The sequence below is a fragment of the Hymenobacter miniatus genome (genome assembly GCF_016427455.1).
Classification (GTDB): domain Bacteria; phylum Bacteroidota; class Bacteroidia; order Cytophagales; family Hymenobacteraceae; genus Hymenobacter; species Hymenobacter armeniacus.
The window spans coordinates 399,244-456,726 of record NZ_JAELXR010000003.1; the positions used below are offsets into that span (position 1 = coordinate 399,244).

Annotated in this window: 47 protein-coding genes (1 of these 47 only partly in view); 26 read left to right on the top strand and 21 right to left on the bottom strand. The window is 64.2% G+C overall.

The window, feature by feature from the left end:
* Positions 1-191 carry the 3' portion of an anti-sigma factor family protein gene (locus tag JAO73_RS07015; RefSeq protein ID WP_198976381.1) on the top strand. 64 nt of this gene lie to the left of the window's left edge, so the window shows 191 of its 255 coding nt (coding positions 65-255); its start codon lies off the left edge, out of view; its stop codon occupies positions 189-191.
* Positions 192-370: 179 nt separating this feature from the next.
* Here the strand turns inward: JAO73_RS07015 and JAO73_RS07020 are convergent, their stop codons facing one another.
* The 3 genes from JAO73_RS07020 to JAO73_RS07030 all read right to left on the bottom strand — a co-directional run bounded on the left by JAO73_RS07020 (position 371) and on the right by JAO73_RS07030 (position 2,396).
* Positions 371-697, bottom strand: a complete 327-nt coding sequence (locus JAO73_RS07020; RefSeq protein WP_198976382.1) for a 2Fe-2S iron-sulfur cluster-binding protein — start codon at positions 695-697, stop codon at positions 371-373.
* A 94-nt stretch (positions 698-791) separates the two neighbouring features.
* Positions 792-1,808, bottom strand: coding sequence for an NAD(P)/FAD-dependent oxidoreductase (locus tag JAO73_RS07025; RefSeq protein WP_198976383.1), 1,017 nt, complete (start codon positions 1,806-1,808; stop codon positions 792-794).
* Between the two features lie 174 nt (positions 1,809-1,982).
* Positions 1,983-2,396: a hypothetical protein gene (locus tag JAO73_RS07030; protein ID WP_198976384.1), complete on the bottom strand. Its 414-nt coding sequence runs from the start codon at positions 2,394-2,396 to the stop codon at positions 1,983-1,985.
* Between the two features lie 326 nt (positions 2,397-2,722).
* On the opposite strand from JAO73_RS07030, the gene JAO73_RS07035 reads away from it, so the two are divergent.
* From JAO73_RS07035 to JAO73_RS07065, 7 genes are all read left to right on the top strand, one after another.
* Positions 2,723-4,018, top strand: coding sequence for a hypothetical protein (locus JAO73_RS07035; protein WP_198976385.1), 1,296 nt, complete (start codon positions 2,723-2,725; stop codon positions 4,016-4,018).
* A 95-nt stretch (positions 4,019-4,113) separates the two neighbouring features.
* Positions 4,114-4,524: a hypothetical protein gene (locus JAO73_RS07040; RefSeq protein WP_198976386.1), complete on the top strand. Its 411-nt coding sequence runs from the start codon at positions 4,114-4,116 to the stop codon at positions 4,522-4,524.
* Between the two features lie 159 nt (positions 4,525-4,683).
* Positions 4,684-6,165 carry a hypothetical protein gene (locus JAO73_RS07045; protein ID WP_198976387.1) on the top strand — a complete coding sequence of 494 codons (1,482 nt, stop codon included), beginning with the start codon at positions 4,684-4,686 and terminating at the stop codon, positions 6,163-6,165.
* Positions 6,166-6,265: 100 nt separating this feature from the next.
* Positions 6,266-9,673, top strand: a complete 3,408-nt coding sequence (locus tag JAO73_RS07050; RefSeq protein ID WP_198976388.1) for an acetate and sugar kinases/Hsc70/actin family protein — start codon at positions 6,266-6,268, stop codon at positions 9,671-9,673.
* The gene (locus JAO73_RS07055; protein ID WP_198976389.1) at positions 9,651-10,706 is read left to right on the top strand and encodes a hypothetical protein; all 1,056 of its coding nucleotides are present in this window, start codon (positions 9,651-9,653) and stop codon (positions 10,704-10,706) included. The genes JAO73_RS07050 and JAO73_RS07055 overlap by 23 nt, the downstream gene beginning before the upstream one ends.
* A 158-nt stretch (positions 10,707-10,864) precedes the next feature.
* Positions 10,865-12,358, top strand: a complete 1,494-nt coding sequence (locus tag JAO73_RS07060) for a hypothetical protein (protein ID WP_198976390.1) — start codon at positions 10,865-10,867, stop codon at positions 12,356-12,358.
* A 130-nt stretch (positions 12,359-12,488) separates the two neighbouring features.
* A complete protein-coding gene (locus JAO73_RS07065) occupies positions 12,489-13,148 on the top strand; it encodes an OmpA family protein (RefSeq protein ID WP_198976391.1) in 660 nt (219 codons plus the stop codon).
* Positions 13,149-13,214: 66 nt separating this feature from the next.
* Here JAO73_RS07065 and JAO73_RS07070 read toward each other — a convergent pair whose 3' ends face one another.
* The 13 genes from JAO73_RS07070 to JAO73_RS07130 all read right to left on the bottom strand — a co-directional run bounded on the left by JAO73_RS07070 (position 13,215) and on the right by JAO73_RS07130 (position 27,418).
* Positions 13,215-13,610: a hypothetical protein gene (locus JAO73_RS07070; RefSeq protein ID WP_198976392.1), complete on the bottom strand. Its 396-nt coding sequence runs from the start codon at positions 13,608-13,610 to the stop codon at positions 13,215-13,217.
* A gap of 150 nt (positions 13,611-13,760) precedes the next feature.
* Positions 13,761-14,753: an L-glyceraldehyde 3-phosphate reductase gene (mgrA, locus tag JAO73_RS07075; protein ID WP_198976393.1), complete on the bottom strand. Its 993-nt coding sequence runs from the start codon at positions 14,751-14,753 to the stop codon at positions 13,761-13,763.
* A 98-nt stretch (positions 14,754-14,851) separates the two neighbouring features.
* A complete protein-coding gene (gene fbaA / locus JAO73_RS07080) occupies positions 14,852-15,937 on the bottom strand; it encodes a class II fructose-bisphosphate aldolase (RefSeq protein ID WP_198976394.1) in 1,086 nt (361 codons plus the stop codon).
* A 242-nt stretch (positions 15,938-16,179) separates the two neighbouring features.
* Complete coding sequence (locus JAO73_RS07085) at positions 16,180-16,587, bottom strand: T9SS type A sorting domain-containing protein (RefSeq protein WP_198976395.1); 408 nt, start codon at positions 16,585-16,587, stop codon at positions 16,180-16,182.
* Positions 16,588-16,801: 214 nt separating this feature from the next.
* Positions 16,802-17,410, bottom strand: a complete 609-nt coding sequence (locus tag JAO73_RS07090) for a tetratricopeptide repeat protein (protein WP_190927997.1) — start codon at positions 17,408-17,410, stop codon at positions 16,802-16,804.
* Positions 17,398-18,645, bottom strand: a complete 1,248-nt coding sequence (locus tag JAO73_RS07095; RefSeq protein WP_198976396.1) for a bacterial transcriptional activator domain-containing protein — start codon at positions 18,643-18,645, stop codon at positions 17,398-17,400. Before JAO73_RS07095 ends, JAO73_RS07090 begins: the two co-directional genes overlap by 13 nt.
* The gene (locus tag JAO73_RS07100) at positions 18,642-20,987 is read right to left on the bottom strand and encodes an urea transporter (RefSeq protein ID WP_198976397.1); all 2,346 of its coding nucleotides are present in this window, start codon (positions 20,985-20,987) and stop codon (positions 18,642-18,644) included. Before JAO73_RS07100 ends, JAO73_RS07095 begins: the two co-directional genes overlap by 4 nt.
* Positions 20,984-22,327, bottom strand: coding sequence for a type III PLP-dependent enzyme domain-containing protein (locus JAO73_RS07105; protein WP_198976398.1), 1,344 nt, complete (start codon positions 22,325-22,327; stop codon positions 20,984-20,986). The genes JAO73_RS07100 and JAO73_RS07105 overlap by 4 nt, the downstream gene beginning before the upstream one ends.
* 143 nt (positions 22,328-22,470) lie before the next feature.
* Positions 22,471-23,529 (bottom strand): ATP-grasp domain-containing protein, encoded by a 1,059-nt coding sequence (locus JAO73_RS07110; RefSeq protein WP_198976399.1) that lies wholly within the window; start codon positions 23,527-23,529, stop codon positions 22,471-22,473.
* An 11-nt stretch (positions 23,530-23,540) separates the two neighbouring features.
* Positions 23,541-23,780 (bottom strand): PqqD family protein, encoded by a 240-nt coding sequence (locus tag JAO73_RS07115; protein ID WP_198976400.1) that lies wholly within the window; start codon positions 23,778-23,780, stop codon positions 23,541-23,543.
* Between the two features lie 145 nt (positions 23,781-23,925).
* Positions 23,926-25,857 (bottom strand): T9SS type B sorting domain-containing protein, encoded by a 1,932-nt coding sequence (locus tag JAO73_RS07120; RefSeq protein WP_198976401.1) that lies wholly within the window; start codon positions 25,855-25,857, stop codon positions 23,926-23,928.
* 115 nt (positions 25,858-25,972) lie between these two features.
* Positions 25,973-26,143, bottom strand: coding sequence for a hypothetical protein (locus JAO73_RS07125; RefSeq protein ID WP_198976402.1), 171 nt, complete (start codon positions 26,141-26,143; stop codon positions 25,973-25,975).
* A 96-nt stretch (positions 26,144-26,239) separates the two neighbouring features.
* Complete coding sequence (locus tag JAO73_RS07130; protein WP_198976403.1) at positions 26,240-27,418, bottom strand: cytochrome-c peroxidase; 1,179 nt, start codon at positions 27,416-27,418, stop codon at positions 26,240-26,242.
* A gap of 288 nt (positions 27,419-27,706) precedes the next feature.
* Between JAO73_RS07130 and JAO73_RS07135 the strand changes: the two genes are divergently transcribed.
* The 13 genes from JAO73_RS07135 (at position 27,707) to rpiA (ending at position 40,382) form a co-directional block, all read left to right on the top strand.
* On the top strand, positions 27,707-28,822 hold the full coding sequence (locus JAO73_RS07135) for a sensor histidine kinase (RefSeq protein ID WP_198976404.1): 1,116 nt from the start codon (positions 27,707-27,709) through the stop codon (positions 28,820-28,822).
* Entirely contained in the window at positions 28,801-29,580 is a 780-nt protein-coding gene (locus JAO73_RS07140; RefSeq protein ID WP_190927977.1) for a LytR/AlgR family response regulator transcription factor, read from the top strand. The genes JAO73_RS07135 and JAO73_RS07140 overlap by 22 nt, the downstream gene beginning before the upstream one ends.
* Before the next feature lie 73 nt (positions 29,581-29,653).
* The gene (locus JAO73_RS07145) at positions 29,654-29,878 is read left to right on the top strand and encodes a hypothetical protein (protein WP_198976405.1); all 225 of its coding nucleotides are present in this window, start codon (positions 29,654-29,656) and stop codon (positions 29,876-29,878) included.
* A gap of 133 nt (positions 29,879-30,011) precedes the next feature.
* Complete coding sequence (gene kaiC, locus JAO73_RS07150; protein ID WP_198976406.1) at positions 30,012-31,754, top strand: circadian clock protein KaiC; 1,743 nt, start codon at positions 30,012-30,014, stop codon at positions 31,752-31,754.
* 47 nt (positions 31,755-31,801) lie between these two features.
* Complete coding sequence (gene kaiB / locus JAO73_RS07155) at positions 31,802-32,113, top strand: circadian clock protein KaiB (RefSeq protein WP_198976407.1); 312 nt, start codon at positions 31,802-31,804, stop codon at positions 32,111-32,113.
* Between the two features lie 9 nt (positions 32,114-32,122).
* On the top strand, positions 32,123-32,470 hold the full coding sequence (locus tag JAO73_RS07160; protein WP_198976408.1) for a circadian clock KaiB family protein: 348 nt from the start codon (positions 32,123-32,125) through the stop codon (positions 32,468-32,470).
* The gene (locus tag JAO73_RS07165) at positions 32,463-34,178 is read left to right on the top strand and encodes a sensor histidine kinase (RefSeq protein ID WP_198976409.1); all 1,716 of its coding nucleotides are present in this window, start codon (positions 32,463-32,465) and stop codon (positions 34,176-34,178) included. The genes JAO73_RS07160 and JAO73_RS07165 overlap by 8 nt, the downstream gene beginning before the upstream one ends.
* A gap of 50 nt (positions 34,179-34,228) precedes the next feature.
* Positions 34,229-34,648 carry a response regulator gene (locus JAO73_RS07170; RefSeq protein ID WP_190927965.1) on the top strand — a complete coding sequence of 140 codons (420 nt, stop codon included), beginning with the start codon at positions 34,229-34,231 and terminating at the stop codon, positions 34,646-34,648.
* Positions 34,649-34,678: 30 nt separating this feature from the next.
* On the top strand, positions 34,679-35,131 hold the full coding sequence (locus JAO73_RS07175) for a GNAT family N-acetyltransferase (protein ID WP_198976410.1): 453 nt from the start codon (positions 34,679-34,681) through the stop codon (positions 35,129-35,131).
* Between the two features lie 44 nt (positions 35,132-35,175).
* The gene (locus tag JAO73_RS07180) at positions 35,176-36,087 is read left to right on the top strand and encodes a LysR substrate-binding domain-containing protein (RefSeq protein WP_198976411.1); all 912 of its coding nucleotides are present in this window, start codon (positions 35,176-35,178) and stop codon (positions 36,085-36,087) included.
* Positions 36,088-36,171: 84 nt separating this feature from the next.
* Entirely contained in the window at positions 36,172-37,191 is a 1,020-nt protein-coding gene (locus tag JAO73_RS07185; protein ID WP_198976412.1) for a YeiH family protein, read from the top strand.
* A 138-nt stretch (positions 37,192-37,329) separates the two neighbouring features.
* Positions 37,330-39,612, top strand: a complete 2,283-nt coding sequence (locus tag JAO73_RS07190) for a heavy metal translocating P-type ATPase (RefSeq protein ID WP_198976413.1) — start codon at positions 37,330-37,332, stop codon at positions 39,610-39,612.
* A gap of 26 nt (positions 39,613-39,638) precedes the next feature.
* Positions 39,639-40,382, top strand: coding sequence for a ribose-5-phosphate isomerase RpiA (gene rpiA, locus JAO73_RS07195; RefSeq protein WP_198976414.1), 744 nt, complete (start codon positions 39,639-39,641; stop codon positions 40,380-40,382).
* 151 nt (positions 40,383-40,533) lie between these two features.
* Here the strand turns inward: rpiA and pgl are convergent, their stop codons facing one another.
* The 5 genes from pgl to JAO73_RS07220 all read right to left on the bottom strand — a co-directional run bounded on the left by pgl (position 40,534) and on the right by JAO73_RS07220 (position 48,939).
* Positions 40,534-41,259: a 6-phosphogluconolactonase gene (gene pgl, locus JAO73_RS07200; RefSeq protein ID WP_198976415.1), complete on the bottom strand. Its 726-nt coding sequence runs from the start codon at positions 41,257-41,259 to the stop codon at positions 40,534-40,536.
* Between the two features lie 2 nt (positions 41,260-41,261).
* The gene (gene zwf / locus JAO73_RS07205) at positions 41,262-42,782 is read right to left on the bottom strand and encodes a glucose-6-phosphate dehydrogenase (protein ID WP_198976416.1); all 1,521 of its coding nucleotides are present in this window, start codon (positions 42,780-42,782) and stop codon (positions 41,262-41,264) included.
* A 144-nt stretch (positions 42,783-42,926) separates the two neighbouring features.
* A complete protein-coding gene (gene gnd / locus JAO73_RS07210; RefSeq protein ID WP_198976417.1) occupies positions 42,927-44,426 on the bottom strand; it encodes an NADP-dependent phosphogluconate dehydrogenase in 1,500 nt (499 codons plus the stop codon).
* Between the two features lie 490 nt (positions 44,427-44,916).
* Positions 44,917-45,933, bottom strand: coding sequence for a LacI family DNA-binding transcriptional regulator (locus tag JAO73_RS07215; protein WP_198976418.1), 1,017 nt, complete (start codon positions 45,931-45,933; stop codon positions 44,917-44,919).
* A 252-nt stretch (positions 45,934-46,185) separates the two neighbouring features.
* Entirely contained in the window at positions 46,186-48,939 is a 2,754-nt protein-coding gene (locus JAO73_RS07220; protein WP_198976419.1) for a substrate-binding domain-containing protein, read from the bottom strand.
* A 358-nt stretch (positions 48,940-49,297) separates the two neighbouring features.
* Here JAO73_RS07220 and JAO73_RS07225 point away from each other — a divergent pair, with 358 nt between their 5' ends.
* The 5 genes from JAO73_RS07225 (at position 49,298) to JAO73_RS07245 (ending at position 57,426) form a co-directional block, all read left to right on the top strand.
* Positions 49,298-52,342 (top strand): SusC/RagA family TonB-linked outer membrane protein, encoded by a 3,045-nt coding sequence (locus JAO73_RS07225; RefSeq protein WP_198976420.1) that lies wholly within the window; start codon positions 49,298-49,300, stop codon positions 52,340-52,342.
* Positions 52,343-52,512: 170 nt separating this feature from the next.
* On the top strand, positions 52,513-53,940 hold the full coding sequence (locus tag JAO73_RS07230; RefSeq protein WP_198976421.1) for a RagB/SusD family nutrient uptake outer membrane protein: 1,428 nt from the start codon (positions 52,513-52,515) through the stop codon (positions 53,938-53,940).
* 110 nt (positions 53,941-54,050) lie between these two features.
* Entirely contained in the window at positions 54,051-55,241 is a 1,191-nt protein-coding gene (locus JAO73_RS07235) for an alginate lyase family protein (protein WP_198976422.1), read from the top strand.
* A gap of 134 nt (positions 55,242-55,375) precedes the next feature.
* The gene (locus tag JAO73_RS07240; protein WP_198976423.1) at positions 55,376-56,605 is read left to right on the top strand and encodes a glycoside hydrolase family 88 protein; all 1,230 of its coding nucleotides are present in this window, start codon (positions 55,376-55,378) and stop codon (positions 56,603-56,605) included.
* Positions 56,566-57,426: an SDR family oxidoreductase gene (locus JAO73_RS07245; RefSeq protein ID WP_198976424.1), complete on the top strand. Its 861-nt coding sequence runs from the start codon at positions 56,566-56,568 to the stop codon at positions 57,424-57,426. Before JAO73_RS07240 ends, JAO73_RS07245 begins: the two co-directional genes overlap by 40 nt.
* The last annotated feature ends 57 nt before the right edge of the window (positions 57,427-57,483 follow it).

Consider the following 57,483-nt stretch of genomic DNA (forward strand, 5'->3'; position numbering starts at 1 on the left):
TGCCCCAAACCCAGCGCGCCAGCCTGTGGCTGCACCTGCGCTACTGCCCCTACTGCAACCGCTACGCCAAGCAAACGGTGCTCATTGCGGAATGGGCCCGCGCTGCCGCTGCCGGCCGCGCCCATTCCGCCGCCACGCTGTCGGAGGCCGCCAAGGAGCGTATGCGTCAGCGTTTGCGCGCGGCCGGGTAGCCGTCCGTCATCTCCACAGCCGCGAGGCAGTTCGCTCAGCCAAGTTCAAACCTATATATCGCAAAAAGCCCCAACACTGCGTAGTGTTGGGGCTTTTCACGTTATTCGATTGGTCGCTGCGCGCAGGACGGATTGCCCCGTGGCGCACGCCATGACGGCGGCTCCCGGGCAACGCCCGTTTAGGCGCCCGTCGGGGCCAGGCGCACCACCAAGCCGTCGGTGCGGGGCGTGAGGCGAATCTGGCAGCTCAGGCGCGAGCCCAGGTGCACCACGGGTAAGGTTTCGAGCATGTCGAGTTCGGCGTCTTCGGGCTCGGGCAAGGCGGGGCCGGCCAGCACTTCCACGTGGCAGGTGGCGCAGAGGGCCATGCCGCCGCAGGTGGCCATGATGTCGTAGCCGCTGGCTTTGAGCAGCTCCATCAGGCTCAGGCCCATGTCGGTGGGCGCCATGATTTCGCGGCGCTGGCCGGGAGCTTCTTCAACGTAGATGCGGATATCTTCTTCCATATTTAGGGTAGGAGGGTAGGAGGGTAGGAGGGTAGGAGGGGGACAGGAGCCACTAACTCCTGTCCTCCTACCCTATTGCCCTTAATTGCCCTTATTACATGCTGGGCGCACCGTTTACGGTGGTGTACTTCAGCGTGTACTTTTTGTCGGGGAAAATGTACTTGAAGGCGCCCTGGCACATGAGCGCGGCCTCGTGGAAGCCGCACAGAATGAGCTTGAGCTTGCCGGGGTAGGTGTTGATGTCGCCGATGGCAAACACGCCAGGCAGCGAGGTGCTGTAGTCCAGGGTGTCCACCTTCACGGCGTCGTTCTCGATTTCCAGGCCCCACTCGCCGATGGGGCCGAGCTTGGGCGTGAGGCCGAACAGCGGAATGAAGCAGTCGAGCGGCACGGTCTCGGCCTGGCCGTCGTTGCCGGTGATGGTCACTTCTTTCAGCATGCCGTTGCCGTGCAGGTGCGTCACGTTGGAGCTGAGCACGAGCTTGATTTTGCCGGCTTCGGCCAGCGTCTTCACTTTCTCGGCCGAGTCGGCGGCGCCGCGGAAGGTGGTGCCGCGGTGCACCAGCGTCACGTCGGAAGCCACGTTGGCGAGGAAGTTGGTCCAGTCGAGGGCCGAGTCGCCGCCGCCGGCGATGACGATTTTCTTGTCGCGGAAGTGCTCGGGGTCGCGCACCATGTAGTGCACGCCGCGGCCGCCTTCAAACTGCTCCAGGTTCTCCACGGCGGGCTTGCGGGGCTCGAACGAGCCCAGGCCGCCGGCAATGGCCACGGCCTTGCAGTGAATTTCGGTGCCGTCGGTGGTGTAGAGCTGGAACGAGCCGTCGTCGAGCTTCTTGAATTGTTCAACCCGTTCGCCCAGCGTGAAAGTGGGGTGGAAGGGCTCAATCTGCTTCATCAGATTGTCTACGAGGTCGCCGGCCAAGATTTCGGGGAAGCCCGGAATGTCGTAAATCGGCTTTTTGGGGTAAATTTCGGAGAGCTGGCCGCCGGGCTGGGGCAGGGCGTCTACCACGTGGCAGCGGAGCTTGAGCAGGCCGGCTTCGAACACGGCAAACAGGCCCACCGGGCCGGCCCCGATGATGCAGATGTCAGTGGAAATGGGAGTGGGCATAGGGGAAATAAAGTGCCTTTAACCGGGCGTCGGGTTTGAAGCGGCTACAACGTAGGAAGCCGTTGGGCAAAGGTACGGCCACCGGCCGGGGCCGCCAACGCGGGCCCGGGTTATAACAGCGCACCCGCCTAATTCGTTGGTCCAAAGCCCCGAAAACCCCAAAATGTGTTGGCCTCAGGCGGCCGTGCCGATGCGCAGCTGCAGCTCGTCGAGGAACTGCGTAGCGTCCCAGATGTCGAGGAAATACTCGACGGGCATCGCCTGGCTGGTGGTCACGGCGTCGGTGTAGTGGCGAGTGGGCAGGCCGGGCACGTGCACCTCGGCCACCAATGTCACGCCGCGCTGCACAATGAGCTGCTCCACGGCCTGAAACTCGGCAAGGAGGCACATGCCGTGCTCATTCACCACCTGCATGTCGCTGAGAATGACAAAGCCCGGGCTGACTTCGGCCAGCGCCGCTTCCCAATCGTCGCGGTAATGAGGAAGGGAGGTGACGGCACGCATCTGACCAAAGTTCTGGTAGAAAATTCGGTTCTGGGCGGGGTCGACGGTGAGTTGATACTCGGGACGGAAAGCAATTATGCGCATTAGACAACACAAACCAAACAACCATTTCCGGCCATTTTTTGCACAATGTTACTAAAATTTGAAGGAAAGGTGCAATAAACAAGCGCGGCCTTGGGACAAGGACCCCAAATCAAGACCCAAAATAGGTACGGACGAGGTAACCCAAGCCGAACCCTCTGGCGAGCGGCCGGTGAAAGGGGAGGGGCAATACCCCCTAAGCTTCCGCGTTTAGCGCGGCACTGGTTTTCGGCCGCGGAGCATTTCGCTGCGTAATGCCTATACTTCGCCCCAAATCCTTGCCTAGCGCTTACCCTATGCCGACATCTGTTTCCGCGAAGCCCCTGGCTTTGCGTTTTTTTCGTGGCTTCCGGCTGGCCGGGGTGCTGCTGGGAACTGCCCTGCTGGCCAACTGCGGCGGCTCCGAGCCCGCCGAAACCCCTGCCGCCAAGCCCACCAAAGGGGCCAAGCCCGCAACCACGCCCGCCGAGGCGGAAGCGGCGCCGCTGAACGTGAGCGTCTTTTTGGAATACTCGGGCGGCATGAAGGGCTTTGTGCCCCGCGGCGGCGCCGACAAGCCGGCCACGGAGTTTCAGCAGCGCATCGGCGCCCTCATCACCGAAACGCAGGTGAACGGCGCCGTGGCCAACCGCAAGTACTACCTCTGCGAAAACGCGGCGCCCAAAGCCGTGCCTTTCTCGGAACTGCGCAACCTGGTGCAGGGCAACGTGGCCCAGGCCGCCCTGGGCACCGAGCTGCCGCAAATGCTGGAAGGCATCTTGGCCCGGCCGCAGGCGGCGCAGGAAGTGAGCGTCGTGATTTCCGACTTCATCTACGGGCCCGAGGACCGGTCGGCGTTTTCGCAGCTGCCCAACCTCATTCGCACGTCCATCGCGCCCGTGAGCCAGAAGCAGCTGGCCGTGGCCGTGTTTGGCGAAACCTCGCGCTTCTACGGCAGCTACTTCCCGGCCGTGAAAACGCCGGTGCCGAAGCGCACGCTCAACGGCGAAAAGGTGCCGTACTACGTGTGGGTAATCGGCCCGCCCGCGCTGGTGGCGCGCTACTCGGCCGAAGTGTTCCGCAACGCGCCGGCCCAGCAGGCGTTCTTCGGGCTGAAGACGAGCACGCCGGCTTTCGCGCCCGTGCTGGTGAAACTGACCGACCCAAAACTGAAGCCCAGCGGCAGCGTGTACGCCGAGGATAACGGCCTGACCATGAAAGTGTCGGACGACCCGGCCGAATTTACGGTGGGCCTGAACCTGAAAGAATTGCCCGCCGCGTGGCAGCAACCGGCGTTTTTGGCCCAACATCTGCAGGTGCGCCTACCTAACGGCCAAGCCGCCGTGGTGCCCAATTCGGTGCGGACGCTCACCGAAGAGCAGCAAAGCGGGCAGCCGGTGCTGGCGCCTTACACCCATGCGCTGCGCCTGCGCGTGACCAAGCTGGCGGCTCCCACCGCCACGCTCAGCCTGGCCCTGCCCGCTCCGGAAACGCCGGATTGGGTGAGTGCCTGGAGCACCGCCAACGACAATACGCCCGCCCCGCGCACGTTTGGCCTCGACCAAATCCTGACGGGCGTCCGGCAGTCGTACCCCACGCCTTTGCCGCCCGTATTCACGGTGCAGCTGCCGCTTAAGAAAGACTAGTTGTCGGTTGCTCGTTGTCAGTTGCTCGTTTCTTTTTGAACCCGCAGCTGAACAACCCAACAACTGACAACCAACAACTGACAACTAAACCCCCTATGCAAACCTTCTTCACCGGCCTGTACTCGGCCCTGATTTCCATCTTCCAAAGCCAGCGCCCGGCCGACTACGGCCTCTACAAAACCGATATTTTCTCGCTCGTGGGCTGGAGTACGTTGGGCGTGGCCCTGCTGTTGGTGCTGGCGTATTACTACGTGTTCAACTCGGCCCTGCGCACGGGCATGTTTCGCACCACGCACTGGGTGCTGACGCTGGCCCTGGCCGCGGGCTTGGGCGTGCTGCTGGCCAATTCCCTCAGCAAAAGCCACGGCGCCGAGCCCAGCAGCTACCTCGGCTATTTTATGGTGGTGAACATGCTGGTGGCCGCGCTGTGGTTCTTCCTTTTCTCGGTGCTGCTGAAGCGGTGGAGCACCTACGCCCGCACCACGCCGTTTGTGGGGCCGTTTTAGTTTTTTCTGTTAACGCCTGTCATCCTGAGCACCGCGAAGGACCTTTTCACGTCTGGATGTTTTGAAATTACCGCGAACTGTTCTGGCCTGAAAAGGTCCTTCGCGGTGCTCAGGATGACAGGCGTTAAAATGACAGCTCTTTCAATCCGCTAGAAAACAATGTCCAAACTATTCATCTTCGCCGTGGGCGGCACCGGGGCCCGCGTGCTGCGCTCCCTCACCATGCTGCTGGCCTCGGGCGTGCGCATTCCCAACTGCGACCAGGTGGTGCCCGTCCTCATCGACCCCGACACCCAGAACGGCGACGTGACCCGCACCGTGGCCCTGCTCAAGCGCTACGCCCGCATTCACGAAGCGCTGTACGGCGACGGCCAGAAGGAAAAAACCGGCTTCTTCAGCCAGCCCATGAACACGCTGGCCCACCTGAACACCAGCGGCGGCGGCGAGGAGCTGCGCGACTCGTTTGTGTACGACTTTGGCGGCATCAGCCAGCCCTTCCGCGACTATTTGAAATACAACGACCTCTCGGTGGAAACGCAGGGCCTGGTCGATTTGCTTTTCACGCAGGACAGCCTCGCGGCCAACCTCGACGTGGGCTTCCGCGGCTCGCCCAACGTGGGCTCGGTGGTGCTCAATGCGGTGGTGCAGTCCAAGGAAATGCGCTACCTCGCCCAGAGCCTGCAAGACGGCGACCGGGCGTTTTTCATCAGCTCGATTTTTGGGGGCACCGGCGCGGCCGGCTTCCCGCTGCTGGTGAAAAACCTGCGCGACGCCAATTCCCCGCTGGCTCACCCCGAAGTGCGCCGCCGTCTGAAAGCCGGCGCGCTGGTGATGCTGCCCTACTTCAAGCTGCAGGAGCCGTCGGCCGACGAAAAGGCGGCCGGGCAGGACTTCATTGACTCCAATACCTTCATTACGAAGACCAAAACGGCCTTGTCGTACTACGCCGACAACCTGAAAGGGCTGGAAGCCATGTACTACCTCGGCGACCAGCCCGGCCAGCCGCTGGCCAACCACCCCGGCCGCGCCGAGCAGCGCAACCAGGCCCACCTGCTGGAGATGCTGGGCGCCCTGTCCATCCAACACTTCATGGAAGTGCCAGATAATCAGCTCGACGGCAACCAACCTTTGTTCCACGAATACGGCCTGAAGTCAGACTCCACCGACGTGGACTTTGCCCAGCTGCCCAGCGACCTGCGCCAGGAAGTGGCCCGCCCGCTCATCCAGCTGCATTACTTCGCCCGTTACTTCCTCAAGCACACGCCCGAAGACGAAAAAGCGCCTTACTACGAAGCCGGCGACCTCGCAGCGCAGCTGCGCAACAACCGCGCCCTGCGCGAACTGTACGACTTCTTTGGTGAGTACAACGAGTGGATTCGGGAGCTGGGCGTGAACCAGCGCCGCTACACCGCCATCCGCGCCGAGGAAATGGATTTCAATAAAATGGTGGCCGACAAGACGGTGGAAACCGGCATCTTCAGCAAAGGCATCACACCGGGCTATTTCCGCGACGAGCTGACCAAAGCCGTGGGCAAGGCCACGCTGAAGAACCCCACCGAAAACGAGGCCCTGCGCTGGATAGTGAAGGCTTTTGAAGAGGCCACGGGCGAGATTCTGGACAAGAAGCTGCAATACTCCTAATCTGGTTGGCGGTGGCTAGTTGTTCGCTGTCAGTTATTAACGACAGCCCGCATACTAGCCACCGACAACGGACAACTAGCAACTGACAACAAACTGATTGATGGCTAAAATCCTGCGTTTGCACGATACCGGTTCCAGCACCCACGAGGGCTGGGGCCCTACTGGAAAAATTGGCCCCCACGAAGTGGAGCGCCTGCGCGACCCGCAGGGCGGCCGCGCCGCCAAGGTGGCTGTGTCCATTCCCTCGCCCTTTGCCCGCATGCACTTGGTGGAAACCGCGCTGCGGTTTGTGACCCAGGGCGGAGCCGCCCAGGACTCGGTGTATCACCAGCTGGTGAGTCACTTCTGGGACGTGTGGGAAATGGTGTTCAACTTCCACCAGCGCAAGCTGGCCAGCCAGCGCCTGCAAATCCGGGCCTGGCGCAAAGACGAGGAATTGGCCAAGCTGCGGGCAAACCCCGGCACCCGGCCCCTGGCCGACGTGCTAAGCCTCTATCTCGACGGCCGTTTTGCAAAGCTCACCGAGCTGCACCTGATTTACTTCCCCGGCCCCAACGGCGTGCCGCAGCTTATCGGCGGCACTTCGCCGCTCACGCTGTTTTTCCCGGCGCCCAACGTGCGCCCACTTCCAGTTCAGCGGCCCCAGGGCGGCGGCTACTATTTCGATAGCACCTACGTGCCGCTGGACGCCCGCGAAGCCGCTTTCCGCGACTACGTGTACCAACTCTTCACCGGCGACCCGGCCCTGACGGGGCTGGCCCCGCTGGTGCGCGACACCCTCGACCGCAGCCTTCTGCAAAAGTGGGCCATGGACGGCAGCGCCAACCTGAGCAACTTCCCGGTGCTCACCGACGCCTCGAACAACCAGATTGACGTGGCTGGCGTGCTGCTGCGCGTGCGCCCCGACGAGGGCACGGTGCGCCATTCCGACCTGTTCATCCGGCCCAGCCGGCCGGGCGTGGCGGGCCCGCTGCCCATCGTGCTGCGGCCCGGCCTGAAGGCCGTGGGCAAGCGCTATTTCAACGAAACCATGTTTGCCGACAGCGGCGCCATTGTGCCCGCCGCCGACGCCCGCCCGCTGAAAGAGCGCACCCTGCCCGGTCCGGAATTGTCGTACCCCTACCTCACGGTTAACGACCTGCTGGAGGAAACGCTGCTGACCGTGCCCTACGAGGTGGATGAAACCCGTTTCTACAGCGGCAACCTGAAAGTTGCACCGGGCTTTAAGCCCAGCAACTGGCCGCTGCTGCCGCTTAAGCCGGCGTATTTCGACTACTTCACGGCCCAGGATTTGGCCGAGCACCTGAGCGTGGAAATGGATTCGGCCAGCGTGCGGGTGCGCCTGCGCGTGCCGGTGAGCGGCGGCGACTACGTGGACTACGAGCGCGCCTACTACCCCAACCCGCAGGGCGATAACATCGGCCGCCTGCTGGTGACCAACGTGGCGCTGTCCATTTTCCCCTTCGTGAAAGTGGCCGACGCGCCGCAGTACAACGACTTCTACAAAGTCATGCTGGTGGATGCCAACAACATCGACCCCAGCATGGTGACCAAGAAGGTCGACCTGAAATTCTGGGCCAATGGGCACCAGCTCAGCGAAACCGGCACCGACCAGAGCGCCACCCGCTACGAGCGCACCCCCAAAACCAGCCAGGACGAAGGCAGCACTTACTACGAGGTGCGCGGCACCCACTTCGACTACCTCGAAGTGCTGAACCCGGCCCCGGCCGAGGGCCGCGCACTCATCATTCCGCGTTGGCCCGAAGTGCGCCAGGGCACTAAGGAGTACCGTTTTGCCATCGACTTCGGCACTACGAACACGCACGTGGCCATGCAGGACAGCCCGGGCCAGGAGCCCAAGCCGTTCAGCTTCGGCCTGGCCGATACGCCGGTGGCGCTGCTGAAAAAGAGCACCGCCGAGCCCGACCGCACCGCCTACGAGCGCCTCTACCGGGGCATCGACGACGACCCGGCCAACTTCGTGCAAATCAAGCGCTGGCAGCAGTACCAGGAGCGCGAGTTTGTGCCACCCATCATCGGCGCCGACAATTCGCCCTACGCCTTCCCGGCCCGCACCGCCACCTACGAGGCCGCCAACTACGCCACCCAGGAGCTGAGCGTGCTCGGCAACATCAACGTGGCGTTCGGCATCATCACCGAAGAGCAGCGCCGGCCAAACTACCACACCAATCTTAAGTGGGACAATTCGCTGAACATCGCCAATACCAACCGCGTGCGGGCGTTTTTCAAGGAAATTCTGCTGCTGTGCCGCGCCAAAGTGGCCCTGAACGGCGGCAACCTCGCGGCCACGCAAATCACCTGGTTTGCCCCGCTGAGCTTCTCGACTTACCAGCGTAACCTGTACCAGCGCGAGTGGGACATGCTGTTCCATCAGGTGTTCCACACCACGGCCTCCATGCCCTGCATGGTCGAGTCGACGGCGCCGTATTACTACCTCACGCGCCGCAACATTGTGACGCTGGGACCGGGCGAAAACGCCGCCTTCATCGACATCGGCGGTGGCACCACCGACGTGCTGCTCTACGCCGACCGCAAGCCGGTGCTCAGTACCTCGTTCCGCTTCGCCGGCAATGACTTATGGGGCGACGGCGGCGCCGAAGTGCGTGGCTCGAAGGACAACGGCCTCGTGCGTTTCGGCGTGGCCGGGGTGCAGAGCGCGGTGCTTTCGCCCGCCGCCCGCCGGGCCCGCGAATACGTGCTGGTAGCCGAAGGAACCGACAATTTCGGCTCCGAGGACGTGGCCAGCTTCCTGTTCAACTACGACCAGCTGCTGGGTTTCAGCGAGCGGCTGCTGCGGGCCGAGCACCTGCGCGTGCTGTTCTACCTGCACTTCGGCGCCCTCATTTACCACGTGGCGCAGGTGACGGTGGCCAACGGCCAGCAGCTGCCGCGCTACCTGTGCTTCACGGGCCGCGGCAGCCTCTACGTGCGCCTGCTGGCCGCCGGGGCCAACCTGCAGCCGGTGGAGAAGCTGGCCCGCCTCATCATGGAAAAAGCCACCGGACAACCCGTGCCGGCCGATTTCCGCATCAAGCTGGCCGACGACCCCAAGCAAACCACCGCCAACGGCGGTGTGCTCGCCACCGGCCAGATTCCGCAGGACCCGCCGCTGGTGCGCCCCGTGGGCATTGCCCCCGACCCCGAGAATCCGCTGGCTGACAAAGGCGAACACCACCTAGAAGCCGCCGGCGTGACCGACGAAATCAAGCAGGCCGTGCTGAGCAACGCCCGCGCCTGCCTCAAGCTGCTGCTCGAAGACCCCGAGCTGAAGCGTGTGCAGGCCGACCTGGGCGTGAAAAACGACCAGGGCCTGGTGATGAGCACGCTGGAGCGCAGCCTCGGCGACTCCTTCAACCTCTACCGCCAGCAGTACGCCGACGTGCTGCGCGACGGCGACACCATTCCCGAAACCCTGTTCTTCCTGCCGTTCAAAAACGCCCTGTATGAGCTATCCAAGGTGCTTCATGACGCGCAGCCGCTCAACTAGCCCGTTGCGGCGGTGGGCGCTGCTGCTCCTGCTGGCTCTGGGCAGCGGAGTGGCAGCGCACGCCCAGCCGAGCGCCTCAGACTCGGTGGCCGGCGCCCCGGCGGCCACCGCTTCCAACTGGCCCTGGATGCTGGGCCTGCTGGTGGGCGGCATCGCCATTGGTGTGCTGGGCGCGCGCTGGCTGGCCCGCCAGCCGCGCAAAGTGGCCGACATGATGGACCCACGCCCGGCCCCCGAGGCGCCGTCGCCGCCCAGGAAGCGCGCCGAAAACGTGCCCAAGGCCCCAGCAGAACCGAAGGCGCCGCCAGCGGCTGAAAACACCTCTAAGGCAGCGAACGTCCAGTCGCTGAGCAAAATGCAGGGGCGCGAGCCCCGGCCTTCCACTTCTTCAAAACCCTCGTCTAAGTCCGCCGGTGGCGCTGGAAAATCTGCTCAGCAAGCGCGTAGGCACTCTTCCCGTGGCGACTCTCAGGACTGGACGGTACCCCACCGCGCCGCAGATATGAACCCAACCCCTCCTTCTTCTTCGCCCACCGACCAGCCGTTGGAGCCGGGCCAGACCGTCGAATGGTCGGCGCCAACTTCCACGCCGGCGGCCATCCAGGAATTGATTGACGCCACGGCCGGCGACGTGTCCATCAATCCGGATGCCCGCGGCGAAGCCCTGACGGCCCTGGAAGCGGCGGCTACTGCCCCGGCGGAAACCGCCAGCGGCCCCGTGCACTACTATGCCCCGGCGCCCGACACTCCGAGCATCGAGCACCGCAAGCTCAGCCCCAACCCGCTCCCGCAGATGCCGTTGCTCATCACGCTGCCCCATGCGAATGCTGATGCGGCGCAGTTCTCGTTCAGCCCGCAGGCCGACCAGTCGCGCATCATCGGCAACGGCGTGCGCGAGCTGAAGGAATTTTTTGCCTTTGAGCTACCGCCCACCGAACAGTTTACCACGATTAAAAACGTGGCCCCCGGCAAGCTCGAAAAGCGCGACGACGCGTGGCACGTGGTGCAAAAAGCCAGCATTGCGCTGAGTTAATGTTTCGCTTTTGGGGTAGGGACGCAATGTGTTGCGCCTCGTCGTTGAACAATCGGTGCCGTACTGGGGAGCATCGTGCCTGTATCGTCGAGATGCGACCGTTCGACGACGACGAGACGCAACACATTGCGTCTCTACCTTCGCTGTAAATCCCCGCTATGCTCTTAGTTGAAATTCTATTAATCCTGGCCCTAGTGGCCTGGCAGGGCGTGGTGTTTGTTCGCAACCGCCAGCTTACCCGGCGCGTGGAAGCCATGTACCCCATGCCGGGCTCGGTGGCGGTGCAGCCCATTCCGTTCACGGCCGCCAACCCGGACCGGAATTTCGACGTGCAGTACGACGCGCTGATGACGCGCGACGCTTCGCCGGAGTTCGGCCAAATCATCGCCGACACCAATGAGTACCTCCAGAACAACCGCGGCGCGGCGGCCGACTTTGGCATTCTGAAAGACATTTCCGAACGCCACGCCGAAGCGCTGGACGAGGAGATTCAGGCCCAGATTTCGACGCCGCTGTACCTGGGCTTGCTGGGCACGTTCACGGGGGCCATCCTGGGCTTGGTGTCGCTGGTGGGCAACCCTTTCGCGGAAGCCGTGGCCGACCCAGCCAAGGATACTTCCTTCAGCAACGGCGACGTGCAGCACTTCCTGGGCGGCGTGCTCATCGCCATGATTGGCAGCTTGTTTGGCCTGGCCTTCACGCTGGCCGGCAACCAACTGCTGAAGCAGGCCCGCGCCGTGCGCGACCGCAACAAAAACGCCTACTACACCTTCCTGCAAAAGGCCCTGCTGCCCAAGCTGAACTCCGACATGCAGGCCGGCATGGCCAACCTGAAGTCGGTGCTTGACACGTTCAACGCAGAGTTTTTCAGCCAGATTCAGAACGATTTTTTCAGCAAGATTCACGAGTTCACGCCGCTCATTGCCAGCATCACGGAGAACGTGAGCGTGCAAAAGCGCTTTCTGGAACAGCTGGAGAAAATCGGCTATTCGGAACTGGCTAACGCCACCATTCGGGTGTTCGACCGGGTGGACGAAAGCGCCCAGACGTTCGAGAAATTCCTGGGCTACCAGCAGGCCCTGAACAACACCGTGACCCACGGCGCCGAGGTGGCCCAGGTCATCACGGCGCTGCTCAACCGCCTCACGGCGCTGGAGCAGGGCCTGGCCAGCGTGCCCCAGTACCTGCAGCAGCACGACGATGCCCTGCGCCAGCAAGTGGCTTTCTTCAGCCAGCACGGCAAACTGCTGGCCGACCTCGGCGCCCAAATCCGCCAGGGCGTGAGCGAGGGCGTGCACCGCATGGACCAGGAACTCGACGGCCGCCTGCTGGAGCTGCAAAAAGAAGCCACCGAGGCTCACGAGCAATGGCAGCGCCACTTCCGTGAGCTAAACCAGAACAACGTCTACCAAAAAATCACGGAGTACCTCAACCCCTTCACCCAACTGCCGGCCCAGCAGAAGGACCTCAACGTGCTGCAGGAGCGCCAAGCCAACCTGGCTGCGCAAGTCATGCAGCGCATGGAAGCCCGCCTGCTGGCCGACTCGCAGCTGCAGCAGCAGCTATTGCAGCAAGTAGACCGCACCAACAAGGTGCTGGAGGAAATCACTAAACCCAACTGGTTCCAACGGAATTTTCTGGGCAAGAAGTAACTACTCCGTCATGCAGAGCGCAGCGAAGCATCTCGCTCGGAGCGAGCATGATTACTACCCCACGCGAGATGCTTCGCTGCGCTCTGCATGACTTTCTACCACCTCCAGTAATACCAGCAATAAACCCACTATGAAAGAAAGCAAGGACTTCTTCTGGCCCAGCTACGTGGACCTCATGACGGCCTTGTTCCTCACCATGCTGGTGCTGTTTGTGCTCAGCTACAAGCTGTTCAAAGACAAGCAACGTGATAACGACAAGCTCATCTACGACCTCAAAGTGCAGGTGCAGGAGAAGCGCAAGCTCGACGAGATAAAGGCGGCCCTTAAGCGGCTGGAAAGCAATTATTTCATCTACAACGAGCGCTACAAGCGCTACGAGCTGAATTTTCCGGTCACCTTCTCGCCGCAGAGCGCCGTGCTGCCCGCCGAGGCGCAGGCGCCGCTGGTGAAGGCCGGCCGTTTCCTGCTCAGCCAGATGCAGGCCATCAAAAACGACGACAACGTGCAGTACCTCATTGTGGTGGAAGGCCGGGCCGCCAAAGACCTGCGCTACCCCGCCAACGACCCGCATAACCTTGATGGCCCGGCCGTGCGCCAGCTCAGCTACAGCCGCGCCCTGGCCGTGATTCGCCTCTGGGAGCAAGCCGGCCTGCGCTTCCCCAATAACCTGGAAGTGGTGGCGGCCGGCAGCGGCTTCCGCGGCGCCGGCCGCTACACGGGCAGCCAGGAGGCGCTCAACAAGCGCTTCATCATCCAGGTGCAGCCCAAGATTGGCTCGATTGGGAAGTAGGGGGCCGCTCTAAAGGAATGGCCGCCCATTCACAAATCCTTGAAATAATAAGGGTTGGGTGCTTGCTCAGGGGCTGACCACTTGGCGGATGCAGTCTTGGTACTGAGCCGGCTCGACCCGCCCCGACCTGGTGAGCACGGTGCCATTGGCCAACGTAATCTGGGAAGTCCATTCCACGCTGCTTCCGCTTGCAAAAGTGTAGGCCACGGTGCCAGGGGCCTGGCAGCCGGAAGGTGGGGTGGCATACACCGCACCCGTGGTGCCGAGCAGCGCGCTGTTAACACGCACTTCTATCCGGGAAATGGCAACGCCGTTGTAAGCCGCCGCATTGCTGAAAAACGTCACCGAAGAGTAGGTGCAGGAACCGTCGTCTTCGTCGGCCTGGCTGTTGTAGCGCATGGAAGCGGGGTCCTTGCACCCCTTCACTTTGGTCCGGCAGCTCACGCATGTCGTTGCCAGCATGCAGCCGATAATTACAAGGTGGAGCCAGTTGCTCATAGTTGCTGACGCATTGAGTGAGGCGTAGCAGCAACACAACTGCTAGCAGGCTTCAATATACATATAATTTATTATATATAATATAGACGATGAAATCGAAATGCTCAAGTTGGTTTAGCTTCCAAGTATCTGCTCAATTTCGGACAGTTCCTCCGCGCTAAAGACCGGGTTTTCCAAGCAGCGCAGCGAATCATCGAGCTGCTCGGGCTTGCTGGCCCCGATGAGTACGGAAGTCACCCGCTCATCCTTCAGCAGCCAGGCCAGGGCCATTTGGGCGAGGCTTTGGTGGCGGGTGCGGGCCAGGTCGTTGAGGCGGCGCACCTGGTCGAGGCGGTCGGGCGTGAGGTTTTTCTCCGTCAGGAAACCCACGCCTTTGGCCACGCGCGAGTCGTCGGGGATGCCGCGCAGGTACTTATCGGTGAGCAGGCCCTGGGCCAGGGGCGAGAAGGGAATGCAGCCCACGCCCTCCTCGCCCAGCAGGTCGAGCAGGCCGTTTTCGACCCAGCGCTCCACCATCGAGTACTTGGGCTGGTGGATGAGGCAGGGCGTGCCCAATTCCCGCAGCAGCCGGAACGCCTCGGCGGCCTGCGCGGGCTGGTAGTTGCTGATGCCCACGTAGAGCGCCTTGCCCTGGCGCACCACCAGGTCGAGCGCGGCCATGGTTTCGGCCAGGGGCGTGTCGGGGTCGGGGCGGTGATGGTAGAAGATGTCGACGTACGCCAGCCCCAGGCGCTTGAGGCTCTGGTCGAGGCTGGACACGAGCTGTTTTTTCGAGCCCCATTCGCCGTAAGGGCCCTCCCACATGTGGTAGCCGGCCTTGGTGGAAACGATGAGCTCGTCGCGGTGGGCGCGGAAATCTTCGCGCAGCACCCGGCCAAAGTTCTCTTCGGCCGAGCCGGGCGGCGGGCCGTAGTTGTTGGCCAGGTCGAAGTGCGTGATGCCGCGGTCGAAGGCCCGGTGCAGGATGGCGCGGGAGTTGGCCAGCACGTCCACGTCGCCGAAGTTGTGCCACAGGCCCAACGAGAGGGCCGGCAGTTTCAGGCCGCTACGGCCGCAGCGGCGGTAGGTCATGTGTTGGTAGCGGGTGGGGGCGGGTTGGTACGGCATGGGGCTAAGGTGGCGGGGCGGTGGCCGGTAGGTGCAGCAATAATAAACCCCGGCGCCTTTTGGGCGCCGGGGTTTATCTGCTTTTCAGCAACTGGCCGTTAGTAGCGGCGGTTGATGCAGTTCAGGTCCTCGAAGGCTTCTTTGAGGCGCGCCACGAAGGTTTCTTCGCCTTTGCGCAGCCACACGCGCGGGTCGTAGTACTTCTTGTTGGGCGAGTCGGCGCCGGTGGGGTTGCCGATTTGGCCCTGCAGGAAGCCTTCGTTCTTCACGTAGTTGTCCTTGATGCCCTGCCAGAAGGCCCACTGCAGGTCGGTGTCGAGGTTCATCTTGATGGCGCCGTAGCTGATGGCCTCGCGGATTTCCTCGCGGCTCGAGCCCGAGCCGCCGTGGAACACGAAGCTGATGGGCATGGCCTCCGCAATGTTGTGCTTCTGGCGCAGGAACTCCTGCGAGTTGTGCAGAATCTTGGGCTGCAGCTTCACGTTGCCGGGCTTGTACACGCCGTGCACGTTGCCGAACGCGGCCGCGATGGTGAAGCGCGGGCTGATTTCGCTCAGCTGCTCGTAGGCGTAGGCCACTTCCTCGGGCTGGGTGTAGAGCTTGCTGGAGTCCACGTCGGAGTTGTCGACGCCGTCTTCCTCGCCGCCGGTCACGCCGAGCTCAATCTCCAGCGTCATGCCGATTTTGGCCATGCGCTCGAGATAACGCTTGCAGATTTCGATGTTTTCCTCAATCGGCTCCTCCGACAGGTCGAGCATGTGCGAGCTGTAGAGGGGCTGGCCGTGCTGCTGGTAGTACTTCTCGCCGGCGTCGAGCAGGCCGTCAATCCAGGGCAGGAGCTTTTTGGCGGCGTGGTCGGTGTGCAGCACCACGGGCACGTCGTAGAGGCCGGCCATCAGGTGCACGTGGTGGGCGCCCGAAATGGCGCCGGCGATGCTGGCCTGCTGCTTGTCGTTGGGCAAGGACTTGCCGGCGTAGAACTGCGCGCCGCCGTTCGAGAACTGAATCATCACGGGCGAGTTCACCGCCTTGGCGGTTTCCAGCACGCCGTTCACGGTGTTGGTGCCGGTCACGTTCACGGCGGGCAGGGCGTAGGCGTGGGCCTTGGCGTGGTCGAAAAGCGCCTGCACTTCGTCGCCGTGCAGCACGCCGGCCCGCAGGCCGGTAAGGGTTTGGTCAGCCATAAAAAGGAGTTGATGCGGCGGGGCCGCGGTGGGAAGAGCAAGTGGAAAGACCGGGGCCGCCCCGGCGGCGTCCCGGGCAGCAAAGTACGCTCGGGGCGGCGGAACCTAAAAGCGGCGCGCCATGCCCCGGGCGGCCGTGGCGCGCTCCGGCTGCCGTGGGAGGGCCAGCGGGGCAAAAAAGAGGCCGGCCGTTGCAGCGGCCGGCCTCAGGGGCATCACTCACACTCCCCCACACAACGGGTTCATTCGGCGGTCATCAGCTTGCGCAGGCGGTACACGCCGTGGCGGTTTGTGACTTCCAACTGGTACTCGTAGTCGCCAGGGGCCAGGCCCAGGCCTTCCAGGTTCAATTTAATGCTTTGGGTGCCCGCGCTGCGGCCCTTGCGCACCACGCCAGCTACCTTACGCCCCTGTAGGTCGAAGAGGTCGAGGCGCACGTCGGCGGCGGTGGCCAGGGTGAAGGGCACGGTGGTTTCGCCCACGAAGGGGTTGGGGTAATTCTGTTCGAGGATGAATTGGCCGCCGGTTTCGCGCTCGGAGCTGCGCAGGGCCAGCCGCTCGATTTCGCTGATGGCAGGGTCGGGCGAAACCGCGCAGCCGCTGCTCATCGTGGCCGTGTCAAAGTACGTGTCGTGGGGGAAATCGGTCATGGGCCGAACAACGGAGAAGAAGGTAAGCGGGAGCCAGCAGCAGTTTCGCAGCGTAATTTAACCACGTCTTGGCCGACAAACAAATATTCAGCAATTGCAATAGCCAATCAGACCCCAACTCGATGATTGGGTTTAAAACGTCGCCGAGCTGGCCAATAATCGCCGCCAGTGCCAAAGGCCCTGCCATGCCCGCCGCCACGCCCTCAAAACGGCCCTACAGCCGTTTCAGGCCGGCCGTGGCGGCCGCGTCGCCGGGCCGAATGAGCAGGGCCTTGGTGTAGAGGGCGCGGGCTTCGGCTTTCTTGCCGAGGTTGAGGTAGGCCCAGGCCAGCGAGATGTTGGAATCGTAGTCGAAGGGGTAGAGGTTCACCACGCGCTCGAAGTAGCGGGCGGCCTGCCCGTAGGCCTTGCGGTTGAGGTAGATGACGCCGGTCCAGTAATTGGCCTGGGTGTTTTGGGGGTCCACTTTCAGGATGTCGGTGTACAGCCCCAGCATCTTCTCGACTTGTCCCAGCGCATTCAGCGGCTTGATGAGGCCGAACTTGGGCTCGATGGCGTAAGGGCGCTGCTCCACGGCTTTCTGGTAGTGAGCGGCCGCGGCGGTGTAGTTTTTGGCCAGGAAATACAGCCAGCCCAGGCGCAGGTTTTGCTCGTAGGTACCCGTGTAGAGGGCCTTGATGGGCGCGATGGCGTCGGCGTAGTCGGCCTTGGCTTCGGCGGCGTAGCTGCTGGCAAAGGCGGCCGACTGGTCCTGGGCGCGGGCCGCGGCCGGGGCCACGCACGCCAGCGCAGCGGCGGAAAAGGTCAGCTTTACCAGGTCCATGTGAGGGCAGTGCTTAGGGAGTTCAGGGAATAGTAGCGGCCGTCAACGCTGTCGCGGCGGTGCTCGGCGCCGTAGCTCAGGCGCAGGGCAAGCGGGCGCGACAGCAAAATAAGCAAGTTGGCGCCGCCGCGCTCCCGCACGGGGTCGAGCAGGTTGTACACGTAGGTGCCGTCGAGCTCGGCCAGCACGGGCGTCAGACCCAGGCCCGCGTAGGCTTCCAGCCACGCGTGGCGGTGCAGCCGGCCGCCCCCGCCCAGCACCCCGTGCGGGTAGCTGCGGCCGTTGGAGCGCAGCACGCTGGCCCGCCCGTAGGCGTAGAGGCGCAGGTTGCCGAGCGGGTACACGGCCAGGCGCAGGTCGGTTTGCACGCGGGCCGTATCGGTGAGGGTGCCGGCGTACACGCCCACTTGGGCCGTCCAGTAGGGCCGGGCGTAGGCCACGGAAGCATAGCCCAGGTTGTCGGCGCGGTTCACGAGCAGGCCCAGGTCGCTGTTGAGGTGGTTGTAGCCCAGCAGCACCCGCCAGCGCGGGGCCAGCTGCCCGGCCAGCAGGGCGTGGTACTGCACCTGGCGCAGCGGGTAGAGCATGCCGCCGGGCCGGCGGCGGTCGGGCAGTTCCACGGTCTGGCCGAAGTAGCTCACGTTCTGATTCAAGCTGAGGCAAGAGCCCAGCCGGCTGCTGACGTCGAGCCGAAAAAAACCGGCATCGCCCCGGTGCACGGTGTTGCTGTATTGGCCTCCCGCTTCCGCTTCTACCTGCGTCACGGCCTGAAACGGCATCAGGTGCAGGGGGCGGCGCAGCGAATCGGGCAGGCGCCCGGCCAGCCGCGCCGCCGCGCCGGACTGGTTGAGGTCGAGATAGGCCAGGGCCAGGCCGTGGCGGGCGGTGGTGTCGAGCGGGTTTTCGCGAAGGGCGCGGCCGTAGTGGCGCAGGGCCAGGGCGGGCTTCTCGCGGGCCAGCGCGGCCTGGCCCAGGCGGCGGCGCAGGGCAGGGTAGTCGGCGCCGGCCCGCAGGGCGGCAGTGCCCACCGAGTCGAGCGCGGCCCAGCGGTATTGGGCGGCCAGGGCTTGGGTAAGGCTGTCGAGGCGGTTGAAATCGGGCAATTGCTGGGCTTGCGCGCTCAGCAGGCCGCCGCCCCAGTAGCTTAGCAGCAACAGCGCCAAGCGCTGCCACCCGCGCCCGTTCCCGTGGCGGCGCGGCGTTTTTGCTTGTGGTCGGTTGCGCTCGTTTTTCATGCGCCCGCTTCTGAAATGGCCAGGTTGATGACGTGGCCGTCCCGCTCCGCGCGCAGCTCAGTCAGGGCACTGCCGCGCACGAGCAGGGAATATGCCCGGGTGGCGCGCTCGCGGCCACACCACGCCACCACCACCCGGCTGTGCAGTCGAATGGCCCGGTCGGCCCAGTCGTTGGCTTCGGCGGGGACTGCCGCCAGCGAGAACGTGGGTTTCACAAACCGGTAAAAGGGCGCCACAACGTCCTGCACCCACGTCAGGGCGGCATTGCCGACGATGGTTAGCGGAAACTCATCGGTGGTGTGCTGGCCGGACAAGCTCACCAGCGGCACCCGATAGGCCGCCTGGTAAAGCAGGTACAGCCACGACGCCTCCGACCCGTAATAAGCCGTGAAATAAAACACCGACTCATCGCCGCCAAAGTAGGCCACCGCGCCCGTGGCCTCGCAGCGCAGGTAGGGCAGGTTGTAGGCATCGGTAAACACCTCCCAGCGCTGGGCCGGCTGCCCGGGCGCGTCGGCGTTGCGCACCTCAAGGGCGTAGCCCGGCGGGAAACGCAGGGCCTGGCTGAGCATCTTGTTGAAAGCGGGCGGGCGCACGGTTTCGCCCACCGTCGGCACTGAAAAATGGCGCAGCTGCCTTGGTTGCGTAAGCGCCGCTACCGGCGCAATGGCCTCCGAGGTCATCGAGGGCAGCAATTTTTCCGGGTGCCCTTTCGAAGCGCCGGTTGTTTTCTGCAGCGTTTCTGCCAGCCGCGGCGTCGCGGTGTGGGCTGATGCGAGGCTTTCGGCGGCCGGCTCGGCCACGTAATACGCCAGCGGACAAGCCAGCGTGCGCGAACCCACATACGGCGTGGCCTGCACCTGGAAATGCAGGTGCGGCTCGGGCGAGCGGCCCGAGTTGCCGCAGGTGCCCACAATGTCGCCGCGGCGCACGTAGTCGCCCACTTTCACCGGCACGGAGTGGGCGCGCAGGTGCGAGAGCTGGGTATAAAGGCCCGGCGCGTGGCGCAGCACCACGGTGTTGCCCCAGTTTTGGGCGGTGTTCACCTCGCCGATGGCGTTGTCCTCGATGTGCTGAACGACTTCCTCCACCACGCCGTCGGCGGGGGCCAGCACGGGCTTGTTGTAGGCGTAGAAGTCGGAGGGCGAGAGGCCGGCGCCGTGGTAGGTGCGCCCGTCGGCGTCGGCAATGGCGAAGTCCAGGGCCGCGCCCCAGTCGCCGAGGTGGGTGGGGCCGCCGTCGCGGTAGCCCTGCGTGCAGCGCCACGCGCCCAGAAAGGGCAGCGTGAGGGCTACCGCGCCCTGGTGGGCCAGGCGCACGCGGTCGGTGGCGTAGGCGTAGAGGTTGTGCTCGGGCGAGTAGCGCTGCACCGGCGTGAGCACCAGCCCCGCGCCCGGCCGCTCGCGCAGCAGCAGCACGTACAAAAACAGCAGCGCCGTGGCGCAATAGGGCAGCGAAAGCGTGGGCAGCCCCAGCTTATCGAGCGCCGCCGTGAGGCCGGCCAGCAATACCACCGTCACGGGCACGCTGCCCACGGCCCAGCCGTAGCTCGCCGCCGACGGGATGACAAACACGCCGCCCACCGCAATGGCCGCCACCATGTAGTTGGCGCCCAGGTTGTACTCGTTGAGCCCGCCCGCTGCCGGGCTGGCCAGCGCATGCAGCCCGTAAGCCACCAAAAACGCCAGCACCGACAGCGAAAACGCAATGCGCGAGTGCCACAGCAGGCCGCCCGCCACCAGCAGCCCCGCCACCGCGCTGTCCTGAAACAGCACCGCGCCCAGCGCCCGCAGGTAGGTGGCCAGCAGCGGCGGCCAGGGCCAGTCGCCCACCCATTGGGCCAGGCCCACCAGGCGCGGCCCGCCCACGGCGTACACGTCGTTGAGCCAATACACGCTGCCCTCGCCCGGGGCCAGGTGCAGCAGGGGGCCGCTGCCCAGCAGCAGCAGCCACACCGTGAGCAGAAAGGGTAGCGACAGAAACGGCAGCCCGCGCCCGCCCAGCCAGCCGCCCAGCGCCACGCTCAGCAGCAGGGCCAGGCCCGCGCCCACCACCACCAGCCCCGCCAGCGCCCAGCCCGGCGCATAAAAAGAGGCCAGCGCCAGCCCCGTCAGCAGGGAGTTGAAGCTGTAGGCGCCCACGTCGGTCCACTCTTTGTTGAAGCCGGCCAGCCGGGCACCGGCCACCGCCAGCCCTGTGCCCACCAGCCCCGCCACGCCCGCCGCCGGGTGGCTAAACGTGACCAGCAGCAGCACCGCCGCAAACCCCCGATGCTGCGAAAAGAACAGCATGGAGTAGCTGTGCAGCACGGCGCGGAAGAAAGAAGTAGCGGGGCTGGTCATTGTAAATGCGCCGGAATCTGCTCCAGCTGCTGCAAATATTCCAGCGTTTCGGCGGCTCGTATCAGGTGCACCTGGCCGGCCTGGTCCACCAGCACCACGTTGGGGCGCAGGTTGATGAACTGCTGCCACTGGCTCAGGTTGTAGGCGCCCACTTTGTGCACCAGCACGTGGTGGCCGGGCGCGAGCAGGGGCAGGGCAATGCTTTCGCGCAGCATGTCGATGTTCATGCACAGCGGGCCGTAGAGCACGGTGGGCTCGGTGTGGTTCGAGAATTCGCGGGTGGGGCTGATGTGGTGGTCGTACCAAAAAGACGTGAAAAGTAGGTTCACGCCAAAGTCCAGAATGGTGGCGCGGCGGCCATCGGCCAGGCGCTTATTAGCCAGCACCGTGCCGATGAGCGAGCCGGCGTCGTCGACCAGGGCGCGGCCGGCTTCCAGCACCAGCGTCGGCAGCTCGCCCGACTTAAAGCCCGCGCCGAGCAAGGCGCCGGTGATGGCCTCGGCGTACTCGTCCAGGCTGGGCACGGTGTCGGTGGCGGGCAGGTAGGCGCCTTTCAAGGTGTTGGTGGAGGGAAAGCCGCCGCCCAGGTCGAGGTACTGAATGGTCGTGTTCAATTCCCGCTGGCAGCGCAGGGCCAGCGCCGCCAGCTTGGTGGCCGCCGTGCCGTAGGCGGCCGTTTGCAACATGTAGGTGCCGATGTGGCAATGCAGCCCCACCAGCTCCAGCCGCCCCGACGCCACGATGCGGCCCAGCGCCTGCCAGGCCTCTCCATTTTCCAGGTTGAAGCCAAACCGGTCCCACTGCGGCACAATGCCGGCGTCGAGGTTCACGCGCAGGGCCACGCGGGGGCGCTGCGGGCGGCCGGCGGCCACGTCCAGCAGCAGGTGCAGCTCGTCGGCGTGGTCGAGGTGAATCACGGCATCCACCGCGCAGGACCGCTCCAGGTCGGCCCGCCGCTTGCCGGGGCCGTTGAAGAGGATGTGCGGGCCGGGCACGCCGTTGAGCAGGGCTTTTTCCAACTCCATGCCGCTCACCACCTCGGCCCAGGCGCCTTCCTGGTGGAAGGTGCGGCACACGGCGTTCAGGTAGTTGGTTTTGTACGACCACGCCAGCTGCACCTGCGGGTAGCGCGTGCCAAAGGCGCGCACCGCTGCCTGGTAGCTGCGCCGCAGCTGCCGCTCGCTCAGCACAAACAGCGGCGAGCCGAACCGCGCCACCAGCTCGTCCACCGCCACGCCGTCAATCGCCGTCACGGCCCGGGCCCCGGCGCGCGGGCCGAACTTGTTCAGCGCGCCGGCCGTGAGCTTGCGGAGGGTGGGGCGTTCGTAGGGAAGTTTCATGAAGGATGTTTTCTCAGAACGTCATGCAGAGCGCAGCGAAGCATCTCGCGTGCAGTAGTAAACCTATCGATGGAGTTGATGGTAGCACGCGAGATGCTTCGCTGCGCTCTGCATGACGGCCTTTTTATCGTTTTCCAGCTCCGTCAAAGTTCGCCCAGTGCCGCCACTTGCTGGAATTGGGTGTGGTCGGTAATGAGGTCCCAGGCGTAGCGCACGAACATTTTGCCCACGGCGTACTCCTCCATCATGGTCACGGGCAGGCCCAGGGCCAGGCGCAGCAGGGCCGCCGGCTGGTTTTGGCCCGCGGCGGCCGTGAGGTAAATCCAGGCCGGAAAACGCGGATTGATTTCCATGATGAACAGCTCGCCGCTGGCCGAACGCATGATTTCCAGCTCGAAGCCGCCGCGCCACTGGGTGGCCTCGGCAAAGCGGCGGGCCAGGGCCAGCAGGGCCTCATCGGCTAGGGTGATGCCGGCCCAGGCCTTGCCTTTATCGGTGATGGTGAGCTTGCGCATGGGCACCACGCTCAGGGCCCGGCCGTGACCGTCGCCCAGCCCGGCGATGTTGATTTCCTGGCCCGCCACAAACTGCTGCGCGATGAGCGGCACGCCCCAGAGCCCGCTCAGCCGCAGAAACGACTGCTCGGCCTGGGCCAGCGAGTGCACCACGGTGGCGTCGTAGTAGCGGCCTTTCAGCACCAGCGGCCAACCCAGGGTTTCGGCCGCGGTGGCCAGCTCGGCGGCGTGGTGGAGCGGGCGGCTGGCCGGCACGTGCAGCCCGTGGGCCGTCCCAAAAGCCGGCAGGTTCAGCTTGTCGCGGGCTTCGAGCTGCGCCAGCGTGGGCAGAAAGGTCTGGATGCCCAACGCCCGCAGCTGGGGCGCCAGCTTGATGAAATTGTACAGCTCGGCGTCGAAGTTGGGAATGAGCACGGCCACGTCTTCCTGCTCGCGGATGTAGCGCAGGCGCTCCAGCAGCGCCGCGGTGCCGGCCGAAGGGTAGGGAAGCTGGTAGGTTCGGTCCACCAGCTCGCGCAGGTAGATGCCCGGCTCCAGCGCCTCGTAGCTGAGCCCGACGATGCGCAGGTCGAAGTCCGGCGTTTCGCGCAGGGCGCGGATGACGGCCACGCCCGGGCCGGGGCTGTCGGTGGCGTTGAGGCCGGTCACGGCCACGGTGAGCCGGGGGCGGGCAGCAGAAAGAGGCACGTGGGGCGGGGTTAGTCTAGCAGGTTGAATTCGCGCAGCTGGGCCAGCAGGTCGTCCCAGTCTTTCTCGAGTTGGCCGGGGGCCACGTCGTAGCGCGCCAAAATGTCGGCCTTGATGCCCGCCGGGTCCAGGCCTTCCTTGGCCCGGGCCAGGATGTCGGCAGCCAGCGGGTTGGCCGCGAACGAGTCGCCGGTGGCGGGGTTGAAGATGAAGCCGGATTCGCTGGTGGCAATGTTCTTTTTAAGCTTCATGAACTGGGTGTTGAACGGGGTAGAGACGCATACTTGCGTCTCGCCGTTGGCTGATGTTGTATGGCCTGGTGGCGCGTTCTGGGGCTTTGGCACGTCACCGTTCAACGACGAGACGCAAATATGCGTCTCTACCCCAGGCAAGCCTCTACGGTATCACCTCCACCCAGCCCTTGTACTTCTGGCCGTCGGTGTACGTCACGAGGTAATAATACATGCCGCCGGCCCCGGCGCCGCCCCACTTGAAGCCGCGCTCCGACGAAGAAAACACGGCCTGGCCCCAGCGCGAGAAAATGTTGATGCTGGCAAACTTGCGGTCGCAGAAGTCGACCGGCAGGCTGGGCATCATAAAGAAATCGTTCTGGCCGTCGCCGTTCGGGGTGATGACGTTGGGCGGGCGGAAGGCCAGCGAATCGCCCTTCGGCGCCACCACGAAGCGGATGAGGCGCTCCTGCGGCAGCGGCTCGCAGGGCCCGGCTTCGGCCAGCCGGAACCGCACCAGCAGGCTGTTGTTGGCTTTGGCCTGGCCCACGGCGGCGCACGTGGGCTCCCAGGTGAAGGTGGCGCTGGCCCGGCCCTGGCCGTTTTGGGCCGTGAATTTCATGTCGGCATCGGCCAGGTTGAAGCCCGCGCCGATGGCGCTGAGCGTGAGGGCGTTCAGGTCGGCGTCGGTGCCGGTGAGGGTGGCGGTGTAGCGCTCGCCCAGCGTGAGGCGCACCACGGCCGGCGCGTCGTCGGACACAGGCAGCGGCGCGGGCGGAAACGTGGTGCTGAGTTCCGGCGCGTGGTTGGGCAGCGAAGCCGCCGTGAAGGCAATGCGAATGGTGTCGTGCTTGGGCAGGCTGCAGCCGTTGTCGGCCACGATGACGTCGACCAGGTACACCTTGCCTTTGGTATCGATGCAGTCCGGGAAGCAGAGCGTGGTCACCAGCGTATCGGGCTGGCCGGCCGCGTGCACCATGCCGGTAGTGGACGTGCTGAAAATGGGCCCCGTGGTGGTGAAGTTCACCGCGCGGCTGCTCATGCTCAGCACCGAGCTGGGGTCGGGGTCGGTGTAGCGAATGGTGAGGCAGCGGTTGCCGCCGGGCTGCAGGCGCAGGGTGTCGCGGCCGGGGCGGTAGGTAGCGGGGCTGCCCGGCGCCCGCACTTGCATGGTGGGGGCCACGTTGGTGGGGCAGTTCAGCACATAAAGCTGGAAATCGCGCCGCGTCTCGCCAATTTTCACGCCGCGCCGGTACTCCGTGCAGCGCACCCCAAACACGTACAGGCCCAGGTCGCGGGGCCGCACCGTGAGGCGGCCCGTGCGCGCATCAATGCCCAGCGCGGGGCTGCCCGGAATCTGGTTGTTCACGTTCAGGCCCGGGTTCCAGCTGATGGTGGAGTAGGGCGCCGGGCCGGCCTGGGTCAGCAGCGGGTTGGCGAAGGTGGCGTGGCCGTTGAGGGGCGTCACCATGTCGTAGGCCAGCGAGTCGCCGTCGGGGTCCTGGCCGCCAAAGTCGTAGTAAAACAGTTCGTTGCGGCAGGCGTAGTCGCCCAGGGGCGGAAAAATGCGCGGCGTCGAGTCGATGAACGCCGCGCCGTTGCGCACCACGGCCGGAAATTCGAGGTAAAAGGTCTGGGCCGCGTTGCCGGGCGCCACAATGTTGGTGATGGTCACGTTGCGGCAGCAGCGCTCCACGGCCACGTAGTAGCCGCCGGGGTTGTTGTAGGTGGCCGCGCTCAGGGTGATGTCGGCAGTGTATACCAACTTGCGGGTGCTCAGCGAGCCCACGGTGCAGGCCGGGTTGGTGTAGTTCACGAAGGTGTTGCTCACGCGGGGCAGCACCACGTCGACGACGCGCTGGTTGGTGGTTTTGTTGAAGATGCTGGCCGTGAGGTTGTCGTCCAGCGCGCCCGCGCTGCCGTTGATGGCGTCAAAATACAGGTTCAGGGTGAGGGCATACGTGTTGCCGGACTTGTACTGCAAGTCCAGCTCGCCGCCCACTATGTGCGTGGCCGAGGCCGCCAGCGGCGCCAGCAGCACCAGCAAGGCCAGCCACCACCCCCGAAAAGTGCCCAAAGCCGTCCAGGTATATTTCATAACCAATAAGATAGCAAAAAAAAGAGTAACTCGGCTCCGCCAAAGCCTGGCCGGGCGCCGAAGCACCCGGCCAGGCCCGGCCAAAGCCCGGACCCGCGGCCCGGCGACCAGCAAGTTAGTTGGCGCCGCCGGTCTTGGTGGTGTCGGCCGTGGTGGTCGTGCTCGGCTTCTTGCAGTCTTTGCCGCCGGCCGGGCGCACGCAGTCTTTCTCGCAGCCCGAGAAGCTGCTCATGGAGCACAGCAGCGCGGCGGCGCTAAGCAGGCGAAGAGTGGTGGATAAACGCATAAGGGTGAAAATGAAAAAGGGTGAAAAAATGAGAATTCGGAAAGGAAGAGTAGGGGTAATGCAATAGGCAATAAGAAGATAGCGGCGAGGCAACGGCTATTGAATGTTGCCGCCCACGGCCAAGCCGCTGGGCACGGTGGCGGGCACGCTGCGGTCGAAGCTGGTGGCGGTGAGCGACTGCAGAAAGGCGATGATGGCCTGCGGGTCCTGCACGCGGGCCGGGAAGAGCGGGTCGCGCTGGCCGGGGGCTACGCGGGGGTTGGCGGTGGGCGGCGCGCCGGGCGGCGGCGCATAGAAGGCCAGCACCGCGCCCAGGTTGGGCAGCGTGCCGCTGTGCATGTAGGGCGCCGTGAGGGCCACGTTGCGCAGGCTGGGCGTGCGGAAGGCGTAGGAGTTGTTGGCGCCCGCGTCGGAGGCGGCGTTCTTGGGGTTGTCGGCCACGCCCAGCACGTGCAGTTGGTAGTCCGAGAGCATGGGGCCGCTGTGGCATTTGGCGCAGCCGCTGCTGATGAAGGCGTTCAGGCCCTGCACCTGCTGGGCCGAGAGGGCGGTTTTGTCGCCGCGCAGGTATTTGTCAAACGGCGCATCGGTTGCCAGCAGGGTGCGCTCGAAGGCGGCCAGCGCCTTGCCGAGGTTGGTGGCCGTGACGGGCGCGGGCTCGGCAAACGCTGCGCTAAACAGGGAGGCATACGCCGGGATGCGCCGCAGCCGCGCCACCGCCGTGTCGAGGGCGGCGCTTTCGCTGCAGGCGGGGCCGCGCATTTCTTCCAGCGCCGCAATGGGCTGCAGCGACTGCGCTTCGAGCGACTGGGCCCGGCTGTCCCAGAACATGGCGGCCCGGGCGGGGTCGTAGCTGCCGCCATTGGTCATGCCGTTGAAGGCCGTGTTGAGGACCGTGGGCGTGTTGCGCTTGGCAAACGGAATGGCGTTGGGTTGGCGAAAATGGCGGGCCGTACCCAGGCCCTGTCCGTTCACGCCAATGGCCAAGTCGAGGGCGTCGGCGTAGCCGTTGGCGGGGTGGTGGCAGCTGGCGCAGCTCACGTCCTTGCCGCCCGAGAGCACCGGGTCCCAGAACAGGGCGCGGCCCAGCGCGATTTTGGCTGGCGTGCCGGGGTTGTCGGCCGGCGCCGGGGCCGAGAGGGGCAGGGCGCCGAGCACGCTCAGGTCGTCGTTGGAAGGCGTGGCGTTTTCCGATTCCTTGTGGCAGGCCACGGCCAGCAGCAGCGTGGCCGCTGCCAGCATGGAGGCTACCCGGGGGAGTAATGATGCGGCCATGAGCAGGAAAGCAGGCGAGTTGGGAAAGAGAATTGCAGCGCGTGTTATCAAAGGTGCTCTTCCTCTTTCCGCAGCGCCCGCTCCAATCGCCGAGTTGGGAGGGGGCGTCGCCCATTTCCCGCATTCGCCAGCCAAATCCCGCCGCCAAACTTCCGGCCTGGCCCGATTTCCAGCCACATGGCTCAGAAATGCCGAATGGCCGGCAAACTTGCCCGGCTGGCCGATGTGGCCCGCACCACCACAGGTGTGGATTGTAGCTTGCGCCATCTTCATTTGATAGTCTAATCAATGCCCCTCCCGCCGCTCCGCTCTGCCTCCACGCTGCTGCTGCACGCCCTGGTGTGGGGGCTGGTGGCGGTGCTGCTCTGGGCCCAGCAGCCCGATTACCCGGGGCCGAAGCCGACGGAGTTCTGGCTCACGCAGGCCGTGGTGTTTGGGCTGCTGGGGGGCGTGTTCTACCTGAACGTGGGCTGGGCGGCGCCCCGGCTGCTCTACGCCCGCAAGGCCTGGGCCTACGTGCTGCTCAACGCCGGCGCGGTGCTGCTGGTGCTGGCGGTGCACCGCCAGGTGGAGCAGCGCCTGCGCGTGCCCGAGCTGGTGGCCGCTGCCCGCGAGGCCGTGCTGAACCCGCCCAATCCGTGGTCGAGCCCGCGCCCGCACCCCCTCACCGGGCCCGACGAAGGCAGCCCCGTGGTCAACACCGGCGTGCTGCTCATCACGCTGCTGGTGCTGGGCATTGCCACCAGCCTCGCGGCCATGCAAAAAGGCCAGCGCGACGCCGAAATCCGCCTAGAGCTGGAACGCCGCCAGGTGGCCACCGAGCTGAGCCTGCTCAAGGCCCAGATAAACCCGCACTTCTTCTTCAACACCCTCAACAACATCTACGCCCTCACGCTGCTGGATGGCGAGCAGGCCCGCGTGGCCCTGCACCGCCTCTCGCGCATGATGCGCTACGTGCTCTACGAGTCGCCGGCCGGCCACACGCGCCTGAGCCAGGAAATCAGCTTCTTGCAGGACTACATCGACCTCATGCACCTGCGCCTGACCAACAAGGTCAGGGTGCAGTTTGAGCGGCCCGACCCGCTGAGCCCCGACCCGTTCATCGCGCCCATGCTGTTTCAGCCCTTCGTCGAGAACGCCTTCAAGCACGGCGTGAGCGCCACCGCGCCCAGCTGCATCAGCATTCAGCTGCGCCAGCCCTCGGCCAGCACCGTGGAGCTGCGCGTGCGCAACACCCTATTCCCCGACCGCCCCGATGCCGACGCCGACGACGAGCCCGGCGGCATCGGGCTGGCCAACACCCAGCGCCGCCTCAACCTGCTGTACCCGCACGCCCACACCGTCACCGTCACGCCCCGCAATGCCTCCAACGAGTACGAAGTATGTCTGAATCTGAAGCTGTAGCCCCGTTCATCATCAACTGCGTGGCCGTCGACGACGAGCCGCTGGCCCTGGGTTTGGTGTGTTCCTTCATCGAGCGCACGCCGTTTATGCGCTTGGTGGGCCGCCACGAGAGCGCCGTGGCCGCCCTGCGCTCCCTGCACGAGCGCCCCGACGCCCACCTGCTGTTTCTCGACATCAAGATGCCCGACCTCAGCGGCCTGGAGCTGGCGCGGGTGCTGCAGTACGGCCCGCGCGTCATCTTCACCACGGCCTTCAACCAGTACGCGCTGGAAGGCTTCCGCGTCGATGCGCTCGACTACCTGCTCAAGCCCTTCAACTACGAGGAGTTTCTGCGCGCCGCGCTCAAGGCCAAGGCTTATTTTGAAATGAAGCAGGCCAGTGAGGCGGCCCCCGCCGCGGCCCCCGCGCCCGCGGCGCCACCCGTTTCTCAGCCCGAAGAAGACCACATCTACCTGAAGGTGGAGTACCAGCTGGTGCGCGTGGCCCTGGCCGACATAGTGTACGTGGAAGGCCTCAAGGACTACGTGAAGGTGCATTTGGCCAGCCAAACGCGGCCGCTGCTCTCGCTCACCAGCCTGCGCAGCATGGAAGAAAAGCTGCCGGCCGGCAAGTTCATGCGCATTCACCGCAGCTACATCGTGGGGCTGGGCCACATCCAGGCGGTGGGGCGCGGCACGGTCCAGATTCAGGGCGAAACCTTGCCCGTGAGCGACGGTTATCGGGAAAGCTTCGACCAGTTTTTCAGCCGCTGGAAATAAGTAGAACACGCACCGGAAAATGGTGATAAATTCACGCTGACTTAATAAAAGACGGCCTAACTTGCAAGGGTCTATGAGCGAGTCTTTGCCCAACTATTTCGACACCGATGGCCGCCCCGAGCCGGCCTCCAACGCCAGCGCCGACGCCGAGCGCAAGCTCAAGGTGTGGGCCGCCCTCAACGCCGTGGACCAGGGCCTGCTCAGCCCCGAGGAAGTGCTCGACGCCTACGGCATCAGCGCCCAGGAAATGGAGCAGCACCGCGCGGGCTGGCAGGATTTTGAAACCGGCAGCCGGTAGCCGGCGTGGCAGGCCTACCGGCGGTATCGGGCACAATTGAGGACGGCGCACGCCGTGGCCCCACGGCGTGAGCGAGGCCCGCCCCCGAATGTGCGGCCCCGCCGATTAACTTTGCCGGCTAGCCTTCCTATCCATGCAAGAATATTCTTCTTCCGCCTCTTCTACGCTGCCCCTTCTGCCCAAAGCGCCCACCGGCATCGAGGGGCTGGACGAAATCACCGAAGGCGGCCTGCCCAAGGGCCGCCCCACGCTCATTTGCGGCAGCGCGGGCTGCGGCAAAACCCTGATGGGCATTGAGTTTCTGGTGCGCGGCATCACCGAGTTCGACGAGCCCGGCGTGCTCATGGCCTTCGAGGAAACCGCCGAAGAGCTGGCCGCCAACGTGGCCTCGCTGGGCTTCGACCTGAAGGACCTGCAGGCCCGCAAAATGCTGCGCGTCGACCACGTGCACGTCGACCGCTCCGAGATTGAGGAAACCGGCGAGTACGACCTCGAAGGCCTCTTCATCCGCCTGGGCTACGCCATCGATTCCATCGGGGCCAAGCGCGTGGTGTTGGATACCATCGAGTCGTTGTTTTCGGGCTTCCCCAACGAGAGCGTGCTGCGCTCGGAAATTCGCCGGCTGTTTCGCTGGCTGAAGGACAAGGGCGTGACCACCATCATCACCGCCGAGCGCGGCGACGGCACCCTCACCCGCCAAGGGCTGGAAGAGTACGTGTCGGACTGCGTGATTCTGCTCGACAACCGCGTGATTGACCAAATCACGACCCGCCGCCTGCGCGTGGTGAAGTACCGCGGCAGCACCCACGGCACCAACGAGTACCCCTACCTCATCACCGGCGAAGGCATTTCGGTGCTGCCCGTGACGTCGCTGCGCTTGGAGCACCAGGTGTCAAACGACGTGGTATCGTCGGGGGTGCCGGCGCTGGACGAGATGTTTGGCCGGCGCGGCTTCTTCGTGGGCAGCAGCGTGCTCGTGACCGGCACGGCCGGCACGGCCAAAACCACGCTCGCCGCTTCCTTTGCCCAGCAGATATGCCACGAGGGCAAGCGCTGCCTGTTTTTTGCGTTTGAAGAGTCGCCGCAGCAGCTCATGCGCAACATGGCTTCGGTGGGCATCGGCCTGGAAAACCACGTGGCCGAAGGCCGCTTGCGCATCGAGGCTTCGCGCCCCACCCTCAACGGCCTGGAGCAGCACCTCGTGACGCTGCACCGCTTGGTGAAGGAGTTCCGCCCCGACGCCGTGGTCATCGACCCCATCACCAACCTCATCACGGTGGGCAACATCTCCGAAGTGCGGAGCATGCTCACGCGCCTCATCGATTTCCTGAAGGTGAGCGGCATCACGGCCTACTTCACGGCCTTGGTGAACGGCGGCATGGGCCGCGCCGAGATGACGGAAGAAGGCGTGTCGTCGCTGGTCGACACGTGGATTTCGGTGCGCGACCTGGAGGGCGTGGGCGAGCGCAACCGCGGCCTGAGCATCCTCAAATCGCGCGGCATGGCGCACTCCAACCAAGTGCGCGAGTTCATCGTGACCGACAGCGGCATCGAGCTGCTCGACGTGGTGCTGGGCCCCACGGGCATCGTGACGGGCGCCAGCCGCCTCACCCAGCAGCTGGAAGAGCACGCCCAGGCCCTGGCCGCCCAGCAGGAAGCCGAGCGCCGCGACCGCGAGCTGGCGCGCCGCCGCCGCATGCTGGAAGCCAACATCGCCAACCTGCGCACCGAGTTTGAATCGGTGGAAGAAGAGCTGCGCCAAATCAGCACGCACGAGCAAACCCGTCAGGAAGCCCTGCAAACCGGCAAGCAGCGCATTGTAGCGGCCAACCCGCCGGCGGTAAAAACGTCGCCAACCGGCCAGCCCGGCAATTAATCCGTATACCCGAGTTGCCTCCGGCCTCCGCATTTAGTACCCTTTCCATGGCTGAAGATTTGAACGACCCCCTCGGCGACGAAACCTGGGAGCTGCGCCTGTACGTGGCCGGCCAAACGCCCAAGTCGGTGACGGCCGTGGCCAACCTGCGCAAGTATTGCGAGCAGCACCTCAAAGGCCGCTACAAGCTGGAGGTCATTGACTTGCTGGTGAACCCGCAGCTGGCCGAGGGCGACCAGATTCTGGCCATCCCCACGCTGGTGCGCAAGGTGCCCGAGCCCATCCGCAAAATCATTGGCGACCTCTCGAACGAGGAAAAGGTGCTGGTGGGGCTCGACGTGCGCCCCGTGCTGAAATAACCCTGGCCGATGGAACCTGAACCATTTCCGGACTTTCTGGACCCTTCCGAGCGCCCAGGCCCCGAATATTTGTTGCACCTGTACATCACGGGGGCCACGCCCAATTCGACGCGCGCCGTCCGCAACATCAAAGACATCTGCGAACAGCACCTGAAAGGGCGCTACGAGCTGCTGATAATAGACGTGTACCAACAGCCCGAACTGGCCCAGGAGCACGACCTCATCGGCGTGCCCACGCTCATCAAGCTGCGTCCCGGCCTGGTGCGCCGCATGGTGGGCGACTTCTCGGACCGCGCGCGGGTGCTCAAGGCCTTGGGCGTGGTGTCGCCCCTCGACGACCCGGCCGGCCATGAGTAAACCGCTGCTGCCCGTGAACCTGGCCCGTGAAAACGAGGCGCTGCGCAACCAGCTGGAGGAAGCGCAGGAGCTGATTCACGCCATCCGCTCGGGCGCCGTGGACGCGCTGGCCGTGCAGGGCAGCGAGGGGCCGCGCATTTTCACGCTGCAGGGCGCCGACCAGGGCTACCGCACCCTCATCGAGCAGATGAACGAGGGCGCCCTGCTGCTGAGCGAAGACGCCACCGTGCTCTACTGCAACGCCTGCCTGGCCGGGCTGCTGGGCCTGGCCATGGGCGAAATCATGGGCAGCACTTTCGAGAGCTTCGTGCCGCTGGCGTTTCGCGACTACTGGACCGAATTGCTGCGGCAGGGCTGGGAGGGCAAGGGCAAGGGCGAGCTGCCGCTGAAAACCCGCGCCGGCGCGCTGGTGCCGTTTTCGGTGAGCATGAACGTGCTGAGCTTCAACGAGACGCCCACGCTGGCGATGATAGTGACGGACCTGTCGGCGCAGCGCGAAATCACGGCCATTCGGGCGCAGGTGGAGGAACAGAACGCCCTGCTCGACCGCCAGAGCGAGGAGCTGAAGCGCGAGGAAGCCGCCCGCCTGGCCGGCGAGCGCGCCGCCGCCGAAGCCAGCCGCCTGCTCGAAGGCATTTCCCAAATAGCCTGGACGGCCAGCGCGGACGGCGAAAACACCTACCGCAACCGCCGTTGGTACGACTACATCGGCCAGGAGCCCGGCGAGGGCCTGGCCGTGGACCGCTCCTGGCGCGCCCGCCTGCACCCCGACGACGCCGTGGCGGCCCAAGAGCGGTGGGAACACAGCCTGCGCACCGGCGAGCCCTTCGAAGTGGAGTGCCGCATCCGCAACGGCGCCGGCGAGCACCGCTGGATGCTGGGGCGCGCCCTGCCCTCGCGCAACGAGCAGGGCGAGATTATGCAGTGGGTGGGCACCTACACCGACATTCACGAGCACAAGCTGGCGCTCGAGCGCATCGACCAGGCCCAGCGCCAGCTGCGCGAAAACAACGCCCAGCTCATGCGCGTGAACGTGGACCTGGACAACTTCATCTACACGGCCTCGCACGACCTCAAGGCGCCCATCAGCAACATCGAGGGCCTGCTCGACGCCTTGCTCCTGGAGCTGCCGCGCGAAACCGTGCAGAGCGAGCCCGTGCGGCCCATTTTGGACCTGATGCAGGACTCGGTGAACCGCTTCAAGCGCACCATCGAGCAGCTCACCGACGTGAGCAAGCTGCAAAAGGAGCACGGCCTGCCCACCGAGCCCGTGCACCTGGCCGAGGTGGTGCGCAACGTGCGCCTCGACCTCGACCCGCTCATCCAGAGCACCGGGGCGCAGCTGCTGGTGGACGTGGACGCGGTGCCCACGGTGCTGTTTTCAGAGAAAAACCTGCGCTCGGTGATTTTCAACCTGCTCAGCAACGCCCTCAAATACCGCGCCCCCGACCGGGTGCCGCGGGTGCGCCTGCAGGCCCGGCCCCAAGACGCGGGCGTGCTGCTCGAAGTGGAGGACAACGGCCTGGGCCTGGACGCGGCCAGCGAACAAAAGCTGTTCGGCATGTTTCAGCGCTTTCACGACCACGTGGAGGGCTCGGGCATCGGGCTCTACATGGTGAAGAAAATGGTGGAAAACGCCGGCGGCCGCATCGCCGTTCGGAGCGAGCTCGGCCGGGGCACCACGTTTTCGGTGTACTTTAGCCGGTAATCCTTGGACCTGCGTGCGGTTCAGGCGCCCGTTTTTCGTCTGTCTCGCTCATGCAAAAGCTTACCTGCGCTCTCCTTGTCGACGACGACCAGACGACGAACTATCTCAATAGTCTGCTGATTAAGCGCCTGAACATCACCGACCGCCTGTTGGTGGCCCTCAACGGCCAGGAAGCCTTGGAGCTGGTGAAAATTCATTGCCAGGCCGCCAGCCCCGACTGCCCGGCCCTGATTCTGCTCGACGTGAAAATGCCCGTCATGGACGGTTTTCAGTTCTTGGCTGCCTACGACCAGCTGCCGCTGCCCGAAAAGCAGGCCATCATCATCGTGATGCTCACCACCTCGCTGCACCCGCAGGACGTGGACCGCGTGCAGCGGCTCAACATTGCCGGCTTTCTCAACAAGCCCCTGACCCGGGACAAGCTCAACGACGTGCTGAGCAAGCATTTCAACCGCCATTTGCCGGAGTAAGGGCTAGCTCGGTTATACTTGCCGTTCATTATGCTACGCCTCCTCCGCACCACTTCCGACAACGCCGATTTCCGCGCCCTCGTGCAGCTGCTCGACCAGGACCTGGCGCGGCGCGATGGCGACGAACACGGATTTTACGCGCAATTCAACAAGATTGACCTGATAAAGCACGCGGTGGTGGCCTACGCCGATGACGAGCCCGTGGGCTGCGGCGCCATGAAGGAATTTGCGCCCGACCACATGGAAATCAAGCGCATGTTTGTGCAGCCCGCGCACCGGGGCACGGGCGTGGCCCCGGCCGTGCTGGCGGAGCTGGAACGCTGGGCCCGCGAGTTGGGCTACGCCGGCTGCGTGCTCGAAACCGGCAAGAAGCAGCCGGAAGCCATTCGGCTGTACGAGAAAAGCGGCTATGCCCGCACGCCCAACTACGGGCAGTACGTCGGCGTGGAAAACAGCGTGTGCATGCGCAAGGACCTGCGCTAGGCAGCAGTTCGAGCGGTTTTCAGCCGGTCCCGTACCTTGCGGGCATGTCCGATTTCCGTTTGCGTGTGTTTGCGGCCGTGGCCCGGCACCTGAGTTTCACGAAGGCGGCGCAGGAGCTCTTCGTGACCCAGCCCGCCGTGACCAAGCACCTGCACGAGCTGGAAAAGCAGCACGGCCAGCGCCTGCTGGAGCGCCGCGGCAACCGCGTGGCCCTCACCGAAGCCGGCCGCCTGTTGCAGGCGCACGCCGAAGCCGTAGCCGCCTCGGCCCAGCAGCTCGAAGACCAGCTCCTGGCTCTGCGCGACCCCGACGAAGCCGCCGGTCGCCTGCGCCTGGGCGCCAGCACCACCCTCAGCCAGTACGTGCTGCCGGGCCTGCTGCCCGCTTTTCAGGCCCGGCACCCCAAGGTCCGCCTCACCCTGCTCAACGCCAACTCCGAGCGCATTGCCGAGGCCCTGCTGCGCAACGAGCTGGACCTGGGCTTTGTGGAAGGCCGCACCAAAAGCCGCGACCTGCACTACGAGCTGCTGCTGCCCGACGAGCTGGTGGCCGTGCGCCGCGCTGCCTCCGCCGGCCCGCCGGCCGCGCCCGTGCCGCTGGCCGAGGCCCTGGCCCACCCGCTGGTGTTGCGCGAGCGGGGCTCGGGCACGCTGGAGGTGCTGGAATTTGCCTTGCGCGAGCTTAAAATCAAGCTCAGCAGCCTGCCAGTGGCGTTTTATTTCGATAACACCGAGGCCATCAAGGCCTATCTGGAGGCGGCGCCGGAGGCGTTGGGCTTCGTGTCGCGGCGGGCGCTGACGCGGGAGCTGGCCGCCGGGCTGCTCGAAGTAGTGCCCATTGCGGGCTTGCAGCTGGCCCGGCAGTTTGAGGCGGTGTGGGTGCAAGGGCAGCCACTGGCCCGCGCGGCCCAGCGGTTTCTGGGCTTTGCGCAAGCCGAGTGCAAGACTTTGGTATAACCTGAGGTTATTTCAAATAACATTTTGCCATTATCCAACAGGTGAGCACAGGCGTAATTTTGGGGCGCAAACTCCTCCCGCCCAATGCCTCAGCTGCTACCCAACCCTACCGAAAACACCGATGCGGCCCACCAAGGCCCGTTTCGGCATTTCCATGCGCCGCACACGCTGCTGGGCGCAACGTTTACGCTACAGCAGGTGGTGTTTGGACTAGTGCTGCTGTACTGCCTCTCGCCGTGGGCCTCGCCGCCGGTGGCGCTGGCGCTGGGCCTCGTGCTGGCCCAAACGGTGGGCAATCCGTTCGGTGCCCACACCAAAAAGGCCACGGCCAAGCTGCTGCAGTTTTCGGTCATCGGGCTAGGCTTTGGGATGAACGCGCACGCGGCGGTGCAGGCTGGCCGCGAGGGCTTGCTGTTCACGGTGGCGTCCATTTGCGGCACGTTGGTGCTGGGCTACTTCGCGGGCCGCTGGCTCAAGCTGAACCGGTCGGTGACGCACCTGATTTCGTGCGGCACCGCCATTTGCGGGGGCTCGGCCATTGCGGCGGTGGCGCCGGTGCTGCGGGCCAAGGACGAAGAAATCTCGGTGGCGCTGGGCACGGTGTTCGTGCTCAATGCGCTGGCGTTGTTTGCGTTTCCGCCCATCGGCCACGCCCTGGCCATGACGCAAAACCAGTTTGGGCTGTGGTGCGCCATTGCCATTCACGACACCAGCTCGGTGGTGGGCGCGGCCGCGGCCTACGGCGACCAGGCCCTGCAGGTGGCCACCACCGTGAAGCTGGCCCGCGCGCTTTGGATTATTCCGGTGGCGCTCGGAACCGCATTGGCCTTCAAGCAAAAAGGCGTGAAGGTGAAGCTGCCGTATTTCATCCTGGGCTTCATTGCGGCCATGCTGCTCAATACCTGGCTGCCTGAAATGAAGCCGGTGGGGGACGTGCTGGTGCGCCTGGCCAAAACGGGGCTCACCGTAACGTTGTTTTTCATCGGGGCGGGGCTGTCGGCCGGGGTGTTGCGGGCAGTGGGGGCGCGGCCCTATGTGCTCGGCGTGCTGCTGTGGGGCGTGGTGTCGGTGGTGTCGCTCTACGTCATTCTGCAGGCGGTGTAGGCAGAAATTTCGCAGGTTTGGCGCCGCAATTTGCACCAGTTGAGGCGGCCGTGGGCCGTTCCTTTGCAACGCGGTTCGGCCCCTGGTTGTTAAGGGGAGGCACCGCCGTATAAGCGGACGTTAGCCGTTGCCTGCGCCATGTCTCCTTCCCCTGAAAATACCGAAACCGCGACCCTCGACATCGAAGGCATGAGTTGTGCCTCGTGCGCGGCGGCCGTTGAAAAATCACTCAATCGCACGCCGGGAGTGCAAAGTGCGCTGGTCAACTTCGCCACCGAAAAAGCCACCGTGCAGTACGTGCCCGGCCAGGCCAGCCCCGCCACGCTGAAGGAAGCCGTGGTAAATGCCGGCTATGGCGTGGTGGAACGCGCCTCCGATACCAGCGCCGCCAACCGCCAAGCCGACATCGACCAGCAAAAAGCCGACGCCTATGCCGCGCTCAAGCGCCGCTTCTGGGTGGCCGTGGGCCTGGCCGCCGTCATCATGCCGCTGAGCATGCTCATGCTGTGGCCTGCCGCCATGCAGCACCTGAACCCGCAGTGGTTGAACTATGGCCTGCTGTTGCTCACGCTGCCGGTGCTGCTGTATAGCGGCCGCGAGTTCTACCGTTCGGCCTGGAACAGCTTCCGGCACCGCTCCGCCACCATGGACACGCTCATTGCCATTGGCACCGGCGCGGCGTTTCTGTACAGCTTGGCCGCCACCGTAACGCCCGGCTTTTTCATGCGCCACGGCTTGATGCCGGAAGTGTACTACGACACCACGGCCACCATCATTGCGCTCATTTTGCTGGGCAAGGTGCTTGAGCTGCGGGCCAAAACCCAAACCTCGGCCGCCATCCGCAGCCTGATGGGCCTGCAGGCCAAAACCGCCCGGGTGGTGCGCCCAAGCGGCCAAGAAATCGACGTGCCCATCGAGCAGGTACAACTCGGCGACGTGGTGCTGGTGCGCCCCGGCGAGAAAGTGGCCACCGACGGCGTCGTGACCGACGGCCAGTCGGCCGTGGACGAGGCCATGCTCACCGGCGAAAGCCTGCCCGTTGCGAAAAAAACCGGCGACACCGTGTTTGGCGCCACGCTAAATAAAACGGGTGCCTTCCGCTTTCGGGTGACGAAAGTGGGCGCCGACACCATGCTGGCCCAGATTGTGAAGCTGGTGGAAGACGCCCAAGGCAGTCGCGCGCCCATTCAGCGGCTGGCCGACCAAGTGAGTGCCGTGTTTGTGCCCACGGTGGTAGTCATTGCCCTGCTCACGTTTGCGGTGTGGTTTGCCGTAGCGCCCGCCGAAACCCGGCTGCCGCTGGCCCTCACCAATTTTGTGGCCGTGCTCATCATTGCCTGCCCCTGCGCGTTGGGCCTTGCCACGCCCACGGCCATCATGGTCAGCACCGGCAAGGGGGCCGAGTTTGGCGTGCTGATTCGCACTGCCGAGGCACTGGAAAAAGCCCATCAGGTAAACACGGTGCTGCTCGATAAAACCGGCACCATCACCCGCGGCGAGCCCGCCGTGACGGATTTTTTGACCGATTCCGGCCAAGACGCCGCGGTGCTGCTGCCGCTCGCGGCGGCCCTAGAACGCCAGAGCGAGCACCCGCTGGCCGAGGCTGTGGTGCGCTACGCCGTGGCACAAGGCGCGCCTGCGGTGCCCGCCACCGGTTTTCGGGCCATTGCAGGCAAAGGCGCCGCTGCTACGGTAAATGGCCAAGCTGTGCTCATCGGCAGCCAGCGCCTGCTGCGGGATGAAAACGTGGCCCTGCCAGCTGGCTTGCAGCAGCAGGCCGAGCAACTGCTGAACGCAGCCAAAACGGTGCTGTACGTGGCCGTAGCCGGCCGAGCCGTGGCCGCCATTGGCGTGGCCGATGTGGTGCGCGAGACTTCCAAAGCCGCCATTCAGCAGTTGCAAGCGTTGGGCATAGACGTGGTGATGATGACCGGCGACAATGCCCAAACTGCCGCCAAAGTGGCCGCGCAAGTAGGCATCACGCGCTATTTTGCCGAGGTGCTGCCCAGCCAGAAAGCCGCTAAGGTGAAGGAATTGCAAGCCGAGGGCCGCAGCGTGGCCATGGTGGGCGACGGCATCAACGACGCGCCCGCGCTGGCGCAGGCGGATATCGGCCTGGCCATGGGCGGCGGCACCGACGTGGCCATGGAGGCGGCCGGCATCACGCTCATGCGCTCGGATTTGAGCGGGGTGGTAACGGCCATTGCCTTGTCGCGCGCCACCCTGCGCACCATCCGGCAGAACCTGTTTTTTGCTTTTGTGTACAACACGCTGGGCATTCCCATCGCGGCGGGGCTGCTGTATCCGGTGTTTGGCTGGCTGCTGTCGCCCATGCTAGCGGCCGGGGCCATGGCACTAAGTTCGGTGTCGGTGCTCACCAACTCGCTGCGGCTGAGAAGTTTTACGCCTATTAACAAGTGATAGTCCCTGCTTTATCTGACCATTCAATGAGTGCGACTGCCGAACAACTCGCCCGCGAAAAACGACTCGCCGCTGCCACTGCCCTGCGCTGGGTGCGCGACGGCATGCTGCTTGGCCTGGGAAGCGGCAGCACGGCCGCCAGTTTCATCGTGGAATTGGGCAAAGCCGTGCGCGAGCAGGGGCTGCAGGTGCAAGGCACGGCCACTTCAGTAGCCAGCGAAAAACTGGCCCGCGAAGCCGGCATTCCGTTGCTGGAGCCCCGCCGCGGCCTGCGCTTCGACCTGACCGTGGACGGGGCCGACGAGCTGGACGCGCACCTGCGCCTGGTGAAAGGCGGCGGCGGGGCCTTGCTGCGCGAAAAAGTGCTGGCTACGGCGTCCGATTACCTGCTCATCGTCGCCGATTCCAGCAAAGCTGTGGCGCAGTTGGGCCGTTTCCCCCTGCCGCTGGAGGTTGTGCCGTTTGCCCTGCCCTGGGTGCTCGACGCGGTGGCCGCCCTGGGCGGCGCACCCGTGTTGCGCATGAGCAAAGAAGCCCCCGCCGAACCGGTCAAATCCGACCAGGAAAACCTGCTGGTGGATTGCCACTTTGAGGTAATTGCGGAGCCGGAGCAGCTGGTCGCGCAGCTGCAAAACATCCCCGGAATCGTGGAACAGGGCTTGTTTCTGGGCCTGGCGCGGGCTGCAGTGGTGGCGAAAGGGGAAGACGTGCAAGTGCTGCGGCCGGGGCGACCGTCGGCGGCGGCCGCCAGTTTCGCAGAGCTGCCATAACGGGGCCGACAGGATTGTAAAAACGAGTAGAGACGCAACATGTTGCGTCTCGTCGTTGAACGTTTGGCGCCGCTCCACCTGCCTTGTTATGGTGTCGTTCTGGCGCGAGTTGTTCAACGACGAGACGCAATATTTTGCGTCTCTACTCGTTCTATAGCTTGGGCAGCAGGGCGGCGGCGGCCTGGTCCAGAAACCAATGCGTTTCGCCGGCCGGCGCAATGAGCTGGGCCGGGAATTCGTCCACGTCGCGGGCATCGTGGAGCACATGGCGCACGGCCGCGGCCTTGTCTTCGCCATACACCAGGAAAGCCACGGCGCGGGCCTGGTTGAGCAAGGGCGCCGTGAGGGTGATGCGGAAAACGTTTTTATCGGCCAGAAACACTTCCCGGGCGCCCACGCTGGCATCGTGCAGCACAGGCGTATGCGGAAACAGCGACGCCGTGTGCGAGTTGTCGCCGAGCCCGAGCAGTATCAAATCGAAACAAGCTTCTTCGGCCCCAAAAAAGTGCTGGATGGTGCGCGTGTACGCCGCCGCCGCCGCCGCGGGAGGGAGCGTGGTGTCTACCGCAAAAACCTGCGCGGCGGCAATGCCCAGCGGCTCCAGCAGCGCTTCGTTGGCCATGCGGTAGTTGCTCTCGGCGTCGGTAGCAGGCACGTTGCGCTCATCACCGAAGAAGAAAAAGACCTGCGGCCAGGCCACCTTTTCGCGGTAGGCAGGCGAGGCCAGCAATTCGTACAGCTTCCTGGGCGAGTTGCCGCCTGACAGGGCCACCACAAACCGGCCGCGCGCCGCAATGGCCCGGCCGGCCTGCGCCACAAAATAGTCGGCCAAATCCGTCAGCACCTGCTCGGCCGTGGGGTTGATGTGCAACTCCATGGCTAGTGCTTGGCGCCGTTCAGCGGCAGGGTGTACCAGTGGAAGCCGTCGCGCGCAATGAGCGCCTCGGCCGTTTCGGGGCCCCACGAGTCGGCCGAGTAGTTGGGGAAGCTCTGGCTGGCGCGGCCCTGCCAGGAGTGCAGAATGGGCATGATGAGGTCCCAGGCCGCCTCCACCTGGTCGCCGCGCATGAACAGCGTCTGGTCGCCCATCATGGTGTCGAGCAGCAAGGTTTCGTAGGCCTCCGGGGCCTCGCTGGTGTAGGTGCCTTTGTAGTCGAACACCATGTCCACGGTGTTGAGCATCATGTCGAGGCCCGGGCGCTTGGCCTGCACCTGCAACCGGATGCTCATCTCGGGCTGTATGCTGATGATGAGGCGGTTCTGCTGCCAGCTTTCGGCCGTTTCGGGCGGGAAGATGTTGTGCGGCGCGTCGCGAAACTGAATCATGATGATGGACGCCGAGCGGTGCATGCGCTTGCCGGTGCGCACGTAAAACGGCACGCCCTGCCAGCGCCAATTGTCCACAAAAAACTTCACCGCCGCGAAGGTTTCGGTGTTCGATGTGGGGTTGGCGTCCTTTTCCTGGCGGTAGCCGGGTACTTGCTCGCCCTGCATCCAGCCCTCGCCGTACTGCCCGCGCACGGCCGACTCGCGCACGTCCTCGGCCCCGAAGCGGCGCATGGCGCGCAGCACGTCCACCTTGCGGTTGCGCACTTCGTCGGCCGTGAAATCGACCGGCGGCTCCATGGCCACTAGGCACAGCAGCTGCAGCAGGTGGTTCTGAATCATGTCGCGCAGGGCGCCGGCGCCGTCATAGTAGCCGCTGCGGTCGCCCACACCGAGCTGCTCGCTCACCGAAATCTGCACGTGGTCAATGTAGTTGCGGTTCCAGAGCGGCTCCATCAGGGCGTTGGCGAAGCGGAAGGCCATAATGTTCTGCACCGTTTCCTTGCCCAAGTAGTGGTCGATGCGGTAAATCTGGCGCTCGTCGAAAATCTCGCCCAGCAGCTTGTTCAGCTCGCGGGCCGAGTCGAGGTCGTGCCCAAAGGGCTTCTCAATCACGATGCGCGTGCGGTCGGAGTCGTCGGCCAGCTTGCTTTTGGCGAGGTTGGAGGCGATGATGGGGAAGAACTCCGGTGCTACGGCTAGGTAATAAATGATGTTGGCCGGGGCTTTCCAGGCGTCTTCGCAGGCCTTGATGTGCTTGCCGAATTCCTTGTAAGTGCCGGCGTCCTTCACGTCGGCCTGTTGGTATACCATGTGCTGGCTGAAGGCCGCCCACTTGTCCTTTTCGGCCTTGCCGTTGCGCGAAAACTGGTTGATGCCGTCTAGGATTTTCGTCCGGAATTCCTCGTCCGTGAGCTTGGTGCGGCCCGTGCCGATGATGGCAAACTGCTCGGGCAGCCAGCCGTCGAGAAACAGGTTATAAAGCGCCGGGGCCAGCTTGCGGGCGTTCAAATCGCCGGTGCCGCCAAAAATGACGAAAATGGTGGGCGAAACTTTTTGGGAGGAAGAGCTCATGCGCAGAAGAGGGAAGCGGTTTTTAAGCAATTTGAGGGTGGCAAGTGTCATGCAGAGCGCAGCGCAGCATCTAGCGTGCCACCACTAATTACTTTCTGCGAGCGAGATGCTTCGTTGCGCTCTGCATGACCATCTTTTTTGGCGTTACGAGTTGGGCGTCACCGGTTTCTCGCCGGTGTTTTCCGGGCCCACGGCCACTTCCTGTTTGTTGGCCGCGTCTTCGTGGGCCGGCGTCCATTGGGTGTGAAACACGCCTTCGTGGCCAATCAGCTCGTAGGTGTGCGCGCCGAAATAGTCGCGCTGGGCCTGAATCAGGTTCGAGGGCATGCGCGCGGTGCGGAAGGTGTCGAAGTAGCTCAGGCACGCAGCGTAGGCCGGCAGCGCCAGCCCCGCCGTGACGGCGGCCGCCACCACCGTGCGGGCGCCCGGCACGCTGCCTTTCACCAGCTCCTGCACGCGCCCGTCGAGCAGCAGGTGCGGCAGGTCCGGCGTCTGTTCGAAGGCGTTGAAAATGTCATTTAGGAACCTGGAGCGGATGATGCAGCCGCCGCGCCAGATTTTGGCGATTTCGGCCAGGTTCAGGTTGTAGGAAAAGTCCTTCGAGGCCTTGGCCAGCAGGTGCATGCCCTGGGCGTAGGTCACCACCATGTTAAAGTAAAACGCCTGCTCCAGGCTGGCCAGGAAGGCTTGCTGGTCGACTGGCAGCGGGGCCGGCTCCGGGCCGTAGAGGCCGGCCAGCTGCTCGCGCAGGGCCTTGTATTTGGAGAGGTCGCGCAGGGCCACGGCCGTGTCGATGGTCGGAATGGCCATTTCCAAATCCATGGCCACCTGCGAGGTCCACTTGCCGGTGCCCTTGGAGCGCGCCTCGTCCTTGATGTCGTCGAGCAGCAGGTGGTCGGTGCCGGGCGCGATGAAGCCGAAAATGTCCTTCGTGATGTCGAGCAAAAAGGACTGCAGGCGGCCCTCGTTCCACTCGGTGAACACCCGGCCGATGGCGGCGTTGTCTAGGCCCAGGCCGCGCTGCATCACGGCATACGTTTCGGCAATGAGTTGCATCAGGCCGTATTCGATGCCGTTGTGCACCATTTTCACAAAATGGCCGGCCGCGCCGGGCCCGATGTAGGTCACGCAGGGTTGGCCGTCCACCTGGGCCGCAATGGCCTCGAACATCGGCCGCATGGCCTCGTAGGCTTTCTGGTCGCCACCGGGCATCATGCTGGGGCCGAAGCGGGCGCCTTCCTCGCCGCCCGAGATGCCCATGCCGAAGAAGTGAAAGCCCTCGGCGGCCAGGGCCGCGTCGCGGCGGTTGGTGTCGGTGAAATGCGAGTTGCCGCCGTCGATGATGACGTCGCCCGGCGCGAGCAGGGGCCGCAGCTCGTCAATCACGCTGTCCACGATTTTGCCGGCCGGTACCAGCATCATGATGGCGCGCGGCTTGCTGAGGCTGTTGATGAACTCGGGCAGTTCGGTGAAGCCTTTCACGGGCTTGCCGGCGCCTTCTTCGGCCAGTAGGTCAATTTTGGCGGCGTCTTTGTCGTAGCCGGCGCCGGCAAAGTGGTGGTCGGCCAGGTTCAGCAGCAGGTTGCGGCCCATGGTGCCCAGGCCAATCATGCCAAAGGAAAAAGAGGTTGGCGTGTCGCTCATCGGAAGGGGGTTTCGGAGGTGGGGGTGGTTACGAACGCAAAAGGTAAGGGTGCATCCCCAACGAAGGGATGACCCGCGCCAAGCCTACGGCGCCGGTTACCTACTAGGTTCGATGGCGTTTTGTTATTCAGAGGGGCGCTGGGCCGCGGCAAAACGGCCTGCCCTTGCTGCCAAAAGCATGCGGCGGCTGGTAGTGCCCTCTCCACCAGCCGAAGCAATGCCGGCAGGCAACCGCTCGCTCAGTTTCGTGCAGTCGACCCCGCGCCGCGCAACGAAAAGCGAAAAGGCCCTCACATTGCTGTGAGGACCTTTTTTGTGATTGCATAAAGGCCAAAATGGCATGGGCGACTGAATCAGAGCAGTTAACAATAACCCTTCTTGGTTCTGTCCGATGGTCTGCTCTGCGAGCTGCTGTCTGGTGCGGTGCGTGCTGATGGAAAAAAAGCAGCTACCGACTGCGGCCGCTGACGGGTACCCGGCCGGTAGCGGCTTAATGAGAAGCCGTTGAAGCCCGCGCTACCAGCTCCGACTTCAGCACCATGCTGTGGGCCGGCAGCACCGGCTTGTGCTTCAAGATGGATTGGAACAAGATGCGCGCCGCTTCTTTGCCAATGGCGTAGGCCGGCTGGGTGATGGTGGTGAGGCTGGGGGCCAGCAGCGAAGCCATCTCCATGTTAGAAAACCCCACAATTTTGATGTCTTGCGGAATGGACCGGCCCAGCTGCTGGCAAGCCTGGTAGCTGCTCAGCGCCAGCCGCTCCACCGAAGCAAAGATGCCGTCGATGTCGGGCCGCTGCTGAAGCAGGTTCTTGATTTTGCGCAGGCTGTCGGCGTTCGAGCCGCTGCCGTTGAGCACCAGGCCGGCGTCGTACGGAATGGCGTGGTCTTGCAGGGCGGCCATGTAGCCGTGCAGGCGCTTGTTGCCGATGGAAAGCGTGCCCGAAACCTGCAAATGCGCGATGGTGCGGCACCCGGCCCGCAGCAGGTGCTCGGTGGCTTGGTAGCTGCTGGTGTAGTCGTCGGTGGTCACGGTGGCCGTGTTCAGGCTGTCGCTCACCCGGTCGAACAGCACCAGGGGCAGGCCCCGTTGCCGCAGCTTCTCCAGGTGGGCCACGCTGCGCGTGCCGCTGGCTAGGGCCATGAGCACGCCATCGACGCGCCCGCCGGTGAGGTACTTGGCCACGGCTTTCTCTTGCTCGCCGCTGTCGTGGGTGAGGTAGATGAGGACGTGGTAGCCGTTTTGCTGGGCCACTTCCTCTATGCCGTTGATGGCCAGCGAGAAGAAATGGTTGTCGACCTGGGGCAGCACCACCCCGATGGTCTTGGTCACGTTGTTGCGCAGGCTGCCGGCAAAGGGGTTGGGCTGGTAGTTGAGCTGGCGCGCCACGGACTGCACCCGCTCGCGGGTGGCGGTGCTGATTTCGTAGCTGTCGCGCATGGCCCGCGACACCGTTGACGACGACAGGCCAAGCTCGCCGGCCAGTTGTTTTAGATTGACGAAACTCATGGGGCGGGTGGGATTTGGAGTCAGGATTCAGGCGAAATGGTCGGCACCGCCGCCACGTTCTGCCAGCCGGTCTCAGGGGCCGACTGCTACAAAATTCTCCGCACCATGAGCTCAGGCCTTGCTCATTTATTGCATAGATTGTTCACAGGTTAATTTTTAGTAAATCATTTGAAATACAAGTTATTGCAAGTAAAAAAAACGAGCTGTCATGCAGCTCGGTTTCGTTTTTATAACAGGGCTTTTGAGTTTGCTTCAAGGCGCGGCCGATACGTGCAGAGCCCGAAACTCGGACGGCGACAGCTGGTAGCGCGCCCGGAAGCTGGTGGAGAAATAAGAAGGGGAGGAGAAGCCCAACTCGTAGGCTACATCCGCCACGGTGCGCTGCTCGTCAAGCAGCAACTCGCGGGCTTTGGTGAGGCGCAGGCTTTGAATGAAGTCGGTGACGCCGGTACCCAGCACGGCCTTCACCTTGCGGTAGAGCTGCATGCGCGAAATGCCCAGGGCGTGGGCAATGTCTTCCACGCTCAGGTCAGTTTTGGTGAGGTGGGCTTCGACCACGGCCGTGAGGTCGAGGAGAAATTTCTGGTCGGGGCTGGCGGGCGCCACAGTGGCGGTATCGAGGCTCAGCTCGCGGCGGAAATGCGTCCGCTGGCGGGCGCGGTTGGCCAGCAGGGTGCGCACGCTTTCGAGCAGAAAGGTCGGGTTGAAGGGCTTGGTGAGGTAGAGGTCGGCGCCGGCCTGCACGCCTTCCAGCTGCTGCTCGGCCGCCGAGCGCGCCGTGAGCAATATGACCGGGATGTGCGAGGTGCGCCAGTCGGCCCGCAGCTGCGTCACCACTTCCAGCCCGCCCAGGCCCGGCATCATCACGTCGCACACTATCAGGTCCGGAATCAACTCGGTGGCCATTCGGAAGCCGCTGTGGCCATCAGTCGCCGTTTGCACCCGGAAGTCGCCGCGCAGCTTGCGGGCCACGAAGTCGTTCACCTCAGCGTTGTCTTCTATTACCAACACCAGCGTTTCGCTGGCCGTTTCGGCGGCGGCCAACGAAACTTCCGGGCCGAAGTCGGCCGGCAGCGGCTCCGGCTCTTCCAAGGCCAGCGCTGGCAATGGTGCCGCCCCGCGGGCTTGCAGCTCGGCCGGCAGCTCCCGGGGCGCCGTCACGGTGAAGGTGCTGCCCTGGCCTGGCTGGCTGCTGAGCGTGAGCTGCCCCTGGTGCAGCCGCACCAGCCCGTGCGCCAGCGCCAGCCCCATGCCCGAGCCCTGGGCCACGGCGCCCTGCTCGCCCTGGTAAAACCACTCAAACACGTGCGCCCGGTCCGATGCGCTGATGCCGGGGCCGGTGTCGGCCACGCTCACCCGCCAGGCGCGGCCGCCCTCGGCAGCTTGCAAACTCACGGTGATGCGGCCCTGCTCGGGCGTAAATTTCAAGGCATTGGACAGGAGGTTGAGAAAGACTTTGTCCAGCAGATTCGCATCAAACCAAGCCGGTAGCTCGGCCTCAGCCGCTACGAAGCGGAGCTGCACGCCGCGCAGCCGGGCGGGCTTCTCGAAGGCTTCCACCAACTCGCGCACGAAGGCCACCAAGTCGCTCTCGGTGGCGCGCACGGCCATTTTGCCTACCTCAATCTTGCGGAAATCCAGTAATTGGTTCACCAGTTGCAGCAGCCGCTGGGTGTTGCGCTGCACAAGCGCCAGGTCCTGCCGCTGCGCGCCGCTTAGGTCAGAGCCGCTGCCCAGCAGCTCCTCCACCGGCCCCAGGATGAGGGTGAGCGGCGTGCGCAACTCGTGCGAGAAGTTGGTGAAAAAGCGCAACTTGGCCTCGGTATCGGCGCGGCCCTGCTCGGCCAGGGCGGCTATATGGTTGCGCTGCTGGCTGATTTCCTCGTTTTGAGCGCTCAGCTGGCCGTTGAGTAAAGCCAGCTGCCCGTTTATCAAACGGTTTTTGCGGGCCGAGCGCCAAGCCAGCGCGCCCAGTGCCAGCGCGCCCAGCAGCGTGGCCAACAGTACATACAGCACCGTGTGCTGGCTGGCGTAGGTGGCTTGCAGGCGTTGCAGCAGGCCGTGCTGCAGCTCGATGTCCTTTTGCTGGGTGAGAATTTTCTCGCGCTGCTGCATCATCATTTCCACGTTGGTCGAGTCGATGACGACTGTGCTCAGCTTGTTTTCGCGCTTGAAGGGCTGGTGGTTCAGGATGCGCAACGCTGTGCGAATGGCATCTTCTCCGGCCGGCGCATACAGCAGCGAGGCCTTGAACACGCCCCGGTCCACCAGGTCCAGCGCCAACCCGTCGACTCCGATGATGCCCACTTTCCTGGTGAGGCCCAGCTGCTGCAGCACCTCGGCGGCGGCCTTGCCCATGTTGTCGTTGTGGGCGAAGATGAGCGTGGCTTCGGGGTGGGCCAGCAGCGCGGCTTTCAGCGGCGCTTTCAGGGTGGTGATGTTCCAGTTGCCGGTCACCTCGGCCGCCACGTGCATGTTCGGGTATGCCTTCAGGCCCTGGGCAAAGCCAAGGAGCCGCCCCGCGGTGGCCGACGACTTGCGCGCCCCGGTCAGCTCAATCACGCTGCCGTGCTCGTGCAGCAGGCTGGCGGCGTAGCGGGCCGCCGTCTGGCCCACCGCCACGTTGTCGCCGCCCACGTAGGCCGTGAACTGCTGCGAGGTGATGCGGCGGTCGAGCAGCAGCACCGGGATGCCGGTTTCGTAGGCCGCTTCCACGGCCGGCGTCACGGGGCCGGGCTCGTAGGGCGACACAATGAGCAGGTCGATGCCGCCGCGCACCAGTTCCCTGATTTGCTGGCTCTGGCGCTGGCTGTTGTCTTTGGCGTCGAGCATGCGCAGCTGCACTTCGGGGTGAAAGCTGAGCTCACGTTCCATGCCGGCCAGCACGGCCTGCCGCCAAATGCCCTGCGTGCTGCACTGCGAGAAACCGATGCGGTAGGCAGGCGGCGGGGCCGGGCCGGCGCACCCGCCCAGCAGCACGCACATTGGCCCCCACCATGCCCACATTCGAAAGCTACTCCAACTAATCACGGGTAATCCTAAAAAACACCGGACCAAATAAAACGCCCGACTTACCCAAATATACGGCTTGCCGCTGGCGCATCGGCTCAAGCACGGCAGTGGGCACCTCGGTCCGATTTCATTTGCTCTTCACGGTTGCTTTTGCCCCGGGCCGGCACGCCGTGGCTACTGCAAGCGCAGTCTTGTGTTTTCAAAATTAAGCGTATGTAAATCAATTATTTGTGTAATTATTTTACGTAAACGATTCCGTAAAAAAACGTTTTTTGCAAGCCGCCTGGGGGAGTTGAGGGTCTTTATTTACTGAATAAATGAGCCCTCACTCACTTTCATAATCCCACCTGTTATGCGAAAACTTTGTCTCATTTTTGGGCTGCTGGCGTTCCTGGGAACGTTTGCGGCTCAGGCACAAACCCGGCAGGTGTCCGGGCGGGTTCTCAACGCGGCCGACAAGACGCCTCTGCCCGGCGTATCGGTGCTGCTGAAGGGCACCACCACGGGCACGAGCACCAATGCGGCCGGCGAATTCGAGCTGAACGTGCCCGGCAGTGGCGGCACGCTCGTGTTTTCCTTCGTGGGCTTCGAATCGTTTGAGCAGCCCATCGGTTCCTCCTCTTCCATCAACGTGCAGCTGAAAGAGCAGGCCCAGGACCTGAACGAGGTGGTGGTGGTGGGCTACGGCACCCAGCGCAAGCGCGACATCACGGGCTCGGTGGTGTCCATCTCGGCCGAGCAGGTGGCCGAAACGCCCATTGCGCGGGCCGACCAGATTTTGCAGGGCCGCGCCGCCGGTGTGCAGGTGACGCAAACCAACTCGGAGCCGGGCGGCAACGTGTCCATCCGCATTCGCGGCACCAACTCCATCAATACCGGCAACGAGCCGCTGTTTGTGGTGGACGGCTTTCCCGGCGCGGGCGACCTCAACTCCATCAACCCCAGCGACATTGAAAGCATTGAGGTGCTGAAGGATGCGTCGGCCACGGCCATTTACGGCTCGCGCGGCGCCAATGGCGTCATCCTCATCACCACCAAGAAGGGCAAGGTGGGCAAGGGCACCATCAGCGCGGAGGGCTATACCGGCATTCAGCTGGTGCGGCACAAGTTCGATTTGATGAACGCCAAGCAGTTTGCGCAGTACCTGAACGACGTGAACGCCGGCTCGACCACGCTGCCGGCGCCCTACCGCCAGAGCCAGATTGACTCGCTGGGCGAAGGCACCGACTGGCAGGACGAGCTGTTCCGCCCGGCCCCGATGAGCAACTACCAGCTGGGCTTCAACGGCGGCACCGAGGAAACGCGCTACAACCTCAGCTTCAATTATTTCGACCAGCAGGGCATTGTGCTGAACTCGGGCTTCAAACGCGCCACGGTGCGCCTGAACCTGGACAAGAAAATCAGCCCCAAGCTGAGCTTCAACTTTTCGAGCCAGGTGGCGGGCACGTTTGAAAACCGCGCGTTTGTGAACTCCTCGGGCGGTAGCAACGGCGGCGTACTGCTTGATGCTTTGCGCATTAGTCCCATAGTGCCGGTGCGCGACGCCTTCGGCAACTACACCTACTCCAACGGCCCGCTGCCCTACGTGGAAGACGTGGGCAACCCCATTGCCTACGCCGAGCAGGTGAAGGACCAGCGCACGGTAGCCCGCGGCCTGTTCAACGTGGCAGCCAACTACGAAATCATCCCCGGCCTGACGGCCCGCGTGACCGGCGGCTTCGACTACAACAACAACCAAATCAACCAGTACCGGCCGTCCGACATCTTCCAGGGCCGGCTCACCAACGGTTCGGCCACGCGCAGCACCACCTACCGCTACAGCTGGCTGAACGAGAATACGCTGACTTACGACAAGAAGCTGAACGAGAACAACTTCCTGAACGTGGTGGTGGGCGTGACCGAGCAGCAGTTTTTCGGCGACAACTTCGCCACCACGGCCACCAATTTTTTCACCAACACCCTGGGCTCCGACAACCTGGCCCTGGCGGCCGTGGTGCTCACCCCCAACTCGGGCCGGCCCTCCAACACGCTGGCCTCGTACTTCGGGCGGGTGAACTACCGCTTGTTTGAGCGGTTCCTGTTCACGGCCACGCTACGGGCCGACGGCTCGTCGCGCTTCGGAGCGAATAATAAGTGGGGCTACTTCCCGTCGGCCGCCTTCGCCTACCGGCTCATTGACGAGAAGTTCATGTCGGGCTTCACGGCGCTGAGCGACCTGAAAATCCGCCTGGGCTACGGCATCACCGGCAACCAGGAAATCCCGAACTACCAGTCGCTGGCGCGCTACGACGCCGGCTCCTACGCCTCGGGCAGCACCCGGCTGGTGGGCCTGGTGCCGCTGAACATCCCCAACCCCAACCTGAAATGGGAGTCGACGGCGGCGGCCAATGCGGGCATCGACGTGGCGTTTCTGCAAAACCGCATTGTCATCACGGCTGATGCGTACTACAAGAAAACCACCGACTTGCTCTTGCAAGTATCGACGCCCCGCACCAGCGGCTACAACAGCATTTTGCTAAACGCCGGCAGCGTGGAAAACAAGGGCGTGGAGTTCGCGCTGAATACGCTGAACATCGATACCAAGAACTTTTCGTGGAACACCAACCTCAACATCTCGCTCAACCGCAACAAGGTGCTCGACCTCAACGGCGAGTACGAGCGCTACGTGGGCAGTTCCAGCTCCAGCCTGTTTGTGGGCTCGGGCTTGGGCAACACCAGCCTGCTGCGCGTGGGCGAGCCCATCGGCACGTTTTTCGGCTACCAGTTCGACGGGCTGTGGCAGACCCAGGATGAGATTGTGGCCAGCGGCACCAAAACCGTGGTGCGCCCCGGCGACCCGCGCTACGTGGACCAGAACGGCGACGGCGTTATCACGGCCCTCGACCGCGTGATTATCGGCCGGGCCCAGCCTAAGTTCATTTACGGCGTCACGAACGGCTTCAAATACGGGGGCTTCAACCTGAGCATTTTCCTGCAGGGCGTGCAGGGCTCCAGCGTGCTCAACCTGAACCGCTACGAGCTGGAATCGGGCATCACGACCACCAACAAGCTGACCACCGTGACCAACCGCTGGACGCCCACCAACACCAACACCACCATCCCGCGGGCTGGCAGCACGCTGCGCCGCAGCACCGGCATCGTGAGCGACGTGGTGGAGGACGGCAGCTTCCTGCGCCTCAAAACCCTGACGCTGGGCTACACGCTGCCTAAGTTCAGCAAGGTCATTAAGTCGGCCAACGTGTACGTGACGGCCCAGAACGTGCTGACGTTCACGAAGTACACCGGCTACGACCCCGAGGTGAACTCCTTCGGCAGCGACAACCTGAGCCTGAACACGGACTACAATGCCTACCCCAGCACCCGCACGTTTATCGCCGGGGTGCGCCTGGGCTTTTAGAATGGTAGGCCGATGAAAAAGAACGTCATGCTGAGCTTGTCGAAGCATCTCTACTGCGCAGGCAATTAATGCCGCTACAACGAAGCGGTAGAGATGCTTCGGCTGCGCTCAGCATGACGGGCAATGACCGTTTGCACCCCAACTCCCACCGACTTTCCCATCCATTCCCGATGAAAAAAAATATCCTCCTGCTCGGCGTCCTGGCCCTTGGCCTGAGCCTGGGCGCCTGCGAAAAATTCCTCCAGGAAGAACCCGCCGACTTTCTGGCGGCCGAAAACTTTTACCAGAACGAAAACGACGCCATTGCCGGCCTCAACGGTGTGTTTAACGCCCTGCTGCCTCAGACCTACTACGGCCGCACGGGCTGGCAAATCACGGAGCTGCCCGGCGAGCTGATTCGGGTGGGCTCCAGCACCGACGAGCGGGCCCAGCTGTCGCGCTTCATCTACACGCCCACCAACACCGAAATCAACAGCTGGTGGACCAACTCGTACCGGATGATAAACCGGGCCAACGACGTGATTGAGAAAGTGCCGGCCATCAACATGGACGCCACGCGCAAGGCCAACATCATCGGCAACGCCCGCTTCCTGCGCGCCCAGGGCTACTTCGATTTGGTGCGCTGCTTCGGCGATGTGCCGCTCATCACCTCCACGGTGAAAGGCCCGGCCGACGACCTGCGCCCGCCGCGCACGCCGCTGGCGCGGGTGTACGACCAGATTATCGAAGACCTGAAATACGCCGAGGCCAACTGCTACCTCGAAAGCCGGATTCCGGCCGGCGAGAAGGGCCGGGTGTCGAGCGGGGCCGCCGCCGCCGTGCTGGCCAAGGTGTACGTGACGCGCGCCGCCACCAGCGCCGCCCAACCCACCGACAACCAGAGCGGCCTCGACGCCTGCAACCGCGTCATCAACTCGAACCAGTACAGCCTGCTGCCGGTGTACGGCGACGTGTTCAACCCCGACAAGGAAAACGGGCCGGAGCACATCTTTAGCATCCAGTTCGACCTGCCGCCAAACACGGGTAGCATCATTGTGCGGCAGTTTTTGCCCTCGCAGCTGCAAGGCCTGGGCACCTTCACGGTAGAGGACAGCCTCGTGCGCTCCTACCGCACCACCGACGTGCGCCGGGCCTGGAACATCAGCAACCAGGCCGGCACCACCACGCTGGCCCGCTACTACTTCAACAAGTTCCGGGACGACAAGCGCATCATCAACGACTCGCGGGCCAACTACCTCATCACGCGCTATGCCGACGTGCTGCTGTTGCAGTCAGAAGCCCGCAATAATATCAACCCCAACGACCCGCTGAAGTACGAAGGCTATAACCGCGTGCGAGCCCGCGCCGGCATTGCCCAGTGGCCCACCGCCCGCGTCACCACCAAAGATGCTTTCGTGGACATGCTGGTGCGCGAGCGCGGCTGGGAGCTGGTGCAGGAAGGCCACCGCTGGTTCGACCTTGTGCGTCTGGGCCGCCTTTTCGAGCGCGAGCGCGCCATCTTCAACCGCACCGTGGACCCGCGCTACCTGCTGTTCCCCATTCCGCAGCCCGAAATACAGCTGAACCCGAATCTGACCCAGAACCCGGGGTATAACTAGGGGCGTAGCGTGGACTCTGCGAGTCCGCGCATCGTTCGGGCCGTTCGTGCAAGCGCGGACTCGCAGAGTCCACGCGCTGGCCTGCGCCGCCCATTCCAACCAATTCAATTATGCGCCTAATCCTTCTTTCCCTGGTGTGGTGGGCAATGAGCGCGCCGGTGCTGGCAGCTGCAACTGCCGCGCCGGCCGCGTTCATTTTGCTCGACCCGGCCGCCATGGCCGCCTACAAAATGGCTTACAAAGCCGGTCACCAGCCCGAGGCCGCCCGCGTGCAGGAGCTGTTGCGCGAGGCCAACGCCGCCCTCAAGCGCGGGCCCTACACCATCGCAAACAAGCCCCAGACGCCCCCCAGCGGCGACAAGCACGACTACATCTCGCAAGCCCCGTACTGGTGGCCCGACCCCACGAAGCCCGACGGCAAGCCCTACATTCAAAAGGACGGCCTGCGCAATCCAGAGTCGGAGGCCATGAAGGACAGCGAGACGCTCAGCAAGCTGTGCGCCGACGTGCAGAAGCTGGGCCTGGCCTACTATTTCGCGGGCAACGAGGACTACGCCCGCCAGGCCACGCGCCTGCTGCAAGTGTTTTTCCTGGACCCCGCCACCCGCATGAACCCCAACCTGAACTTCGGGCAGGGCATTCCGGGCATCAACAACGGCCGCAACTTCGGCATCATCGAAACCCGCCACCTGGTGAACATCCCGGAAGCCTTGGCCCTGCTGAACGGCAGCCCGAGTGTGGATGCAGCCACGGTAGGAGGGGTGAAAGCCTGGTTTACGGACTTCACCACCTGGCTCACCACCAGCCCGGTGGCCCTGCCCGAAGGCGCGGCCAAGAACAACCACGGCACTTTCTACGACACGCAGGTGGTGGACTTTGCTCTCTTCACCGGCAATACGGCCCTGGCCAAAACCACGCTGCAACGGCAAACCTGGCCCCGCGTGGCCGTGCAGTTTCAGCCCGATGGCGCGCAGCCGCTGGAGCTGGCCCGCACCCGCCCCTGGAACTACACCAGCATGAACATGCAGGGCTGGGCGCGCCTGGCCCTGCTGGCCCCACACGTCGGCCTCGACCTCTGGCACTACGCCACCCCCGACGGCCGCGGCCTGCGCCCTGCCGTGGAGTGGTTTCGGCCCTACCTGCTGGGCCAGAAAAAGATGGAGAAAGCCGACGCCGCCGGCACTTCCGACACCCTGGCCCTGGACGTGTACGAGCAGGCCCGCCGCGCCTACCCCGACCTGAAAGCCGCCGAAGTATTTGCCAAGCACCCGGATTTCAAGCCCGTGCCCTGGGCCTATTGATGATGAAGAAAACCTCGAATCAGGGCCGTAGAGACGCCATATGTTGCGTGTCGTCGTTGAACGACCGAAATCGCGCCGGTCGGATTTCAGCTTGCTTAGTACAAACGGCCTCGTTCAATGACGAGACGCAACATATGGCGTCTCTACCGCGACTGGCCCTATTACTACTCTTCTTGGTAAGCAGCCTCAACCCGCTCCAAGCCCAGAAGCGGCAGCCCGCCAAACTGCCCATCGGCAAGCCGCTGGCGGTGCCCGTGGCCGCTGCCGTGGCCCGCGCCGAGGCCCAGTACACCGCCTACCTGCGCCAGTACCCCGACAGCACCCAGCACCCGCGCAGCACCGAAAACGACGGCCAACTCGTGCGCACCACCTCCCGGAACTGGACCAGCGGCTTCTTCGCCGGCAACCTCTGGTACCTGGCCCGCCTCAGCGGCCAGCCGCAGTGGCCGCGCCGTGCCGCCGCTTTCACCGAAACCCTGGACGCTGAGAAGAACACCACCACCACCCACGACCTCGGCTTCATTCTTAATAACTCCTACGGCCAGGGCTACGCCCTCACGAAAAAACCGCAGTACCGCGCCGTGCTGCTGCAAGCCGCCGCCTCGCTGGCCAAACGCTTTATCCCCACGGTGGGCGCCATCCGGTCATGGGACCACCACGCCGAACTGTGGGCGTATCCGGTCATCGTTGATAACCTGATGAATTTGGAGCTACTGTTCGCCGCTACGCGTCTGAGCGGCGACTCGACCTACTACCGCATTGCCAAAACCCACGCCGCGACGGATTTGAAGTACCGGTTTCGGGCCGATTTCAGCACCTTTCACGTCCTGAATTTCGACCCCGCCACCGGCAAATTATTGACGGCCGTTACGCACCAAGGCTTTGCCGACAACTCCTGCTGGGCGCGGGGGCAGGCCTGGGCCATCTACGGCTACACCATGGTTTACCGGGAAACTAAAGACCCGAAGTTCCTGGCCGCCGCCATGCACGCGGCCGACTATTACCTCGGGCACACCGCCAGCATTCCCGACCATATTCCTTACTGGGACTTCAACGCGCCCGACATTCCCAAGGCCCCGCGCGATGCCTCGGCCGCCGCCGTCGCCGCCTCCGGCATGCTGGAGCTGAGCAAGTATGCCCCGAAGAAAAACGGCTACTACGCTGCCGCCACGGCCATTCTCACCAGCCTGAGCACGCCCAAATACCTGGCCGCCGCTGGCACCAACAACTACTTCCTGCTGAAGCACAGCACCGGAAATTTCCCCGCCAACTCAGAAATCGACGTGCCGCTGGTGTACGCCGACTACTACTACCTCGAAGCCCTATGGCGCTACCAGAACTACGCCCAGTTGACGCTCAACTAGCCACTCAAACTGACAGTTTTTCGCTCGAAAGCAAAGTCATTGTCGTCACCGGCGGCACCGGTATTCTCGGCGAAGCCTTCTTGGCCGGCATTGTGGAAGCCGGCGGCACCGTGGGCATCCTGGGCCGCAACGCCGCCCTGGCCGAAGCCCGTGCCGCCGCCATCAACCACCGGGGCGGCCGGGCCCTGGCCCTGGTGGCCGACGTGCTGAACGAAGACGCCCTGCACCTCGCCTGTGATTTGATGATGAGCACCTTCGGCCGGATTGACGGCTTGGTGAATGCCGCCGGCGGCAACGCCCCCGACGGCGTGCTGGCCGCCGATGCCGACGTGTTCAACATGGACCTCGCCGGCATGCGCCGCGTGATGGACCTCAACGTGTGGGGCACGCTGCTGCCGACGCAGGTGTTCGGCCCGGCCATTGCCGCCTCGGGCGCGGGCAGCATCGTCAATATTTCCTCCATGAACTCGAAGCGGGCCATCACCAAAGTGCTGGGCTACAACATGGGCAAGGCCGCCGTGGACTGCTACAACCAGTGGTTTGCCGTGGAAATGGCCCACCGCTACGGCGACCGCCTGCGCATGAACGCGCTGGCCCCCGGCTTCTTCCTCACCGAGCAAAACCGTGCCCTTCTCACCAATCCCGACGGCACCTTCACCCCGCGCGGCGAGCTGGTGATTCGCCAAACGCCGTTCAAGCGCTTCGGCCACCCCAACGAGCTGAACGGGGCCCTCGTCTGGCTCCTGAGCGACGCCTCGCGCTTCGTCACCGGCTCCATGATTTGCGTGGATGGCGGCTTTTCCATCTTCGGGGGCGTTTAATTCGGCCTATGATAGAGCCGCTAACCTCACCCCTGACCCCTTTCCAAAAGAGAGGGG

Excerpts from the sequence above, each read along its gene's own strand:
- JAO73_RS07020 (WP_198976382.1), bottom strand. The coding sequence starts at position 697 with ATGGAAGAAGATATCCGCATCTACGTTGAAGAAGCTCCCGGCCAGCGC.
- JAO73_RS07025 (WP_198976383.1), bottom strand. The coding sequence starts at position 1,808 with ATGCCCACTCCCATTTCCACTGACATCTGCATCATCGGGGCCGGCCCG.
- JAO73_RS07030 (WP_198976384.1), bottom strand. The coding sequence starts at position 2,396 with ATGCGCATAATTGCTTTCCGTCCCGAGTATCAACTCACCGTCGACCCC.
- JAO73_RS07040 (WP_198976386.1), top strand. The coding sequence starts at position 4,114 with ATGCAAACCTTCTTCACCGGCCTGTACTCGGCCCTGATTTCCATCTTC.
- JAO73_RS07045 (WP_198976387.1), top strand. The coding sequence starts at position 4,684 with ATGTCCAAACTATTCATCTTCGCCGTGGGCGGCACCGGGGCCCGCGTG.
- JAO73_RS07050 (WP_198976388.1), top strand. The coding sequence starts at position 6,266 with ATGGCTAAAATCCTGCGTTTGCACGATACCGGTTCCAGCACCCACGAG.
- JAO73_RS07055 (WP_198976389.1), top strand. The coding sequence starts at position 9,651 with ATGACGCGCAGCCGCTCAACTAGCCCGTTGCGGCGGTGGGCGCTGCTG.
- JAO73_RS07060 (WP_198976390.1), top strand. The coding sequence starts at position 10,865 with ATGCTCTTAGTTGAAATTCTATTAATCCTGGCCCTAGTGGCCTGGCAG.
- JAO73_RS07065 (WP_198976391.1), top strand. The coding sequence starts at position 12,489 with ATGAAAGAAAGCAAGGACTTCTTCTGGCCCAGCTACGTGGACCTCATG.
- JAO73_RS07070 (WP_198976392.1), bottom strand. The coding sequence starts at position 13,610 with ATGCTGGCAACGACATGCGTGAGCTGCCGGACCAAAGTGAAGGGGTGC.
- mgrA (WP_198976393.1), bottom strand. The coding sequence starts at position 14,753 with ATGCCGTACCAACCCGCCCCCACCCGCTACCAACACATGACCTACCGC.
- fbaA (WP_198976394.1), bottom strand. The coding sequence starts at position 15,937 with ATGGCTGACCAAACCCTTACCGGCCTGCGGGCCGGCGTGCTGCACGGC.
- JAO73_RS07085 (WP_198976395.1), bottom strand. The coding sequence starts at position 16,587 with ATGACCGATTTCCCCCACGACACGTACTTTGACACGGCCACGATGAGC.
- JAO73_RS07090 (WP_190927997.1), bottom strand. The coding sequence starts at position 17,410 with ATGGACCTGGTAAAGCTGACCTTTTCCGCCGCTGCGCTGGCGTGCGTG.
- JAO73_RS07095 (WP_198976396.1), bottom strand. The coding sequence starts at position 18,645 with ATGAAAAACGAGCGCAACCGACCACAAGCAAAAACGCCGCGCCGCCAC.
- JAO73_RS07100 (WP_198976397.1), bottom strand. The coding sequence starts at position 20,987 with ATGACCAGCCCCGCTACTTCTTTCTTCCGCGCCGTGCTGCACAGCTAC.
- JAO73_RS07105 (WP_198976398.1), bottom strand. The coding sequence starts at position 22,327 with ATGAAACTTCCCTACGAACGCCCCACCCTCCGCAAGCTCACGGCCGGC.
- JAO73_RS07115 (WP_198976400.1), bottom strand. The coding sequence starts at position 23,780 with ATGAAGCTTAAAAAGAACATTGCCACCAGCGAATCCGGCTTCATCTTC.
- JAO73_RS07120 (WP_198976401.1), bottom strand. The coding sequence starts at position 25,857 with ATGAAATATACCTGGACGGCTTTGGGCACTTTTCGGGGGTGGTGGCTG.
- JAO73_RS07125 (WP_198976402.1), bottom strand. The coding sequence starts at position 26,143 with ATGCGTTTATCCACCACTCTTCGCCTGCTTAGCGCCGCCGCGCTGCTG.
- JAO73_RS07130 (WP_198976403.1), bottom strand. The coding sequence starts at position 27,418 with ATGGCCGCATCATTACTCCCCCGGGTAGCCTCCATGCTGGCAGCGGCC.
- JAO73_RS07135 (WP_198976404.1), top strand. The coding sequence starts at position 27,707 with ATGCCCCTCCCGCCGCTCCGCTCTGCCTCCACGCTGCTGCTGCACGCC.
- JAO73_RS07140 (WP_190927977.1), top strand. The coding sequence starts at position 28,801 with ATGTCTGAATCTGAAGCTGTAGCCCCGTTCATCATCAACTGCGTGGCC.
- JAO73_RS07145 (WP_198976405.1), top strand. The coding sequence starts at position 29,654 with ATGAGCGAGTCTTTGCCCAACTATTTCGACACCGATGGCCGCCCCGAG.
- kaiC (WP_198976406.1), top strand. The coding sequence starts at position 30,012 with ATGCAAGAATATTCTTCTTCCGCCTCTTCTACGCTGCCCCTTCTGCCC.
- kaiB (WP_198976407.1), top strand. The coding sequence starts at position 31,802 with ATGGCTGAAGATTTGAACGACCCCCTCGGCGACGAAACCTGGGAGCTG.
- JAO73_RS07160 (WP_198976408.1), top strand. The coding sequence starts at position 32,123 with ATGGAACCTGAACCATTTCCGGACTTTCTGGACCCTTCCGAGCGCCCA.
- JAO73_RS07165 (WP_198976409.1), top strand. The coding sequence starts at position 32,463 with ATGAGTAAACCGCTGCTGCCCGTGAACCTGGCCCGTGAAAACGAGGCG.
- JAO73_RS07170 (WP_190927965.1), top strand. The coding sequence starts at position 34,229 with ATGCAAAAGCTTACCTGCGCTCTCCTTGTCGACGACGACCAGACGACG.
- JAO73_RS07175 (WP_198976410.1), top strand. The coding sequence starts at position 34,679 with ATGCTACGCCTCCTCCGCACCACTTCCGACAACGCCGATTTCCGCGCC.
- JAO73_RS07180 (WP_198976411.1), top strand. The coding sequence starts at position 35,176 with ATGTCCGATTTCCGTTTGCGTGTGTTTGCGGCCGTGGCCCGGCACCTG.
- JAO73_RS07185 (WP_198976412.1), top strand. The coding sequence starts at position 36,172 with ATGCCTCAGCTGCTACCCAACCCTACCGAAAACACCGATGCGGCCCAC.
- JAO73_RS07190 (WP_198976413.1), top strand. The coding sequence starts at position 37,330 with ATGTCTCCTTCCCCTGAAAATACCGAAACCGCGACCCTCGACATCGAA.
- rpiA (WP_198976414.1), top strand. The coding sequence starts at position 39,639 with ATGAGTGCGACTGCCGAACAACTCGCCCGCGAAAAACGACTCGCCGCT.
- pgl (WP_198976415.1), bottom strand. The coding sequence starts at position 41,259 with ATGGAGTTGCACATCAACCCCACGGCCGAGCAGGTGCTGACGGATTTG.
- zwf (WP_198976416.1), bottom strand. The coding sequence starts at position 42,782 with ATGAGCTCTTCCTCCCAAAAAGTTTCGCCCACCATTTTCGTCATTTTT.
- gnd (WP_198976417.1), bottom strand. The coding sequence starts at position 44,426 with ATGAGCGACACGCCAACCTCTTTTTCCTTTGGCATGATTGGCCTGGGC.
- JAO73_RS07215 (WP_198976418.1), bottom strand. The coding sequence starts at position 45,933 with ATGAGTTTCGTCAATCTAAAACAACTGGCCGGCGAGCTTGGCCTGTCG.
- JAO73_RS07220 (WP_198976419.1), bottom strand. The coding sequence starts at position 48,939 with ATGTGGGCATGGTGGGGGCCAATGTGCGTGCTGCTGGGCGGGTGCGCC.
- JAO73_RS07225 (WP_198976420.1), top strand. The coding sequence starts at position 49,298 with ATGCGAAAACTTTGTCTCATTTTTGGGCTGCTGGCGTTCCTGGGAACG.
- JAO73_RS07230 (WP_198976421.1), top strand. The coding sequence starts at position 52,513 with ATGAAAAAAAATATCCTCCTGCTCGGCGTCCTGGCCCTTGGCCTGAGC.
- JAO73_RS07235 (WP_198976422.1), top strand. The coding sequence starts at position 54,051 with ATGCGCCTAATCCTTCTTTCCCTGGTGTGGTGGGCAATGAGCGCGCCG.
- JAO73_RS07240 (WP_198976423.1), top strand. The coding sequence starts at position 55,376 with ATGGCGTCTCTACCGCGACTGGCCCTATTACTACTCTTCTTGGTAAGC.
- JAO73_RS07245 (WP_198976424.1), top strand. The coding sequence starts at position 56,566 with ATGGCGCTACCAGAACTACGCCCAGTTGACGCTCAACTAGCCACTCAA.